A 57671-nucleotide genomic window follows, 5' to 3' on the forward strand; every position below is an offset into this window, starting at 1 on the left:
TGATGCGCATTCTATACAAATCTCGTAACCGGTCAACCCTTTGATTCAAAAAAGTTTTATTTCTTTTCAACGGTGGTGCGCAGATGAGGCCAGGCAGCGCGCAGGTACTGGAGCATGGACCACAGCGTCAGGCCAGCCGCGATCAGCAGCAAGGCGTAGCCCGTCAGGACCCAGAACGAGAAGTCCGACGGGTTGGCCAGCAGGATCACCAGGGCGAGCATCTGCGCAGCGGTTTTCCATTTGCCCATGTTGGACACGGCGACGTGGGCGCGGGCGCCGATTTCGGCCATCCATTCGCGCAGGGCCGAGACAACGATCTCGCGGCCGATGATCACGGCGGCTGGCAGGGTCAGCCATAGGTTGCCGTGCTCCTGCACCAGCAGGACCAGGGCCACGGCCACCATGAGTTTGTCGGCCACGGGGTCAAGGAACGCGCCAAAGGGCGTGCTTTGTTCCAGGCGGCGGGCCAGGTAGCCGTCGAGCCAGTCGGTTGCGGCCGCAAAGGCGAACACCGAGCTGGAGGCGGCATAACTCCATTCGTACGGCAAATAGAACAACAGAATGAAAATCGGAATGAGCAGGACGCGTAGAACGGTGATCAGATTAGGGATATTCATCGGCACAACTGGCTACGAGGTGGAAAGGCATTCTATTCGCTGTGCAGGTTTGCATAAATCAGCTCAGCGAGCTTTTTACTGATACCGGGTGCTTTGGCTATTTCGTCAATGCTGGCACGGGATAGCTCCTGCAAGCCACCAAAATGTTTAAGCAAGTCGCGACGTCGCGTCGGGCCAACCCCCGCTACCCCTTCCAGGGTTGAGGTTCGCCGGGTTTTGCCGCGACGGGCGCGGTGCCCGGTAATTGCAAAACGGTGGGCTTCGTCACGAATCTGTTGAATCAGGTGCAGTGCGGGTGAGTCGCCCTTCAAAGTGAACTCATGGGCGGCATCATTCAAGTACAACGTCTCGAAGCCGGCCTTGCGCGTGGCGCCCTTGGCGACGCCAAGGAGGATCAGGTCGGGCACTGCCAGCTCGTTGAGCACGTCACGGGCCATGGACAGCTGGCCCTTGCCGCCGTCCACCAGCAGGATATCCGGCAATTTGCCCTCGCCGTCCTTCAACTTGCTGAAACGCCGTGTCAGGGCCTGGTGCATGGCGGCGTAGTCATCGCCGGCGGTGACACCTTCGATGTTGTAGCGCCGGTAGTCGGACTTGATGGGCCCTTCCGGCCCGAACACCACGCAGGAGGCCACGGTGGCCTCGCCGCTGGAGTGGCTGATGTCGTAGCACTCCAGACGTTGCGGTGGCTCGTCCAGGTTGAGGACTTCGGCCAGGGCGTCGAAGCGTGCGGCGACGTGCTGTCGATTGGCCAGGCGTGCGCTCAGGGCCTGCTCGGCGTTGGTCACCGCCAACGTTTGCCAGCGGGCACGGGTGCCGCGTACGCGGTGACTGATGTCCAGCTCGCGGCCGCGCAGTTCGTGGATCGCCGCGATCAGCGTGGGGAAGTCTTCGTGCACCACGTTGACGATCAGCTCGGACGGCAAGTCGCGCTCAGGACTGCTGACGTAGTACTGGCCAAGGAACGCAGCCATGACTTCAGCCACGTCCTCATCGATACCGGTCTGCGGGAAGAAGTTCTTGCTGCCCAGCACCCGACCGCCACGCACGCTGATCAGGTGCACACAGGCACCACCGGGGTTGACGAAGGCTGCGATCACATCAACGTCGCCGGTGCCACCTTCCATGCTCTGCTGGTCCTGCACGCGGCGTAGCAGGGAGATCTGGTCGCGCAACTCGGCGGCGCGCTCGAAATCCAGGGTGCTGGCGGCCTGCTCCATGGCGGCGGATAGTTCATCGGTCAACGCATTGCTACGCCCTTCGAGGAACATCACCGAATGGCGCACATCTTCGGCGTACTCGGCGGGGTCAACCAGGCCCACGCACGGCGCCTTGCAGCGCTTGATCTGGTATTGCAGGCACGGCCGAGTGCGGTTCTTGTAGAAGCTGTCTTCGCACTGGCGCACAAAAAAGGTCTTTTGCAGCAGGCTCAGGCTCTCGCGGATCGCGCCGGCGCTGGGATACGGGCCGAAGTACTTGCCCTTCTGCTTCTTCGCCCCACGGTGAATGCTCAGGCGTGGGAAGTTGCCGTCGGATAAAAACACGTAGGGGTAGGATTTATCGTCGCGCAGCAGGATGTTGTAGGGCGGCCGCCATTCCTTGATCAGCGTCTGCTCAAGCAACAGCGCTTCGGTCTCGTTGGCGGTGATGGTGGTTTCGACCTGGGCGATACGTGCGACCAATGCCGCCGTCTTGGGCGCCAGGCCGCTCTTGCGAAAATAGCTCGCCAGGCGGTTCTTCAGGTTCTTGGCTTTACCGACGTAAAGCAGGCGGGCCTCGCTGTCGAACATGCGGTACACGCCAGGGCGGCCACTGCAGGTTGAGAGAAAGGCACTCGGATCAAACGGCGTGGTCATGTCAGGCGCTGGCGTCCACCATGCCGTGGCGCACCGCGAGCAGGGTCAGTTCAACATCACTGCTGATGGTGAGTTTCTCGAAGATGCGATAGCGGTAGGTGTTGACGGTCTTGGGCGACAGGCACAGCTTGTCCGAGATCGTCTGCACCTTCTGGCAGCCAACGATCATCAAGGCAATCTGGATTTCCCGCTCCGACAGCGCATCAAAGGGCGAGTCACTGACGGGCTGGAAGGATTTGATCGCCAACTGCTGGGCAATCTGCGGGCTGATGTAGCGCTGACCGGCAAATACCAGGCGAATGGCTTGCACCATCTCGGCCAAGCCTGCGCCCTTGGTCAGGTAACCCGCCGCCCCGGCCTGCAACAGGCGTGTAGGGAACGGATCTTCCTCGCACACTGTCACCACCACGACCTTGATGTCCGGGTGGCTGCGCAACAACTTGGTCGTTGCGCCAAGACCGCCGATCCCCGGCATCTTGACGTCCATCAACACCACATCGGGTTTCAACTCCCGCGCCTTGATCAGGGACTCTTCCCCGGACTCAGCCTGGCCGACTACTTGCAGGCCATCGATGTCAGCCAGCATTCGTGTAATGCCTGTACGAACGAGATCATGGTCATCGACTACTAGCACCCTAATCAAGCAGACACCTCGCGATATGGTCTTATAGGTTGCTGAACACCTTAGCAAAAAACCAAGGCGCAGACCTAGCTGCACGCGTCATATATATAGTGTTTGAATGCACCGCACTCGCCCGCAGAATGGCAGGCGGCCCGGTTTGCGGAGTAAAAGCTCAGGAATCCTGGGGTTGCACCTTGGCTTTGCCATTGAAAGAAGATGAATGCTCGGCCAGGGTTGAAGTCAAACGGCGAATAGCATCCTGGTCCTCCTTGAACATTGCGCGATAATCGCCCAATACCTTTTCTTCAACTTGGCTCAAATTTTCCAATTGAATCGGCGTGGCATTCCCGGTCAACACGTACAGGATATCCACACCTCTTTCGGCGACACGAGACAAGTAGTCCGCTTTAGGCGCACGCCCTCCACTTTCGTATTTACCTTGTGCGTTGGCTTCGACGCCTCCTATCTCACCAAAAACTTTTTGCGACAGGCCAAGTCGCTCTCTTTCTTGCCTCAAACGCGAACCGATTCCACTCATTTGGATGTATGATCCTATTTGGCACACCCCAAGAGGTGACACACTCATCTCTTTGTTAAACGAACTTGAACGGTTTTGAACTATGCCCGGAATCCGTACTGCTGCACAAGCCAAGGCCTGGCTGGAACATCAAGGAAAGTCAGTTCAAGCGTTCGCCCGTGAACATGGCGTTGATCCGGCAACCACCTATCAAGTGCTCGCTGGGCGCAAAAAGGGACGGCGTGGTGAGGCCCACAAGGTAGCGGTCCTTCTGGGCATGAAAGAAGGGATCATCCTTTCTGAGGCTGATGGCCAAAACAACGATCAGGAAGTCGTCTCCTGAAGGCAGTATGCGCTTATTAGGATTTGGTGCAGGTTTAGCTTGAGAGGCAAACGCGCTCCATACGCCAAAAGCAATCTTCCTCACCGACGATGCTCAGGCCCTTGCGCTGATAGAGCCGTTTCGCCGGGTTGGTCTTGAATACGGTCAAGCGCAACAAGCCCTGTGGGCACGCCTTGAGCGCCATCTGCTCCAGCACCCAACTGCCTGCGCCCTGCTTGCGACAGCTTTCGAGCAGATGCAGTTCGCGGATATACAACGCGTGCCTGTCACGACTCAGGCTGATAAAACCCAGGACACAGTCGTCGCGGCAAATCAGCCAGTTTTCCCGACCGGCCCACGCCGTATCAAAACCATCGTTGGACCACAGCAGGCCATATTGCGCGTAGTAGCCGCTCATGGCCTCGTGGGTCAGTGTGCGTGCGAATGTCAGGTCGCGATCCGTCGCTGCGCGCAGGTGGAATGCCATTTACAGAGCCACCACTTGGCCAGACCACTGCCCGCTTTCGCGGCGGGCTATCACCAATGCGTCCCCCGCCCCCGGCACCGCAGCCAGCAAGCTGCCATCACCGGCCCAGATCGCACTGCGACCCGCGCACACGTAGCCGCCGGATGGACCACCATGATTGGCCATCAACACCAACAGGCCATGCTCGGCGGCGTAGCCCTGCAGCAGGGCACTGTCCGTCGCGTAGCCGCCTTCGCTGATCAAGACACCAGCGGCGTACACACTTGCCCGCGCTTCGACAGCAGCAAGCGGATGACTCGCGTGGGAAAAGTCTGCACACACCGCCAGCGCAATCCGCTCGCCACCCAAATCGAGTACAGCCCCGCCTTGCCCTGGGACAAATGCAACTTCTTCACCAGGATGCAGGTGCTGCTTGGTGTACACCGCCAAGGAACCGTCTGCGCCCAACACCAATGCGCCGATCGATACACCGGCCCCAGGCGCCAAACGAATCGGCATCCCCACTACCGCCGTCAAGCGGAGCGCCTGCGCCATCTCACGCAGTGGCGCCAGTACCACGTCATCCAGGGCGATTGCCAACCCGGCGGCCAATGACGGCTCATAGCCTGTCAACGACAACTCTGGAAACACCAACACCTGCACACCGTGCTCCGCTGCCACACGCATGAAGGCCAAGTGCCGCTGGAGATTGGCCGGTATGTCGCCCGCAATGGCGATCGTTTGAGCAGCAGCAAGGGCAAAGGCAGTCATGGTCGCGTCCCGGCAATCATTATCTAAGTGTTACAAGCATATCTTGGTCCATAGCGGTAAGTACCCCCACGCCATAGAAATTACTGATTGAATCCTCCTGCGTGCCTCTAGTAAGCTCCCCTCCATTACTTGGAGACACAACATGTTGCAACTCACCCACACTCAGGTTTGCCCTGCTGCCAGCGCCCTGCGCTCGGTGTCGGCTACCCGTGTGAGCGGTTCGAGCGCGGCTGTAAGCTTTTATTTTGGGTATTGGTTTAGCCACTGGCGCGCCTGATACCTGAAATCGGCGCCCACTACTCAAGGGGTCGCCTGCCAGAGAAATCTAACCCCCGGTCGGCTCCCCGACCGGGGGTTTTGTTTTTTCAGACTCTCAAAAAATTTCGTAAGAACACTTAAGGAATCACGACATGAACTACGCCACCTATTACCGCTACGACACATCCACTGCATGGCGATTTAGCAAGCTCCGTTCGGGACAGCCTGCCGCCTCCGATCGGTCACCTATTGGTGGCAAGCCAACACACGTAGCCGATACGGCCAATTGTCGAACACCCCAGTAGGGCCAAGCGCGCGGGAATAACCCGCCGCTTGCCCAGGAAGCCTTGAATATGAACTCTGCCACCGCCGCTCTGCCTCTTTCTGCCCTGAACAGCGCCAATGAAGCCCTGACCCAGCGCCTGCCCAGCTCCCTTGAGCTCAAGCACCAACTGCCCCTCAGCCCGTTCCTCAACGAGCAGATCCACGCCCATCGCCAAGCCGTGCGCGCCATCCTCAATGGCGAAGATAAGCGTTTGCTGGTGATTGTCGGCCCGTGTTCGATCCACGATCCGGAATCGGCCATGGAATACGCACGCAACCTGAAGAAACTGGCCCTGGAAGTCAGTGACCAGATGCTGTTGGTAATCCGCGCCTACGTCGAAAAACCCCGTACCACCATCGGCTGGAAAGGCCTGGCCTACGACCCGCACCTGGATGGCAGCGACGACATGGCCGCCGGCCTCACCCTGTCACGTCAATTGATGCGCGAAATGCTGCGCCTGGGCCTGCCGGTCGCCACCGAACTGCTGCAACCCATGGCCGCCGGCTACTTCGATGACCTGCTCAGTTGGGTGGCGATTGGCGCGCGCACCACCGAGTCGCAGATCCACCGCGAGATGGCCAGCGGCCTGGGCATGCCCGTGGGCTTCAAGAACGGCACCGACGGCGGCGTCGCGATTGCCTGTGATGCGATGCGCTCGGCCTCCCACCCACACCGCCACTTCGGCGTCGACAGCCAGGGCCATCCGGCGATCATCCAGACCCCGGGCAACCCCGACACCCACCTGGTATTGCGCGGCGGTCACCGTGGGCCGAACTACGATGTGCAGAGCGTGGCGCAGGTGAAGCACGACCTGGGCAAATCCAAGGTGGCGGCGCGGATCATGGTCGATTGCAGCCATGCCAACAGTGGCAAAGACCCCTTGCGTCAGCCGGCGGTGTTCAACGAGGTGCTGGAGCAGCGCCTGCTAGGCGACACCTCGCTGATCGGCATGATGCTGGAAAGCCATTTGTTCGAAGGTTGCCAGCCGCTGGGCGCGTCGATGAAATACGGCGTGTCGGTCACCGATGGTTGCCTGGGCTGGGACGCCACCGAGCAACTGTTGCGCAGCGCGGCAGAGCGGTTGCGGGCAAAATGACGCGTTGAGTTCAACCGGTGGGAGCGGCAGTGCGACGCGCGCCCTCCCACGGATCGACCAAGGCGATTCGTGATCTGCGGTAAAGAGTCCTTTTCGGACTTGGCGGTTTTTCCGAAGGAACGGCAGGCGGATACTCAGCGCCATTGTCCACACCCTTCTGGAGTTACCGATGTCTACCCCCACGCAAACCGTTCCGGCCTTCGGCCTCGGCACCTTCCGCTTGCAAGGCAAGGTGGTGATCGATTCCGTGAGTACTGGCCTGGAACTGGGCTACCGCGTCATCGATACCGCGCAGATCTATGAGAACGAAGCCGATGTTGGCCAGGCGATCGCCGACAGCGGCATCCCGCGCGACGAGCTGTTCATCACCAGCAAGATCTGGATCGCGCACTTCGCCGAAGGCCAGTTGATCCCCAGCCTGCGCGAAAGCCTGCGCAAATTGCAGACCGATTATCTCGACCTGACCCTGATCCACTGGCCATCGCCGGAAGACCAAGTGCCCGTCGCCGAATTCATGGGGCAGCTGCTCGAAGCCAAGCGCCTGGGCCTGACACGCCAGATCGGCGTTTCCAACTTCACCGTAGACCTGATGAAACAGGCGATTGCCGCAGTGGGCGCAGAAAACATCGCCACCCACCAGATCGAACTGCACCCGTACCTGCAAAACCGCAAGGTCGTGGACTTCGCCAGCGCCAACGGCATCCACATCACCTCCTACATGACCCTGGCCTACGGCGAAGTGCTGAAAGATCCGCTAATCCAGCAGATCGCCGAGCGCCACCAGGCCACTGCAGCACAAGTCACGCTGGCCTGGGCGATGCAACTGGGCTACGCAGTGATCCCGTCATCCACCCAGCGCGCCAACCTGGAAAGCAACCTCAAGGCGCAGCAACTGACCTTGAGTGCCGCTGATATGGCGCAAATTGCCACTCTGGAGCGTGGCCATCGTCTGACCAGCCCCAAGGGCATCGCGCCCCAGTGGGACTAAACCCCAGCGACAGGCGTTCGGGACAGCTCACGTAGCCAGGGCAATACCCGCAGGCCGCTGGCGGCCGCGGGCGGGTCGATGATGTCCATGAAGTGTTCGAGGTTGACGTTGTCCGGCACGCCCGGCAGCCGTACCAGCACCGCCGGCGTGACACCGGCGGGATTGCCCAGGTCCAGGTGATCGTAGACCAGCACATGGCGCACCTTGGGCGGTGGCCCCTCGACATGGGCCGCCAGCCCCGCATTGATGATCAGTACATCGAACGGCTCAGCCGGGATAGCAGTGAGCACCTGCACCTCGTCGAAGGTTTGCACTGGCACGATCCGGTGATATCCCAGTTGATTGAGCATTTTCTCGATGTACAGCCGCTGCAGATGCAGCTCATCGGCAATCAGGATAGTCAGTGCTTTATTTGGCATGGCAAACCCCTGGGTAGGCAGTGCTCGACAGTGAGCGCAGGCCATTTTCCAGACATAGGCCGACGGCAAAATCAGGCATGTTCCCTCTTTGCGTAGGGGGTTTCCCAAACCAGCCGAACGGTGATCAAGGTTGATTGCAATAAACGCTCAATGCCTGATGCAAATCACCGATTGCCGCACTGACATCGCCAACGGCTGAACCCAGCGCCTCCCGGTCTTGCTTCTCACACACCGCCTCCAGCCCTTCACAACAGGTGATCACGCCTTGTGCCTTGACCATGCGTGCGCCCCCTTTGGCGCGGTGTGCAAGGTCGTGCAGCTTGGCAAAATCAAACGCCCGTTGCAGTGCCGGCAACAAGGCGAGGTCGGCCTCCAGGCTTTCAATCAGCGGGATCAACAGCTCTTTGAGGGCGTCGTGATCATCCCCCGTCAATGCGGTCAACGTACTCAGGTCAAACGTCACCGGTATGCCCGCCGGGGCACCGCGCGCGGCGCGCGACGCGAGTACCGAGCGCAAGTCATCCAGGCCAGTGGGCTTGAACAGGCACCCGTCCATACCCGCGAGCCGACAGCGCTCGGCCTCCTCCGGCTGGGCATTGGCGGTGAACCCGAGCAATAGGCATGGCACCAGGCCTCGCTCGCGTTCCTGGGCGCGAATGTCGTGCGCCAACTGGTAACCGTTCTTCAACGGCATGTTGCAATCGCTGATGACCACGTCAAAGTGCCCTGCCTTCCAGAGTTGCACCCCCTGGACACCATCGTCGGCGGTGGTGATGTGGTGCCCCAGAAAGCTCAGTTGCCGCGCCAGCAACAGTCGATTGGCGCGGTAGTCGTCCACCACCAGGATGTTCAACGCCAGGGTCGGCGGAGCATCCTCTACCACCGTTGACGCCTGGGCCGGCAACTGCGCCGACAGCGCCAACACCAAGCGCACATCGACCCGCGTGCCCTGCCCCATCACACTGCTCAAGTGCAACTGGCCACCGAACATCTCGCACAAGCTGCGACTGATCACCAGCCCCAGGCCAGAACCACTGCGTGCCGACTGCTCGGCATTGCTGCCTTGGATAAACGGGTTGAATAACCGTTGCTGATCTTCGGCACTGATACCAATACCCGTGTCTTGCACCCATAACCGCAGCGTCAGCTGGTCTCCGGCCACCGTGCCCTGGGCACCGAGCTGCACCTGTCCGTTGGCCGTAAACTTGATGGCATTGCTCAACAGGTTCGACACCACTTGCTTGAAGCGCAGTGGATCGATCAATACCGTGCGATCGATCACCGGATCAAACTCAACCTGTAGCGCCAGCCCCTTGGCCCGCGCCAGCCCCTCAAAGACGCGCACGACCGATGCCAACAATGCCCGCAGATTCGCCGGCTCCAGGGCCAAGGACAAATGGCCGGATTCGATGCGGGCAATATCAAGAATATCGCCAATCAGTTCCAACATACTGCGCGAGGCCACCGACGCCACTTCCAGCGCGTCGCGGTCGGTCCTGCCCTGTTCGGCGCTTTTAAGGGCCAACTCAATCATGCCGATCACTGCATTCATCGGCGTACGGATCTCATGGCTCATCGTCGCCAGAAAGGTAGTCTTCGCACGGTTGGCGGCGTCGGCCTCGTCCTTGGCGTCCTGCAACTGCCCCAACAGGCGCTGACGCTCACTCACATCCACCCAGCCAGCAATCATGCCCACCACACTGTCATTGCCATCACGGTACGGCAGCATCCACTGGTAGATGGTCAGCACTTCACCGTTGGGCAACCTGAGTATGCGGTCATGAACCTGCGGCTCACCGCGCGTCATCAACTGCATGTAGTCGTCATGAAAAGACTGGGCCTGAGGAGAGTTGCCGGTGTCGGTTTCCATCAAGGTCTTGCCGATCACGTCCTCCAGCTTGAAACCGAACACATCGAGGTAGGCGTTATTGCAGGCCATCAACCGGCCCTGGCGGTCACGGACATAGATCGGGTGAGGCGTGCCGTCGATCAGCACACTCATAAAACGCATCTGGTCGCTCAATGCACGCTCGGCCTGGACTCGCGTACGAATCAGGCGGCGCAGATAAATGGCCCAGCCCAGGGTCACCAGCAGCAATACCGCGGCTACGCCAAACCCTTGAACGATCGCGTTGCGATGACGCAACCAGTAGCTGTCGCCGATCACCACTTCGCCACGCCAGTGGTTGGTCAGTTCGTCCATTTCTTCCGGGGTGATGCTCAACAGTGCCTTGTCAAGAATGGAATACAGCTCCAGTTGGCTGCGGTTGACGCCAAAGGTAATCCGCGCGGGCTCTGTACCCACGGTGCTAGTGATCCGCAGCCGATCACGGTAGTCACGCGCAACCATATAGCGTGCACTGATCAACGAAACAATGGTCGCATCAGCGTTGCCTTTGGCGACCAACTCCAGGGCCTGTTCGGGGTTTTCCACATCGACAAAGCCGATACCTGGGTAATCCCGGGCAATTTGCGCGGCGAGGCTGTTGCCGCCGATGAACGCCACGCGCTTGCCAGACAGATCCTCAAGGGTGACCAGGTGTTCATCTTCGGCGCGCACCACCAGCACGTAGGGGTTGGACAGATAAGGCCGGGTAAAGCGCAGTTTCTCGGAGCGCTCGACGCTAGGGGTAATCACCGCCAGCATGTCCACTTGGCCCGCACCGACCTGGTCAATTTGCCGAGGCAGCGAGCTGCCCTGTTCGACCTCGAATTTCAAGCCCGTGCGCAAGCTGATCCGCGACAGCACCTCGGCACTCAGGCCTTGGAATTGCCCACTCTCATTGAAAAACGACAGCGGGACAAACTTGTCGAGCACCGCCACCTTCACCCGTGGATGTTTCTCCAGCCAACGCTGCTCACTGTCACTCAAGCGCAACCGGTCAGCGTCCAGGAACCCACTGCCGCCGGCGCTCCAACGGCGCAGGATTTCCATCTGCTGGCTGGCCGGAATAGCGGCCAGCGCTGCATTGATGATGTTCCGCAGACGCTCGTTGTCCTTGGTGAAGGCGAACCCGAACGGGTTGACCTCCAAGGCTGAGAAATCCGCCATGCGCACGTTATTGAGGTGATTCTTGTTGATCAGGTAGCGGGTGCTGATGGCATCACCCAGGTAGACATCTGCCTGGCCGAATGCCACGGAGCCGATGGCTTGGTGGGTCGAACCATACAATAGCAATTGCGCCTGGGGGTAGAAGGCCTGGACAGCATCGGGTTGCATGTAGTGATAGAGCATCGCCACGCGCTTTCCCGCCAGGTCGGCGGACAACGACTGGCTGTCACCGGCACGGGTCACCAGGACAGGTTGGTCATTGGCGTAGGACCGGGACAGTACCAAACCTGGGTCGGCCGCCTCATAACCATTGGCCGACCCCAAGAAATCCAGCAGGCCCGACTTGAGCGCCTCGATCACCTCGTCACGCGTGTCGTAGCGTCGAACATCAATCGTGATATTCAGCGCTTGCGCAATTAATGCCGCATAATCGGCGGAGATGCCTTCAAGTTCGTTGTTGTCATTGCTGAGGTCGAACGGCGCGTAGTCAGGTGCCGACACCCCCATCACCAACGTGCGCCGCTCACGCAGCCAGCGCCAATCCGCCTCAGCAAGCTGCACGTCTGGTTTATCAAGGATGGAATGGCCGAGCAGTCGCAGCGTGTGTGGTTCATCCAAGGCCATCACCACTGAGGGCAACAGCCCTATCAGCAGGATGGCCGTGAGTTTCACCAGCCGAAGGGTGTTCATTCAGGATCAGATCAGATGGTTGCGCTGGGCGAATTTGGACAAATGCACCACAGACGACATATGCAACTTCTCCTTGAGCCGTGTCTTGTACGTACTGATCGTCTTGTGACTGAGCAACATGTCATCGGCGATTTCCTTGTTGCCCAGGCCCAAGGCCAGCTTCTGCAACACCATCAACTCACGGTCCGACAACGCTTCCACCAGCTCATGCTCAGTCGTTTGCAAATCATCTTTGCGTACCGAGCTGGTCGGCAGGCTGGGAAAGCAGCTGTAGTTGGACATCACGGCCTTTATCGCCTTTTGCAGCTCGTCCAACTCACCGGTCTTGGACACAAACCCCATGGCGCCGGCACGCATGCAGCGCGTGGAAAAAAAAACCGCCAAGTACGACGTAAGCACCAGGATCTTGCAGGGCAAGCCCAACGCCTTCATTCGACTGATCACCTCCAGGCCACCCAGCTTGGGCATCGCCAGGTCGAGAATCACCAAGTCAGGGCGCTCCTCCCGTGCAATCTGCATGGCATCAGCGCCGTTGCCCGCCTCAAAGATTTTATCGAAGCCTTCCTGCTTCAAGAGATAGCGAACCGTGGCGCGAATAAACGGGTGATCATCCACAATTAAAGCTTTGCTCATAAAAAACCACCTGAGAGGACGAAATAACCTGACACATCACACGGGACCCAGGCACCTGTGAGAAATGACAGTTCCGACGAACGGCGCTGCACTCCATCAAGGCGCATGCCAGGCGGGGCCTGGTCCCTCCAATTCCACACATCCCCAAGAACGCGAGGCCGTGCCATTGCTGCCAGGCAGCGGCAAGCTGGGCAACATTAACAACGGCTTGGTGTGTGAGCTGAAGGGATAGTCCTGATCACATGTAGGATTTTTCCTCACAAAAGCAAAGTCACCGCTATGCCCGACAACCGGCATGCTAGTCGGTGGTACTTGGGCTCCAGAACGCCTGCACCACCAGGGTCGAGGTGGAAATTCGTGCCACCAGCGCGTCCAGTTCATCACCGTCAACGGACGTCACGGCCAAGGTGGCTTCGATCTCCACCTCGTCGCTGCCAAACGGGCGCACGTCCACGTCACTGGCGGGGTAGTTGCAGCGCGCAAGCTCCGCCTCCAGCAGGGCCAGTACCGCTTTTTGCTGGGTACGCCGCGCGATGACATACAGGATGTTGGTCACCTCCGCCGACACCACATCCAGTGGCTGGCGGTTGATGTTATTGACGATCGGCCGCAGCAGCGTATTGGCCGCCAGCACAAACAAGGTGCCCAGCAACGCTTCAAGAATCAGGTCGGCACCGGCACAGGCCCCCACCGCGGCCGACGCCCATAGCGTGGCGGCGGTGTTGAGGCCACGCACATTGCCTTCCTCGCGCATGATCACCCCCGCCCCCAGGAAGCCGATGCCCGACACGACGTAGGCCACCACCCGTACCGCACCTTCCGCGCCGCCCAGGCGGTTGGCCATATCGACAAAAATCGCCGCACCCACCGCCACCAGCACATTGGTCCGCAAGCCCGCCGTGCGCTGCCGGTACTGGCGCTCGAAACCGATGAGGCCACCGAGGATAAACGCGGCGGACAGGCTGACCAGGGTATCGACCAGGGAATTGAGGTTGATGTTATTGATTGCTTGCATGAAAAAACTCCATGAATGCGGCGACACAATGGAAATGCCGCCGCACGGCTTTGCAGAAACGGGAGTTTCGGGCAGCAGGTCACACACCGGGGTTACCCAGTATTGGTCAGCGTCGATGAGAGGGATTCAGGCAGGCGCCAGGACTGGCTGCTGCCGGGATGCCGCTTCTCGCTTGCAGGGCGAGACAACGGCATCGGAAGAATGCGCGTTACCTTGCCAAGGCTGTGCCGGTTACCAGGACCGGCCGACGACTGTCGCTCGAACAAGTACCCACTGAGGGTCTCCGCTATTGATGAAAACGCGCGAAGCTTACGCCCTGACTGCGGGAGAGTAAACCGTAGGAAAGTGTCCGTATTGTGAACAGGAAATTTCTTCAGAATGGGTTCAGGAACCACGCTCTTGAACCCAGACGGATCAGGGGCGATCCCTAACCACCAGCGCCAGGTAATCCTCGATCAGCCCCCCTGCCAGCGCCTTGACCTGAATCGACACCCTGTTCACCTGCCGCCCCATTGTGATCCCCTCACGAGTACGCACTTGCACGTACCCAAGCCTGGGCCAGAAGCGCTCGGCCTTGGTATTGCCGACGACCACCGTCAACCGCAGCCATTGAGCCCCTTGCTCGGCGGCCCAGCGTTCAAGATCCGCATGCAGCCGTTGAGCCAGCCCAGTACCCTGCAAGCGCGCATCCACCAACAGCAAGCCGATATGCCACACACCGACCGCCAACACATCCGCCGCGATGTTCACCACGGCAACCAACCGGTCTTCGGCATCGCGATAACCCAGCCAGTACATTCGAGTGCAACTCCACCCCGCCGGCAACGCCCCCTGCAACTCTTCACGCGCCTCGGTCGACGTGGCGGGCGCGCCGTTGACCGCGATGAAATACGCCGGCGCCTGCTCAAAAAACCATTGCAACTCGGCTTCATCGCGATCACCCAACTCAACCACCCGAATGCCGTCAGCGGTGCAACCCGGCAACACCTGTCGATCAACGTCCATGTTCACTCCGCCTCACTCATCCCGCGTCAGTACTTCCAGCAGTTCAATCTCAAAGCACAGATTGCTGTCGGGCTTGATGTGTGCGCCCATCGAGCGCTCGCCGTACGCCAGGTGCGCCGGCACAAACAGCGTGCGTATGCCGCCCACCTGCATGCCCATCAGGCCCTGGTCCCAGCCTTTGATAACGCGTCCGGTACCGATCACACACTGGAAGGGTTTACCGCGCTCCCAGGATGAGTCGAACACCGTGCCGTCTTCCAGCGTGCCGGTGTATTGGGTGGTAATCAGCGCGCCCTTGACCACGGTTTTACCGTCGCCCAGGCGGATGTCGGTGATCTGGAGTTCGTCGTTGCTCATGGGGGCCTCGTTGGATGTGTGGAGGGTGGGGTTTTCCCAGAACTGAGTGGGTTTGGCAAGCGTGGTGAGTGATTATCCTAATTGCCGATCTACCAATCGGTTTACGAGCCTACTCCCTACAAAAGCACTCGAAATTCTTCCCTCAAAAAAGCACTCGCTGCTGATTTTCGCCCCCTAATGCTTGCATGCACTCTATGAGGAGAAAATTACCTCTGAATAGGAAACATCAGAATGACCATCGGATCCAGCTTCAACTTTCCAGCGGAAATTGCACAACGGCGTCAGAGAGAAAAACGCTCCATACATAATAAATGGAGGGCTAGGTTCCCGAACCCACCAGACCTGTGCTTCGACTATCGTACTTTAGTGGAGCAAGAAAACGGCGTTGCACACGCCACCGAAAAAGACCACAAAATCTGTATTATTGGCGCGGGGATTACAGGCTTAACAACTGCACGGGAGCTATACAGATGCGGCTTCAAAAATATAACGTTACTTGAAAAATCAAACCGCATCGGAGGTAGGCACCTCACAGCACTAGGGGGTAACAACACCAACACTATCGGTCGCCCCCCTTTTGAAATGGGCGCAATGAGAATGCCTTTCTTCAACCAATCAAACGAACGACCGAAAGACGGTCGATCACTCATGGCGTATTACGCAAGCGAGTTCGAACTCGTCCATTCAGATTTCCCAAACCCTGGCAGCCCGTTTGTCAACGCAACTGGGATATATCTTCGAGAGGGGAGTATGGATGGCAACAGCGAGCCTACGCTGCTTATCTGGAAAAACGCCAATGGGAATACAGCACCACCAGGCGAAGCCTTAGGCGCAGTATTCGCAAAGTGGAAGTTATTTGCAGAGCGGATGACTCAAAAAATTTTCGAACACTATGGCTCCGAGCACTGGGAGCAAATGTGGGCTGCCATCGTGAAGAAATACGAAGGCATTTCATTTCGTGACTTAGTTAAAATGCCGAGTATAGATACTTGGAGCCAGAGTGCCCCTGGTGATTTTGGTGGAATGGGTATGTCGTCAACGGAGTCTGCTATCTTCTACTCCATTGGAATTGGCGATGGTAGCTGGGGAGCATTCTATGATGTCTGTTCGCTTTACCCAATACGCACAGCGATGTTTGGATTCAGCAGTCATCTACAGTTGATCCACGGACGTGTGAATGAGGACGGCACGCCTATACCGTCCCCCTACTTTGACGCCTCAGAGACAAAAGACTCAAGAGGGCTTGTTTTCAACAAACCAAACTACATTGGCCTTGGAGCCTTAGCCGAATCCCTGTTATTCATAAAACCAACTGAAACCCAACAATCACTCTATGAACATTTTATCGACAGCGAATCTGAACTTCTAACTCATAGCTCAGCGACAAAATTAACAAAGTTAAACAATGGAAAAATTCGAGTTCACTATGACTGGAACCACACACAGCCAGACAACATGCAGCGCCTTTTTTCCGATTTTGATTCAGTCGTAATGACGCTTCCATCCTGGTTAATCGAGACTCAGATTCTTCTCGAAAATTTCAATCAAGACATGCTGTCATTCGAAACAATCTCAGCCTATAAAACAGCTCACTGGGAAACCAGTTGCAAAGTATATGCACCTCTTAAAAAGTCATTTTTATCACACAACACCAAAATCCCTCAAACCATCGTCACGGACAGCTTCATACATGACGTCTACGCCTACCGCTACAACGACAGCAGCACTTACGACTGCATTCTTCTCAGCTACACCTGGGAAGACGACGCGACAAAGCTATCATCCTTCAGCGATGAAGAGCTAGTTAAACGTTGCATAAAAGAGCTTGACAGAATCCTATTAAAATCCACAAACATAAAACAAAAAATCTCCCCTTACATCGGACACAAACAAGCCGTCGTCCAGCGCTGGATGAATGACAAACACTCGCTCGGCTGTGCCAAGCTTTATCGCGCAGGCACTTACTATGACGCGGTAAAACTAATGAAATACAACAGGGACTTCTCTTACATATCGGGACTTTATCTATGTGGAGAGTCTTTTTCTGTTGATGCTGGTTGGACCGAGCCCTGCTTCAGAGGAGCCATTGACACCGTAATAAACATATGCAACAACACTCACGCAACATTCAATGGCGGCTTCACCATGCGCGACTACCCCGAATATCAAATCGAAAAACAAGACACATCGGAAATGCACTACAATACGACAAGAACCGTCTGACTTCCTTTTAAACACCTTGTCGCCTCTTATAAACATTCAACCACTTTTGGTTGCATAACAATAAGAGGTCACCTTCCATGAGCGAACGTACAAGCCCTGCCCGCGTAGCTGTCATTCAGTTTGACCCTCAAGTCGGCATGGCCAATCGAGCAGATAATTTACGCCAGAGCCTCGTCTTGGCAACCGAAGCTGCCAATGGCGGCGCCAATCTGATCGTACTGCCAGAACTCTCCAACTGCGGCTACTTCTTCAGTAGCCGCAAGCACGCTTACGATCATGCCGAGCCGGTTCCGAATGGCGCAAGCGTGAGCGCTTGGATTGAGTTCACGCGTAAGCATCAGGTGTATCTGGTGGCTGGCCTGAACGAAGTCGATGGCGTGCAGTTGTTCAACACTGCCGTGCTATTAGGACCCGATGGGTTCATCGGCAAGTATCGCAAAGCGCATTTGTGGAACTTGGAAAAACTCTGGTTCACTCCCGGCGATACCGGGTTTCCAGTATTTGAAACGCCCATCGGCCGCATAGGCTTATTGATCTGCTGGGACATCTGGTTCCCGGAGGTGCCGCGAATTCTCAGTCAGCAAGGCGCCGATATCATCTGCAGCCTGAACAACTGGGTGTGGACACCGCCGCCACTGTTCGACGAGGCCGGCAAATGCATGGCGTCCTACCTCACGATGACCGCAGCCCATGTGAACAATGTGTTTATCGCAGCCGCCAGCCGTATTGGCGAAGAGAGGGACGCTCGTTATCTCGGATGTTCGTTGATTGCCGGGACAAATGGCTGGCCGATCGGCGCCGTGGCCTCCGCCAATCGACAGGAAATCCTGTTTGCGGATATCGACATCACCAGTGCTCGGAGCGCGCCTATATGGAACAGCTTGAATGACCTGCAACGTGATCGACGCATTGATCTCTACGATCAAATGCTCGGGTATTCCCAGCATCGCGCCCTGCCGCGCTAAGTTGAGGAGTGATCATGGAAACGCTCCTTCCACCCAGCAAAAACAGCCGTTCAATGACGGACCTCATAGTTCTGGCCACGGGATTTATCAGCGCGTTACTCGTGATCTTGGTTGCATTCAATCACCGGGATTCCTGGCCAGGTTACGGTGAGATGGTCGAAAGCCTGCCTCATCCAGTTGCCTGGTTAAGATGGATACTCGGGGATATCAGTGAAGTTGCCTTCTACAAACATGAACTCGCGTCACTCGGCCTACTCAGCGGCGCATACCTGGCTTGGTGGGCAAATAAGCGCGGGAAAGCCTGGCAAGGTTTTGCCATTTCCTACGGGACCGGGTTATGGCCCTGGCTCATCACCAGTTCACTCATGGGCCTGCTGCTAAGCAATTTGCTTTGGGGCTGGAGCGTCACCGCCGAGACGTGGCAACCGACATTCGCAGCATTTGTTTCCTTGCCTGCGGCAATGGTGCTGATGTTTGGTGGCGGCTGGAAAGTCACGCTCAATGGTGCCGTGTTGGGGGCTTTGCTCGTAACGCCGATGTGTTTGTTGATCGTGAACTTCGTGTGTACGCCATTGGGTTTGCCAGCAGTGATTGGCAATGTGTTGGGTATGGCTGTGGGCAGCGTCATAGCGTTTGCGCTGTGTCGTCGTGTTCCCTCAATAGTGCGCTCGGACTACATCACACTAGTCAAATCCTCGCCTGCGAAACCGTCCAACTACGGTGTCGTCTGGAGCCTGCGCCGGGTTCTCGCAGACTTTTCTGAAGCGCCATTTTTCGGAAACGAGTTAGCCAGTATCGGGCTGCTGGCAGGCGTGCTGCTCGCCTATGCTTTAAACCCCACGAGCCCGGCTTATGGATCGGGGCTGGTATTGCATCTGATCAGTGCGCAAGCCCTGACTTCAGCGCTGGGCGTCGTCATTTGGCGGCATCAGTGGATCAAGCGGGGCTGGTATCCGACTTATGTGCCATTGGTGTCGGTAGTGCCTGCAACGGTGTTGACCCATGGCGGCAGTTGGATGGTGATCGGATCAAGTGCGCTGCTGGGTGCACTCATCGCACCGCCGTTGGCCTGCGCCATTTCAGCGAAATTGCCGGCACACTTTCACCCCTATATCGGAAATGTGCTGTCCATGGCGCTAAGCACGTTACTGGTAGTGCCGACGGTAGGCTGGCTGATCTTAGCCTGAGACCATCACGATGCCTGATCCGAATGCACCCATTGCGTTGGTGCATTCGCCCCCCATGCGCAGCAATTGCGCTGCACTATCCTGAACCCCAAGTGTCGTACTCCCATGCGCCCAACCGCCGGAGCCCCCATGACCCAAGATGTCCTCGCCAAAGAAACCAACCGCCGCCAATTGCAGCAGATCATCTCCGGCCTGTCCGACGGGATCATCCTCGCCGAAGTCGACCAGAGCATCCTCTGGGCCAATGAAGCCGCACTGAGCATGCACGGTGTTGATAACGTCGAGGCGCTGGGCACCAACACTCAGGAATACGCCGAACGCTTCGCCCTGCGTTATCGCAACAACCACCCCGTGCTGTTGGAAAACTATCCCCTGGCCCGTGCAGCCGCGGGCGATGAGTTCAGTGATGTGGTGGTAGAAGTCACGCCCACCGACGATGCGGACAAGACCTGGGTTCACCGCTTGCGCAGCCTGGTGATCAGCGACTCTCGCGGCGATCCGGAGTTGCTGGTGCTGATCCTCAGCGACGCCACCGAATGGGCCAGCGCCGAGCAGCGCTTCGAGAAAACCTTTAATGCCAACCCGGCACCCGCCGTGATCTGTCGCCTCAGCGACCTGCGCTACATCAAGGTCAACCAGGGTTTTCTGGAGATGACCGGCTACAACCGCGACCAGGTCATCGGCAAATCCGTCTATGAGCTGGACGTGCTGGAACAGGCCGAGCGCAAGGACCTGGCCATCCAGCGCCTGGGCGAAGGTGCCACCATCCCGCAGATGCAGGCCGAGCTGAGGCTGCCCGAGGGCGGCAGCAAGCTGGTGATCGTCGCCGGCCAGCCGCTGGATATGAACGAGGAGGACTGCATGCTGTTTTCGTTCACCGACCTGGAGCCGCGCCGCAAAGCGGAAATCGCCCTGCGCCAGAGTGAAGAACGCTTCGCCAAGTCGTTCCGCCTCACGCCCGTCCCTACCCTGGTGTGCAGCGCCGACAATCGCCAGGTGGTGGACGTCAACGAAGCCTTTATGAGCATCACCGGCTATATCAGTGAAGAGCTGATCGGCAAAGCCATCGAAGACATCGACTTTATCGACAGCCCCCAAGCGGGGGCGCAGTTGTTTGCCACCCTGGAAAAGTCCGGCAACCTCGACGGCCAGGACCTCAAGGTGCGCAAGAAAGGTAACGAGGTGATCGACTGCGTGGTGTCTGCCGACACTGTGATCATCGAGGACGTGCCCTGCTACCTGCTGGTGCTGATGAACATCACCGAACGCAAACGCTCGGAGCTGGAACTGGTGGCGGCCATTGAGGAAGTGATGCAGGACGCCTCCTGGTTCAGCCAGACACTGATCGAAAAACTGGCCAACGCCAAAAGCGTCAACAGCCCCAACCTGCCGAACGTCGCCTTCACCGACCTGACCGCCCGCGAGCGCGATGTACTGGGCTTGATCTGCGAAGGCCTGGCCGACAAGGAGATCGCCTCGCGCCTGAAACTGGCGCCCAACACCGTGCGCAACCACGTGGCCACGGTGTACTCCAAGCTCGGCGTGCACAGCCGCAGCGCGGCCATCGTCTGGGCCCGTGAACGCGGGTTGTTTGCCGGTGAACTGCGGCTTAAAAAGTAAGCCCTGAAAGTGCAAATGCACTAGTACGCCTAGTGCGAATTCGCCTTATGGCGCACACGGGCAATCAATAACCTTCAGGTGTCGAAGTTCATGCCCTGAAGGAACCCGCATGTTTACCCTCTCTCAACTGCGCAATTGCATCGAAGAAGGCCTGTCGCCACTGACGTGTGAATTCACCTTGTGCCGGGACGCGTCGCTGACCCTCAAGGTCTACGACCTGGATACCGGCCGGGTAGACCTGGTGGTGACCGGGATCAGCACCAACCGGCTGCAGACCCCGCAAGAAGTGGAAAAAATGGTGGAGGAGCTGCGCTACGAACTGCACAGCAACACCGTCGGCAAGCTCACGCTGGAGGACTGGCCTTCAGCGACGCCCCAATGAAATAGAACACCCCGCCGCCCACGATAAACGCCCCCAGCATGTAAAACATGTAGTGGGCAGGCTGGCTGGCCAGTACCAGGCCACACAACACCGGCCCCAGGGCGGCACCGAGGTTGGACAGGTTCTGCGCGCCGTAGTACATGCCGCGCAGGTGGTCCGGGGCGATACGGTCGATAAACATATACTCGGCCGGAAACACGATAATCTCCCCTACGGTAAACACCGCCATCGCCAGCACCCACCACAGCACGCTGGTGGACAGCGCAAAGCCGATCAACCCCAACATGAACATGCTCAAGCCGAAAATCAGCCACTGGCTCAGGTGGCGGTGGGAAATGCGTCGGCCAATCACATACTGCAACGCGATCACCAGCACGGCGTTGGTAGTAAGGACGGCGCTGATGACGGTGTAGGTGTATTCCGCAGTGGTGGTAGTCACCAAATATTGCGACAGGTAGGCCGTGAACTGGCCGAACACCACTGCACTGAGCAGCCCGCCCAGGGTGAAGCACACCAGTCGGTGATCCTTCAACAGCACGCGGCCAACGGCCACAAACGACACCGGCTTCTGCGTCGCATCAACCGTGGTCAGCGTGCGGTCGCCCCAGCGCCAGTACAGCAGGAAAAAAACCACCCCCAGCAGCGCCGACAGGATAAACGGCAGGCTGATATCCAACTTGGCCACCACTGCCCCGAACGCCGGCCCCACTGCATAGCCAATGTTGGTCAGGGTGTACTTGATGGAAAACACTTCACTGCGCGCCTCTTCCGGCAACAGGCTGGCGAAGCCGGCCTTCACGGCAATATCGATGACCGCGTAAGCCAGGTTGATCAGGATCAGGCAGCTATAGAACGCCCAGATGTTCTGCGCGAGCAGCGTACCGATAAACCCCAGCACAAACAGCGCACTCAGGCCAAGCAGCAGCCGGTAGCTATTGATGCGGTCGACAAGAAAGCCGCCGTATACGCTGAGCAATGAACCGACGATCAATGAACTGCCGATCACCAGGCCGACCTGGGTGATGTCCAGGGCGAAGTGGCTGGTCAGGTAAATCACAAGATAGGGAAAGGTGATTGCCTTGGCCAATGTCAGCATCAACGTGGCGGACAGCAACAGGTTCACGGTGCGGGGGTAGTTTCTTATTGTGGCAAGCATCCTGCTCTCGTTCTTTCAAGGTGAAGCGTTCAGTAAGGTCGATCACCTTAACGCAGTAGCGCGCGAGCACGTAAGTGCTACCTCAACCCGATGTCGCTCAATGAACTACCTGTGTATGGCATTTTAGGGCCAGCGATACGACAGGATGACGACCCAATCCTCTCTACTGGTCCTGCCCATGCAATCCCGATCAGCCCCATCGTCCCCACTGCTGGAATCCTTGAACGCCAGGGATGCGCTTTTGAAATCCCGACTTACCGAAAAAATCCTCGCACTGAATGACGAGGTACTCGACAAATTAACGCAACAGCCGACCTTTTCCCTGTTTGTGCAACGTGCCTTCAACCGAACCTTTGCAACACTGCCAACCCCTCTGGATGTAAATAGCACGTTCATCAACGTCGGCGCCGATACATCGCTCCCGAGCCAACTCTCCAACAGGGGAACACTGGCACCGATGCTGCCTACGCTGATGGAGGCTGTGGCGCAAAGGATCGTGAATAACACCCCCACCGCCTATACCCATCGTGCGGTGAGCTTTCACCTCTCCCTTGATACCGAGGACAAAGCTGAACCCGTCACAGGCATCACCGCTGACGCATTCGCGGACTTTCTCAACACCCTGGCGAGTGGGCTGGACACACAGTTCAACGCGTACTTGGACGAATTCTGGAACGGCCCGGTCAACCCGACCGACGTCCGTACCTGCAAGGAATGGGTGGCCGAAAAACACCTCGAAATAATGAAAGCCGAGGTAGCGCTGCTCAAGGCCGACGGTGTGCTGGAGCCCTCGGATGAATTGTTGTTCGCCCAGCTCACACAACATCCGGAGGCGCTATCGCGCGCGGCTCTACCCGGCTACCGGCCTTGCGCTTACGGGCTGGCCATCAACGATAAACTGTCCACTGACATTCCTCTGTACGGCGCGTTCGTCATCACGTCGCGAGACCAGGATGACGCCACGGTTCAGCCCGAAGCTGATCGCCCCGCTCCACAGGTGCGCGACATCGTTGCGGGAACCAACGTTGGCAGCGTCATGCTGTTTCTTCCTGGCAGCGGCTTCGAGAGATTCGACTCCCTGGCCAGCCTTGACCAGGAACTGCATCGGCGGTTGAACAGCCCACTGGAATTCCCGGGCATCGTGGAACTGATGGAAGAAAAGGATCGCGCGACGGGCCTCGCGTTTCATCAACAACCGAGCACCAGTGATCGATTTCGCTACATCGAAAAGCTGGAGTCGATTTTCACCTACAGCCTCGATTCGCTTTACGTGCAGTTGCAGGCGCAATTCACCTGGATGGTGGCCCACTATCAAAGACAAAAAGATGACATCGACAGTGCTCACCTGCCTGCAAGCCTCGACCGGGTGGCCGACTTTGCTCGCGCCTTCGACGCCAGTGGTGTTCTAACCGCCAGAGTGCGAAAACAGATCCAGCGGGATCTGCGCCAGTTTCTCAAAGACGCCACCCTCACGGAGAAGCAGGAGTGGGAGACCGCGGTGCGCGACTACAGCGACTATTTGCGAACGCTCGACACAGCGGGCGGGCTTCCCTCACTGTCGCAGTACAGTGATCGGCAAACCTTGCTGGCCTACAGCAATGACCAACTGCACCAGGAACTGGAGGCTGAATACGGCCTTACCGTAAACCCGGACGACATAATCGTCCACACCAAAAGCTACGTGACTCGGCAAACGGGTGCCTACGTGGTCGGCGCAAAACCGCTCCCGCCAGAGCCGGGTTCCAAGGTATTCAAATCGCGTAAGCGGACATTGACTCAACTGGCCCTGGAAAACGTGGAATGGATCGACCTCAACTTCATCAACTTCTCAAAGCTGACCAATAGAGACCAAACACCCTTTACTGCGTTGTCCATCACCCAGGTCAAAGACCTGGTTCGCAAAGTCAACATCGGCGACAGCTACGAGCGGTTTTTGAAAGAACGCCTGATGACCTCCGAAGCGGCAAAGATTGAGCAGCAACGCTTCATGCAGGTGATGGCTTTGCAAATGCGGGTGGATGCGCTGGAGGCAAAAATTGCCCGCGACTTCCTCCCGGAAAGGCTCGACCGAGGCTTCAACTGGGTAATGAGTGTGCTCGCAGGGCCCACCGATGACGACAAGCGGCGCAAGGTCGATGAACATCGAATTACAGTCAGCAGCTTGAGATTGCGCGGCGAGAGAGTCCGCGGCGTACTGGTCTTTTCAACCGCCTCGCAGAGTGTCGCCTCAAAGGTGGTGTACACCCCGCAAGCCAGCGGCGGTCGGTTGTTCCACGAATACGCCGACGCTTCTAGCATGCACCGCGACTTCATTAACCACAGTGCCTGGCGTGAGTACCTGATTGAACGCACAGCGCTGAGCGCCCGAACCAGGATTCGCAGCGTATTGAACGGCGGTGCCGGAGAGTCCGTCATTGCACTCACGCGAATCGCCGATAATTTCCTGGAAGAAGCCTATGCAATAGAAGCTTCGACCATCATCAACGATGCCGGCGCCCAATCCACCAGCACACAGGAGGCCAATGTCGCGTCCGCCACAACCCTGGTCACTGCGGCATTGGACGTCGCAACCGTGTTTTTCCCGGTCAAGATCATGCTGCCAATCGGGTTGGCCAGAAGCATGCTGTCGGTGATCAACGCCGTAGAAGCAGCGCAACTGGGTGATCGTGAGACGGCAGCTCACTACGTCGTGCGCGCATTGGGCGAGCTGCTGGGCGCCGTGATCGACGGCGCCGTGGGTGCTGGCACTTTACGCTCGACCCCAGCCCTGCGCCCATCCCCCTCCGGGCTAGACCCCAAACTGTCACTGGCAAAGACGCCAGAAGGCATAACCCCCCTCACGGGATGGGAGTCACATCAAATCTACGTGCGCGATGTGGTCGAGCCAAACACCTTTCAAGCCCCACAGCATTTCCTGCTGGAGAAAAGCCGCTGGTACTCCATACGTCGCGACAGCGACGCCGAAATATGGCGGCTCAGGGACCCACGTCGCGCCCAAGGTACCTACAAAGGCGAGCCGCTGTATCGCAACAGCGGGGGCACGTGGGAAATCCGTTCGCCCGGGGTAAGTGGCGAAGGCTTGGGACTACTGGGGGGCGCGCCAACACCGACGGCTGCGCAAAGGGCATTGATGGACCTGTTCCCGTACCTGGACCAAGAGCAGGCTCGGCACGTGTTTTCTTCGTTTGTGTTCCCTGCCGCCCGTGTACAGGAACTTGAAATGTCATTGGTCCATCATTTGAGGACATCGCTGTCCGTGCCGAGCGGCTATCAACACTATCTTTTTCTCGTTACACCCGAGCAGTTTATTGCACGGGTCAGAGGGCGGCGGCCGTCGAGCACGGTAACGCCAAGCCCAGTGGAGCCGACGCCTGGGCCAAGCCGCTTGGCTACCGAACAGCCGAGACATCCACGGCCTGACGAACAGCGCTTCGTGGATTGGGGGCAAACCCTGGATACCGCGGCGCTGGCTGCGGTACCGCAACGCTCGCAGATTTGGCGCGGCACGGCGCCCCAAGCAGGCGCGACCGCGCCAGAGTACATTCTGATAGATGGCCGCCACTACGCAATCCTGCCGGGAGGCAGTACGCAAACCGGCGCAGTGTTGGTGCCCAACAACCTCCGATACTCCAGTTTCATTGATTTTGAGGACATCCTTCACTACAACCTTTTCGATCAGCCCCGGCCTGTGGAGTACAGCGCTTCGCTGTCCACCTGGACGATCGGATTCGTACCCTTTCGCCGTCCGCTGACCGCATACATCCGAGAGGCTTTCCCTCTCTTTTCCGATCGAAGCGCGCGGCAAATCGCCGAGGCTCTATTCACCAACACCAACCCGGCAGGGCTGTCCTCCGACGGCTATTCACGCCTGTTGAATACCATAAGGGACTGGAGAACCTGGTCGACCAGGCCGTCGTTGACACTGAGCGATCCGCTCTTGTTGCTCTACAGACATCAAGTTGCACACAACCAAAACTTTTGGACGTTAACTCCCAGCCCAAATCGGTTCACCCTGTTGGAGTTGAACACTTCTCGCGTCCCGGGAAACCTGGCGGCCCAAGCGTTCCTACAACAAAACGATGCGACAACCCGGGCACTCATGAGCACCATTTTGAGGAACAGCGGGTATGAAGTATTTGAGCTCACAGCACCGGACCACGTCCTCTTCAGACGCCTCGGGCACACCACCGTCTATTGGCTTTCGCTGCGTAGAACACCGGCGAACACACTCGCTTACCGGAACTACATCGAACCAAGTCCGCAACGCAACAGCTTTCAGAATTTGCCGACAGGGCTTCGGGCGATGGCGTCACTGGCGCATGCCAACGGTGACTTTGTGCCCTTGATCGGGGTCTTGAGGGTCAATCGAAGAGCTCACGTGGTGACACCCTTTATTTTTATGCCTTAAGGTCAACTGAGCAGAACCGATCAGGGCTCACCGGCTCCGCTCCCTGATCGGTGACCCGACATCATGTCACTGTAATACCTCACTTTTTGACTGGGGTGATCTCAAGGATCGTACCGTTGGTGGTCTTGAGCAGCACGAATTTATCGCCCACCCGCGACCACTGGCTGTCGGCTTCAGGCTGCTTGAGACCACGTTTTTTCCAGTCACTGACGGCCGACTCCTTGCGCATCAGGATATCCGGGGCGCGATCGCCTTCTTTCAAGTCACGGGTGTTGATGTTGGAAGGCTGCACGGTTTCCTGCGGGGTATCACCGGCCTGCGCGACAAAACTGGCGGTGGATAGGCTGGTGGCGAGCAGCAGGCAGGCAACGAGGGATTTGGCTTTCATGGGGGCTCCTTCAATGAATGGTGCGTACCCAGGTTCCGACCGCTGCCGCGCGGGATCATTCAATCAAGCCTCTGTGGCGAGGGAGCTTGCTCCCGCTGGGCTGCGCAGCAGCCCCAAAAGCCCCCACCGAGAACTGCCTGAAAAACCTCGGCGTATGAGTTGGGGCCGCTTCGCGGCCCAGCGGGAGCAAGCTCCCTCGCCACAGGGGATTGAACAAACGCACATATTTCATTGCCCGCATGAAATAATTCATGTAATTTTTCATGAAATTTCCCGACATAAATTTCATGACACCCCAAGAAGAACTCGCCACCCTCGCCGCGCTGATCCACGATCTGCGCAAGCACAAGAAGCTCACCCTCGCCCAGCTCGCGCAAAAGATCGAGCGCTCGGTGGGTTTCCTGTCCCAGGTCGAACGCGGCCTGTCACGCCCGACCGTGGCAGACCTCACTGCCATCAGCCACGCCCTCGACGTGCCCACTACGTATTTCTACAGCCAGCCCAAACCCAAGGCCGTGGACTGGATCACCCGCCCCAATGAGCGGCGTACGGTGTATTACGCCAACGGCATCACCGACATCCTCGTGTCGCCGAGCATGAACGGCGCCTTCTCGATGCTCGACAGCCTGCTCGCCCCAGGCGCCAACAGCGGTGAACAGACCATGAGCGACCGCGCCGAGCAGGCCGGTTTTGTGCTGGAAGGCGAATTGACGCTGTGGGTGGAGGGTGAAACCGATTCCGTCACCCTGGGCCCCGGCGACAGCTTTCACCTGGCCAGTTTCGCCCACTGTCGCTACGCCAACCTGACCGACCTGCCCGCCCGCGTGCTGTGGGTTTACAACTAGGAGCTGCACCCGTGAAAAGCCATTCCTCCACCCTGCTGGCCGAAGTACGGACCTTTCGCCAGAACCACCCCGACGTGCGTTACGTCGACCTGATCGCGCTGGATATTCCCGGGCATTTCTACGGCAAGCGCTACCCCATCGAGATGCTGGAAAAAGTCGCCGCCGGCAGCCCGCTGAAGCTACCGCAAAACGCAGTGCTGCTAGGGGTCCAGGGCGGTTTGTTCAAGATTGGCGATTATTGCTTCAACGACGGCGACCCGGACGCCAACCGCCGCCTGGTACCGGGCACACTCAAGCCGGTGAGCTGGGAATCGCAACCGCTGGGGCAGATGCTGATCACCTCGGACGGCACCGAAGCGCCCATCGAGTTCGAACCCCGCGAAGTGCTGGCCAAGGTACTGGAACGCCTGCACCACAAAGGCATTCACCCGGTGGTGGCGTTTGAACTGGAGTTCTACCTGTTCGACAAGAAACTCGCCGACGGCCTGCCGCAATTCGCCCGCGACCCGCTGAGCGACGACGCCGATGACCAGCCCAACCTGCATATCGAACGCCTGTCGCGCTTCAGCGACGTGCTCGATGACATGGCGCAGACCGCCAAGGACCAAGGCATCGACATCACGGTGATCACCGCCGAAATCGGCCCCGGCCAGTTCGAGATCAACTTCGGCCACCTCGACGACGGCCTGCGCGCCGCCGACTGGGCCGCCCTGTTCTGCCGCAGCACCCGTGGCGTGGCGCTGAAACACGGCTACCGCGCCAGCTTCATGGCCAAGCCCTACCTGCAATACCCCGGCAGCGGCATGCATGTGCATGTCAGCCTGTATGACGCTGCGGGCAACAACCTGCTGGCGGCGCACCAGCAGCAACCCCTGCGCCATGCCGTGGCCGGTTGCCTGGAACTGCTGCCGCACTGCATGCCGATCTTCTCGCCGAACCACAACGCCTTCCGCCGCCTGGGTGGCACGGTCAACGCTGCGACGCGCGCCAGCTGGGGCTTTGAAGACCGTGATGCGTGCGTGCGCATCCCCGACTCCGACCCACGCAACCTGCGTATCGAACATCGCCTGGCCAGTGCCGACGCCAACCCGTACCTGGTGCTGGCGGCGATCCTCGTCGGCCTGGAGCACGGCCTTGAAGCCAAGCGCGAACCCATCGCCCCGTTGAACGACGACCGCAGCAGCGGCACCGATTTCCCCGTGGAAATGCTCGATGCGGTGCGCGCCATGCAGCATCAAGCGGTATTGCGCGATAAGCTGGGCGCCGAATTTGTCGACGTGTACTGCGAAAACAAACGCCAGGACCACTTGGCGTTCCAGCAAGAGATTCACGCCAGGGAATACCGCTGGTTTCTCTAAATCACCCCATGGACTCACCGATGACCGACCAAAGCGCCCCGGCCCTTAAAGAAATCTTCAACGTCGAACGCCTGCACCACATCGCCAGCGAAATGAGCGCGGTGTACCCGGCGTTCGACGCCAAGGGCTTTCTCAAGCACTCCAAGGCCGGGCTCGCAGAGTTATCGGTGATGCAGCGCATGGCGCGGGTCAGCGAGAGCCTGCACGCGGTGATCCCCCTGGATTACCCACAAAGCCTGGAACTGCTGTATGCCCTGGCACCGCGCTTGAACAGCAGCTTTGTCAGCCTGTTCCTGCCGCACTACGTGGCGAGCTACGGGCTGGATGACTTCGAACGCTCCATGGCCGCGCTCAAATATTTCACCACCTTTGGTTCCGCCGAATTCGCTATCCGCCCCTTCCTGCTGCACGACTTCCCGCGCACCCTGGCGGTGATGCAAACGTGGTCGCTGGACGCCAACGACCATGTGCGCCGCCTGGCCAGCGAAGGCTCGCGACCGCGCCTGCCGTGGTCCTTTCGCCTGGCCAACGTGCAAGCCAATCCCCAGCTATGCGCATCGATCCTCGACAACCTCAAGGCCGACCCCAGCCTGTACGTGCGCAAGTCGGTGGCCAACCACCTCAACGACATCACCAAGGACCACCCGGACTGGGTGCTCACGCTGATCGAAGGCTGGTCACTGGACAACCCCCACACCGCCTGGATCGCCCGCCACGCCCTGCGCAGCCTGATCAAGCAAGGCAACACCCGCGCGTTGACGATCATGGGCGCCGGGGCGAAGGCCGAGGTGAAGCTGCATCAACTGAGCGTTACGCCAGCAGTGATCAACCTTGGGGAGCGGATCAACCTGTCATTCAGCCTGGAGTCGACGGCTGACACCGCGCAAAAACTGGTGGTGGACTACGCCATCGACTACGTGAAAAGTGCGGGGCACAGCGCAAAAAAGGTGTTCAAGCTCAAGGCGTTTACCCTCGGGGCTGGAGAGCATCATAGCCTGCGCCGGGAGCAACATATTCGCGAGTTGACCACACGCAAACACTATCCCGGCAAACATGCAGTGCACGTATTGGTCAATGGCGAGAAGCTCGCCAGCGCCGAGTTCGAACTGCTAAAACCCTGACACAAATCAAACAAAAGGCTCTATCTCGGGCCTTTCAGCCAGATAGATTGTCGAACAATCCTGGCCTTCTCCGTTGCGATCCATTATCATCCGGCGCCTTCTCGCTACCTGCCAGGTAGCTGTTTCAATGTGTCACCCGAGGCGCCCATGTACCGTTTTGCGTTTTACCGTCCTTTGCTTGCCATCAGTCTGGGGCTCGCTGCTCCTAGCGTTTTCGCCGCACTGCAACCCTTGGCCGAAGCCCCACTGGCCAGCGACACCGAGTTGCATTGCCACTTCAATCGCGACGCCAGCACTGACTGCACCACCACCTATCACTACACGATCCTCCAGCCCAACGGTCGTGAGATGCTCTCGCGCATCGACTTCGATTACGCCGAAGGCGACACCTTTGAAGTGATCAGTGCCCAATCCACCCAGCCTGGCGCCAAGCCGGTTGCCCTGGCCGATACGCAAATCGATACGCGCACTGCGCCCAACCCGGACCAGGGTTTCAGCCGCGACAAGCAGACCTCCCTGGCCTTCCCCAACCTGCGCGTCGGCACGCAGATTCGCTACACAGTGCGCGAGCATCGCCCGGCCAAACCGCTAATGACGCAGTTTCACTACGCCCTCAGGTTCGGCCCCAGCGCGGCCCGGCGCGACCGCTTCAAGGCGCGGTTCACCGCCGAGCGGCCGATCCAGTGGCGCACTGAGCTGTTTGATGGCTTCAAGGTGACGCCATCGGCCAACGGAAAGACCCTGGACGTGGTGCAAAAAGCCCCGACTTTTCTGAACTACATCAACGAATCTTCCAACGCTGCGCTGCTGCGCATCCCACGTATCGAAGTGGGCAGCGCCGTGGAGCAACAGGCGTACTTCGGCGATTTCGCCCAGCGCTACAACCAGATCCTCGGCGCCAGCCTGCCGCCACAAAGCGCGGCTGCCGTCGCCGCCGCGCGCGATTTGGCGCCCGCCGAACGGGTCGGGGCGTTGATGCAGCACCTCAACGATCACTACCGCTATCTCGGCGATTGGCGTGCCACGGAGCGTGGTTATGTGCCGTTCAACCTGGCGGAAATCGAGCAGCACGGCTATGGCGACTGCAAGGACCTGGCGATTCTGCTGACCGCCATGCTCAAGGCCAGCAGCATCCCCGCCGAAACCGCCTGGGTCAGCCGTGGCGATGTGGTGGAGTCGTTGTTGATCCCCGGCACCAACGCGCCCAATCACGCCATCGTGCGCGCCGAAGTGGGCGGCGAGGTCTGGTGGCTGGACCCAACCAACCCGGTGTTTGCCCCGGGCCAAACCATGCCCGACATCCAGGACCGCTGGGTACTGGTCAACGACGCCCAGGGCCAGGTGCGCAAAGAACATATCCCGCTGGAACGTCCCGAAACCACTCTGCGCCTGGACAAACAGGTGCACTACGACAAGCAAGGCAACGCTGCAATCCAGGCCACCCTCGCCTTCAGCCGCCTGCCGCTGATGCAACTGAGCGTCGCCGATCGCCAGCAAGGCAGCACCGCCACCGACCAGAACATCTGCGCCAACTTCGGCCATGAAATCAGCGACTGCCACGTCACCCGCGCAGCCACCGGTTTTGTCGTACACGACGGGTATAGCGTCAACGCAACCATGAACGACCAGCGCGCGCTGGAGAAACTGGCGGATGGCTACGTCTACACCGATGAGTCGCTCAAAGGCCGCTGGGATGCCTTCGTCTACTACCGCCGCCAAGGGCAACAGGCCGACCTGGACCAGGGCAACCCGGAAACCAATGACTACACCATCACCCTGAGCGGTGGGCAGATGGAAAAAGCCATCCCCGGCTGCCAGGTGCGCTCACCGTGGTACGACCTGGACCTTGAAGGCCAGCGCGAAGACGGCGCATTGCGCTATCACTATCGCCTGACCCAGAAGATGCGCTGGCTGACCCATGATGAAATGGTCAGCGCGGCGTTTGGGAAGATGGTCGACGAGGCACGGGCCTGTGCGGAGCAGGTGCATCAGGTGGTGAAGCTCTAATACCTTCCTGACACACCAAGATCAACCTGTGGGAGAGGGTTTGTGTGGGAGCGGGCTTGCTCGCGAATGCGGTGAATCAGTCACACATGTACTGACTGACACTCCGCTTTCGCGAGCAAGCCCGCTCCCACACAAGCCAGCTCCCACAGGTTTAATCCGGTTTCGGTCAGTTGGTTTCGCCGAGCAGCAACCCCTGCTCCCGCGCGCACAGCTCCACCACGTAATCCCACAACACCCGCAACCGCACCGATTTGTGCAACTCCCGCCGCGAGCTGATCCAGTAGCTGCGCATGATCCCCTCCCCCGGCAGCAACGCCACCAATTCCGGGTCTGCCGAGGCCATGAAGCACGGCAATACGGCAATCCCCAAGCCCGAACGCGCCGCCTGGTGCTGGGCGATCACGCTGGTGCTGTGGAACACCACCTTGGGGTTGCGGCAGAAGCTGCTGAGGAATTTCAGTTCCTGGCTGAACAATAAGTCATCGACATAATCGATCCACGCGTGCGCCGCGAGATCCTCGCGTTTTTCAATCGGCGGATTGCGCTCCAGGTAAGCGCGGCTGGCGTACAGCGCAAGGCGATAGTCGGTGAGTTTGCGTGTGACCAGTTGATCGACGCTGGGGCGCTCCAGGTGGATGCTGATCTCGGCTTCGCGGTTGAGGATGCTGACGAAGCGCGGCACCGCCACCAGTTCCACCTCCAGTCCCGGGTAGCGATCAAACAGCCCACCCATGCGGCTCGCGAGAAACATCACCCCCAGGCCTTCGGCGACGCCCAGGCGAATCTTGCCTAACGGCGCGGCGCTGTGGGTGAGTTCGTCTTCGGCCAACAGCGCGACGTTTTCCATGGCTTCGGCGTGCTTGAGCAGCGCTTCACCAGCGGGCGTCAGCTCGTAGCCCTGGGCGTGCTGCACAAACAGCGCGGTGCCGAGGCTTTTCTCGATGGCCTCGATATGCCGGGCGACGGTGGCGTGGGTGGTTTTCAGGCGTTGTGCGGCGGTGAGCAGACGGCCGCTGCGCTGTAATTCCAGAAAGTAGCGCAGGTCATTCCAGTCGAACATGTCGCCTCCATCTCCATAGGCCCGGGCCGCACTGTTTAAAAACGCACAGCAGCTGGGTAAAAACTAACATTTTTAAGACGAAAACTAACAACTAGGATGAGGGCAATAAGAAAAACAAGCGAGACCCCAGATGCCCACTGCAACTGCTGAATACGATTACATCGTCGTAGGCGCCGGCCCCGCAGGCTGCCTGCTGGCCAATCGACTGTCCGCCAACCCCGCCCACCGCGTGCTGCTGCTCGAAGCCGGTGGCCGCGACAATTACCCCTGGATCCACATCCCCGTCGGCTACCTGTACTGCATCGGCAACCCGCGCACCGACTGGTGCTTCAAGACCGAAGCGCAGGAAGGCCTGCAAGGCCGTGCGCTGAGCTATCCACGGGGCAAGGTGCTGGGTGGCTGCTCGTCCATCAACGGCATGATCTACATGCGCGGCCAGGCCCAGGACTACGACGGCTGGGCGGCGGCAGGCAACCCAGGCTGGGCGTGGAGCGATGTGCTGCCGCTGTTCAAGCAGAGCGAAAACCATTTTGCCGGTGGCTCGCAATTCCACAGCGATGGCGGCGAGTGGCGTGTCGAGCAACAGCGCCTGCACTGGCCGATCCTCGACGCGTTCCGCGATGCAGCCGCGCAAAGCGGTATCGCCAACATCAACGATTTCAACACCGGTGATAACGAAGGCTGCGGCTACTTCCAGGTCAACCAGAAGGCCGGCGTGCGCTGGAACGCAGCCAAGGCGTTTCTCAAGCCGATCCGCCAGCGGCCCAATCTCACCGTGCTGACTGAAGTGGAAGTCGATCGCGTAGTCCTGGAAAACGGCCGCGCCTCTCAAGTCGTCGGCCGTCAGTTGGGCCAGTCGCTGAGCTGGAAGGCGCGCAAGGAAATCGTACTGTGCGCCGGTTCAGTCGGCTCGCCAGGCATTTTGCAACGCTCGGGGATTGGCCCGTCCAGCGTGCTCAAACCGTTGGGCATCGAGGTCGTGCGTGAACTGCCCGGCGTTGGCGGCAACCTGCAGGACCACCTGCAATTGCGCCTGATCTACAAACTGGAAAACGCCCGCACTCTCAACCAGATCGCCGGTTCCCTTTGGGGCAAGCTGGGCATGGGCCTGCAATACCTGTACGACCGCAGTGGCCCGTTGTCGATGGCCCCCAGCCAACTCGGCGCGTTTGCCCGCTCGGGCCCGGAACAGACCTCGGCCAACCTCGAATACCATGTGCAACCGCTGTCCCTGGAACGCTTTGGCGAGCCACTGCACGCGTTTCCGGCATTTACCGCGTCGGTCTGCGACCTGCGCCCGCAAAGCCGTGGCCGCGTGGACATCCGCTCGGCCAACCCGGCGGATGCACCATTGATCCGGCCCAATTACCTCAGCCACCCCGAAGATTTGCGCGTGGCCGCCGATGCGATCCGCCTGACGCGCCGCATCGTTGCCGCACCCGCCCTACGCGCATTCAAACCAGTGGAATACCTGCCCGGCGATGCCCTGCAAACCGAAGATGAACTGCACGAAGCCGCAGCGCGTATCGGTACGACCATCTTCCATCCAGTGGGCACCTGCCGCATGGGCAGCGACGCCGATGCGGTGGTCGACGCCCAACTGCGCGTGCATGGCGTGCCCGGCCTGCGCATCGCCGACGCCTCGGTCATGCCGCGCATCACCTCCGGCAACACCTGCTCACCGACGCTGATGATCGCGGAAAAAGCCGCGCAGCTCATTCTTTCGCCGAACACAAGGAGCCTCACCCCGCAGAGAGAAACGGTTCATGCAATCTGAATAGCGGCGCCACACCTGGCGCCGACAGTGGAACAACAATAAATAATCACTGTGAGGGCTACCCGATGTCAGAACATGCTCAACCCCTGGGCTCGGTCATAGACGCGAGCACCAACAACGATTCAAGGAAAGTCATCTTCGCCTCGTCCCTGGGGACGGTGTTCGAGTGGTATGACTTTTTCCTCTACGGCGCGCTGGCGGCGGTAATCAGCAAGCAGTTCTTTGCCGGGGTCAACGACACTACGGCGTTTATCTTTGCCTTGATGGCCTTTGCGGCCGGCTTTGTGGTGCGGCCCTTCGGTGCGCTAGTGTTCGGCCGCCTGGGCGACATGATCGGGCGCAAGTACACCTTTCTGGTGACTATCATCCTCATGGGCGTGGCGACGTTTTGCGTGGGGCTGTTGCCGACCTACGCCAGTATCGGCATTGCCGCGCCGATCATCCTTATCGTGCTGCGCATGCTCCAGGGCCTGGCGCTGGGCGGCGAATACGGCGGCGCGGCGACCTATGTGGCCGAGCATGCGCCTGCGGGCAAACGCGGCTTTCATACCAGCTGGATTCAATCCACCGCGACCATCGGCCTGCTGCTGTCATTGCTGGTGGTGCTGGCCTGCCGCTACTTCACCGGCGACCAGTTCGAAGTATGGGGCTGGCGCATTCCGTTTCTGTTTTCCATCGTGCTGCTGGGCATTTCCACCTGGATCCGCATGAGCCTGCACGAGTCGCCGGCCTTCTTGAAAATGAAAGAGGAAGGCAAGGCAAGCAAGGCGCCGATCAGTGAGTCGTTCGGCAACTGGGACAACCTCAAGGTGGTATTGATCGCGCTGTTCAGCATCAACGGCGGGCAAGCGGTGACCTTTTACGCGGCGCAGTTCTATGTGCTGTTCTTCCTCACCCAGTTCCTCAAGATGGACCCGGCCCTGGCGAACATGCTGCTGATCATCAGCGTGGTGATTGGTGCGCCGTTCTTTATCTTCTTTGGCTGGCTGTCGGACAAGGTCGGGCGCAAGCCGGTGCTGATGCTCGGCCTGCTGCTGGCCACCGTGCTGTACTTCCCGATCTTCAAAAGCCTGGCGCACTACACCAACCCGGCGATGGACCAGGCCAGCCAACAGGCGCCGATCACCGTGCTGGCCGACCCGGCCACCTGCACCTTCCAGTTCGACCCGGTGGGCAAGGCGAAATTTGACAGCCCGTGCGACAAGGTCAAGACCTTCCTGGTCAAGCAGGGCCTGCCCTACAGCAGCGCCGCCGCCCCAGCGGGCAGCCCGGTGCAAGTGAGCGTGGGTGAAGTGCGTATCGACGGTTTTGACGAAGCGGCCCTGCGCGGCGCAGTGACTCTGGCCGGCTACCCGAGTTCGGCGGATGTGGCCCAGGTCAACAAAACCATGGTGGTGGTGCTGATCGTCGCGCTGATCCTGATCGCGGCCATGTGCTACGGCCCGCTGGCGGCGTTGATGGTGGAACTGTTCCCGACGCGCATCCGCTACACCTCGATGTCCCTGCCCTACCACATCGGCAACGGCTGGTTTGGCGGGTTCCTGCCGACAGTGTCGTTTGCGTTGGTGGTGTACACCGGGGATATTTTCTATGGTCTGTGGTACCCGGTGGTGGTGACGGGGGTGAGCCTGGTGGTGGGGATGATCTGCCTGAAGGAAACCCGGCACGTGGATATCGATAACAACTGATCTTCCAACCACTGAAGCCCCCCCTGTGGGAGCGGGCTTGTGTGGGAGCGGGCTTGCTCGCGAAAGCGGTGGACCAGTCAAACATGTATTGGCTGACACACCGCCTTCGCGAGCAAGCCCGCTCCCACATTTAGCTTTAGGCCGCCCACACAAATTGCTGTACATCCATACAGATAATAGTTGATCAATGCCGGTTTACTGAGCATCCTGCACAGCATCAACCCGATCTGATGTGATAACCATGCGGCTGTACCTCTGTGAAAAACCCTCCCAGGCCAAGGACATCGCGGCCGTGCTCGGCGCCAGCCGCCGCGGCGACGGCTGCTGGCTGGGCAATGGGGTCACAGTCACCTGGTGCATCGGCCACCTGCTGGAAACCGCCCCGCCCGACGCCTACGACGCCAAGTACAAACGCTGGGTGCTGGCCGACCTGCCGATCGTCCCGGAAAAATGGAAGATGCGGGTCAAGCCCAAGACCGCCAGCCAGTTCAAGGCGGTCAAGCGACTGCTAGGGGAAGCCCAGGAACTGGTGATTGCCACCGACGCCGACCGTGAAGGCGAGATGATCGCCCGTGAGTTGGTGGAGCACTGTCGTTATCGCGGGCCGATCCAGCGCCTGTGGCTGTCGGCGCTGGACGATGCGTCCATTCGCAAGGCCCTGGCCGCACTCAAGCCCGGCGCCGAAACCTTCAGCCTGTACCACTCGGCCCTTGGCCGTTCCCGCGCCGACTGGCTGATCGGCATGAACATGAGCCGATTGTTTACCTTGCTCGGCCGCCAATCCGGGTATCAAGGCGTGCTGCCCGTGGGCCGCGTGCAAACCCCGACCTTGCGCCTGGTGGTGGACCGCGACCGCAGCATCGCCGATTTCGTACCGGTGGCGTACTGGGCCATCGACGTAGACCTGCAACATCAGCACATGACCTTCACCGCCCAATGGCGCGCGGCCGAGGATGCCTGTGATGACCAGGGCCGTTGCCTCAACCCGCAACTGGCACAAGTCGCCGCCGATGCGATGCGCCATGCGGCCAGCGCGCGCCTGGTCAAGCTACGTACCGAACGCATGCGCGAGGTGGCGCCCCTGCCCTTCGACCTCGGTACCCTGCAGGAAATCTGCTCCAAGAAGCTCGGCCTCGGCGCCCAGGAAACCCTCGACATCGCCCAGTCCCTTTACGAAACCCACAAGGCCATCACCTACCCGCGCAGCGATTGTGGCTACTTGCCGCTGAGCCAGCACAGCGACGCGCCGAAGATTCTCGCCGCCCTGGGCCGGGCCGATGAGGCCGTTAATGAACTGATGCCCCATCTCGACCCGCAACGCCGTTCGCGGGCGTGGAACGACGCCAAGGTCAGCGCCCACCACGGCATCATTCCCACCGGCGCCGGCAAGGACGCGGGGCAACTCACCGGCAAGCATCGCGCCGTGTACACGCTGATTCGCGCGCGCTACCTGGCGCAGTTCCTGCCCAACCATGAATACGATCGCACCCAGGCGGATTTCGACTGCGCCGGCCAAGCATTGCGGGCGGTGGGCAAAGTGGTGATCGAGCCCGGCTGGAAACGCGCCCTGCCCGAAGCCCTGGCGCCGGCCAAGGGCCGCGAAGCCCCTGCACCGCAAGCCTTGCCCTCGCTGGTACAAGGCCAGGAATATGCGGTGACCAAGGTCAACCTCAAGGACCTGTGGACCCAACCGCCAAAGCCCTTTACCGAGGGCGACTTGATCAAGGCGATGAAAAACGTCGCCAAGCTGGTGGAAGACCCGCTGCTCAAGCAAAAGCTCAAGGACACCACCGGCATCGGCACCGAAGCCACCCGCGCCGGGATTATCCAGGGCTTGCTGGACCGTGGTTACCTGGTAAAAAACGGCAAGGCCTTGTCGGCGACTCAGGCGGCGTTCAGCCTGATCGACGCCGTGCCCCGCGCCATTGCAGACCCGGGCACCACCGCGATCTGGGAGCAAGCCCTGGATATGGTGCAAAGCGGCGAGATGAGCCTGGAAGAGTTCGTCGCCAAGCAGGCGGCCTGGATGAGCAAGCAGGTGGCGCGCTGCAATGGCCTGCGCATGACCATCACCGGCCCGCCAGGCCAAGGCGCTGCGCCGTGGAAAAAGAAGCGCAAGAGCGCCCCACGCAAGGCGGCCGCCAGCCCCCGGCGCGCAAAAAAACCGGCGAATGCCGGGTAAAAGCGGAAAAAAGTCCGGCGAATGACGTTTTTCGACGGGTTTGACGCCGCTTTGGACCTTGCCCTCCCGTGGGCCGTCTAGGATTCTGTAGGGGAACCGCTGACTTCCTAACAACAACACCGGAGTGGCCGCCATGAAAACCGTTGCACAAGTGCTCAAAGCCAAGGACCAGAAGAATCAGGAAGTCCATGTCATCAAACACGACCACACCGTGTTTGAAGCGCTGGTCCGCATGTCGGAGAAAAACGTCGGGGCCTTGCCGGTCGTCCAGGATGGCGTAGTGGTAGGCATCATCAGCGAACGTGACTACGCACGCAAGATCATGCTCAAGGGGCTGTCATCGGTCACCACGAAGGTCCACGAGGTGATGAGTTCTCCGGTGATCACCGTCGACACCCACAAAAAAGTCGATGAATGCATGAACATCATGACCGACAGCCACCTGCGCCACCTGCCCGTGGTCGAAGACGGCAAACTGCTAGGGCTGCTGTCCATTGGCGACCTGGTGAAAGAGGCCATCGCCGACCAGGCCGACCTGATCAAGCAACTGGAGCAATACATTCGCGGCGAATAGGGGAACCCATGCTCGACAGCCTGGAACATCAGGATGACCACCTCGACACCCTGCACCGGGCCATGGCCGAACGGCGCTTTCTGGTGCTGACCGGTGCGGGAATCAGCACGTCCTCGGGAATACCCGACTATCGCGACAGCGAAGGTGTGCGCCGGGGCAAGGCGCCCATGATGTACCAGGAATTCCTCGCCACCGCGCAAGCACGCCGCCGTTATTGGGCGCGGGCAATGCTGGGTTGGCCGAGAGTGCGCATCGCCCAGCCGAACCCCGCCCATCGAGCCCTGGCGGCCTTGCAACAACACCAACGCATCAGCGGGTTGATCACCCAAAACGTCGACACCCTGCATGACCAGGCCGGCAGCCATGACGTGATCGAACTGCACGGCAGCCTGCACCGGGTGCTGTGCCTGGACTGCCAGCAGCGCAGCCCGCGCGATGTGATCCAACAGCGGATGGAACACGAGAATCCCTACCTGGCCGGCGTCGATGCCGTGCAAGCGCCCGATGGCGATACGCTGCTGGATCCGGCCTTTGAAGAACGCTTCCAGATCCCCCACTGCCCCCATTGCAACGGTCAACGCTTGAAACCGGATGTGGTGTTCTTCGGCGAGAACGTCGCCCAGGCTACTGCCTTCAAGGCCATGGTGGCGGTGGAACAGGCCGAGGGGTTGCTGGTGGTCGGCTCATCCTTGATGGCTTATTCAGCGTTTCGCCTGTGCAAGGCGATGGTGGAACAAGGCAAGCCGGTGATCGCGATCAACCTGGGCAAGACGCGGGGGGATGAGTTGTTGCAAGTGAAGATCGAGGCATCGTGCGAACGGTTGTTGCCGTTGCTTGTTGATCGCCTGAGCTAGCAACACCTCCCATCTAAAATATGGGCCGGGCTTATGTGGGAGCGGGCTTGCTCGCGAAGGCGGCGTGACAGTCGATGCATGTGTTAACTGACCTACCGCATTCGCGAGCAAGCCCGCTCCCACAAGGTTTTGCAGTGAATCAGTCAGCTACGAGCCACGACCCGCAACGCCAAAAAATGACGCCCAAGTCACAACTCCACGCATCCCCCCGCCCCCACGGCGATTTATGTAGTGACCAAAAATAATCACTACATAACCGTTGACGTAACGTTTTTGTCCTTGCATTATCGAGACGTCTCCCGGATCGGGAGCGTTGGTAACAAGCGTTTTGAAAGAGCTCGTCTGACCGCCGAGCTGTTTTTTCCGGATGTGCACTGCCCACAAGGCAGATTGATGAAGCTGACCGGCCCGCAAGGATCGGTGCAAGGAGCTCAAACGCTGCTTGTCTTCGTTATGAAACCATTGCGTAGCAGTTCATCAGCAAGACTACATGCATCAGGTTCAAGACCCTGCCCGTATTCGGCAGACCGTCACTGACGCCCGGTTTTCGCAACCGGAGACAACTAAGCAGTTTTAACGAATCAATTGATAGATCGCCAACTGGTCAAGGGGCTTACACATGAATCTGAACAACCAACCAACTATCGACGAATTGGCTGAGATGTTCGCAGCGCAGAAAGACACACTCGACGACCATATCCTGTGGATTGGTAAATCGGGCGAAGTGCAACTTGACTGCCTGGCGCCCAATACCCAAGAAGCCGAATTTGACCGCAATAACCGTGAACTGGCAGCACGCCTGAAGGTGTACCGCCGTGGCCAGGGTTATGTCGGCAAGAAGGCTGCGGCTGATCGCAACTTTATCGAACAAGTATTCGACACACTTAACAATGCCTGGGCAGCCGTCAAGGACAGCTCGCAAGTTAAAGTGATTGATCGCTACTACTAGAAAGTCACTTGTGCACTACTTGTGGGAGCTGGCTTGCCAGTTCCCACACTTGTTTGTGGTGTATTCAAAAAGTCGGAAAACGCCCCTTCGCCGCCTCATCCCGAAAAATATCAAACAGCACTTGTGCCGCCGCCGAGAGTTCATGCCCAGGTTTGGTCAGCACGCCTATCGGCCGTTCGATCACCGGGTCGCGTAACGTAATGCAATGGGCGCCCGCCTCTTCCATCTGCCGCGCGCATAACGCGGGCACGGCGCTGACACCCAAACCACTCGCCACCATCTTGCCCACCGTCGCCAGTTGATGGCTTTCCAGCGCCACCGGCAGCTTCATCTGCAGCGCGCCCAAATGCTCTTCCAGCATCACGCGCACGGTCGAAGGCCGTTGCAAGGTGATGAAGGGATGTTCCAGCAGGGTTTTCCAATCGACTTCGCTGCATTGCGCCAGTGGCGAATCGCCCGGCACCACGGCAATGAAACGGTCCAGATACAGCGGTGTAAACGCCAGCGAAGAACCTTCAGAGGGCTCGAACGCCACACCCAGCTCCACCTGGCGGTCGCGCACCATCTCCAGCACCTGCTCGTTGATCAAGTCATGCACGGTCACATTCACCTGAGGGTAACGCGCACGGAATATCTTCAGGATCGGCGGCAGCAGGTTACCGGCAAACGAGGGCATCGCAGCCACCGTCACGCGCCCGCGCTGCAAGGTGAAGCGCTGGCGCAGCTCGTCTTCGGCGTTGTCCCAATCGGCAATCAACCGGCGGGCCAGAGGCAGCAGGGATTCACCTTCAGGCGTGAGCGCGACGTTGCGGGTATTACGGCTGAACAAGCGCCCGCCCAAGCCTTCTTCCAGGCCCTTGATAGTCAAGCTGAGGGCCGATTGGGAGAGGTGCAGACGCTCGCAGGCGGCGGCAAAACTCAGGCTCTGGGCCACGGCGAGAAAGGCGCGCATCTGTTTAACTGTCATGAGGCTACTCCGGGCGACTGCTCAACTATGCTGTTTTTTAAATCAATCAACCTTAAAAAACAACTTAACAAATCAATCCAGCAGCGCAACACTCGGTTCATTGGCTGGCCCACAAACAATAAAAGAGGTGCATATGGCAGGTTTCGATAAACGCGTGGCGTCCTATGAAGAAGCGCTGGCGGGCCTGGAGGACGGCATGACTGTGCTCTCCGGTGGTTTTGGCCTGTGTGGCATTCCAGAAAACCTCATCGCCGAGATCAAGCGCAAAGGCACCCGCGACCTGACCGTGGTTTCCAACAACTGCGGCGTCGATGGTTTTGGCCTGGGTGTGCTGCTGGAACAAAAACAGATCAGCAAGGTGATCGCGTCCTACGTCGGTGAAAACGCGCTGTTCGAGAAGCAGTTGCTCAGCGGCGAGATCGAAGTGGTGCTGACCCCCCAAGGCACCCTGGCAGAGAAAATGCGCGCAGGCGGCGCCGGCATCCCGGCCTTCTTCACCGCCACCGGCGTCGGCACTCCCGTTGCCGAAGGCAAGGAAACCCGCGAATTCAAAGGCCGCCCGTACCTGATGGAAGAATCCATCACCGGCGACTTCGCCATCGTCAAAGGCTGGAAAGCCGACCACTTCGGCAACGTCATCTATCGCCACACCGCACAGAACTTCAACCCGCTGGCCGCCACTGCCGGCAACATCACCGTGGTTGAAGTCGAGGAAATCGTCGAACCGGGCGAGCTGGACCCGGCGCAGATCCACACCCCTGGTATCTACGTCGACCGGATCATCTGCGGCACGTTCGAGAAGCGCATCGAACAGCGCACCGTACGCAAATAATCCGCCTCCAGCCCGAACAATAAGGACTCAGAACATGGCTCTTACCCGCGAACAAATGGCTCAACGCGTCGCCCGCGAAATGCAGGACGGTTTCTACGTCAACCTCGGTATCGGCATCCCGACCCTGGTGGCCAACTACATCCCCGACGGCATGGAAGTGATGCTGCAATCGGAAAACGGCCTGCTGGGCATGGGACCGTTTCCGACCGAAGACACCATCGATGCCGACATGATCAACGCCGGCAAACAGACCGTCACCGCGCGCATTGGCGCGTCGATCTTCTCCTCCGCCGAGTCCTTCGCGATGATTCGCGGCGGCCACGTCGATCTCACCGTGCTCGGCGCCTTTGAGGTGGACGTACAGGGCAACATCGCTTCGTGGATGATCCCCGGCAAGCTGGTCAAGGGCATGGGCGGCGCCATGGACCTGGTGGCCGGAGCGGAAAACATCATCGTGATCATGACCCATGCCTCCAAGGACGGTGAGTCGAAGCTGCTCAGCCAGTGCAGCCTGCCGCTGACCGGTGCGAACTGCATCAAGCGTGTGCTGACGGACCTGGCGTACCTGGAAATCGAAAATGGCGCTTTTGTCCTCAAGGAACGCGCACCTGGCGTCAGCGTTGAAGAGATTGTGAGCAAGACCGCCGGTAAACTGATCGTCCCGGACCACGTTCCAGAAATGCACTTCCAGTGAGGACAGATTCCATGCAAGACGTCGTGATTGTTGCTGCCACCCGCACCGCCGTGGGCAGCTTCCAGGGTTCGCTGGCGAATATTCCGGCACCGGAACTGGGCGCCGCCGTGATCCGTCGCCTGCTGGAGCAGACCGGCCTCGACCCGGCCCTGGTCGATGAAGTGATCCTCGGCCAGGTCCTCACCGCCGGCTCCGGCCAGAACCCGGCGCGCCAGGCCTCGATCCTCGCCGGCCTGCCCCACGCGGTGCCGAGCCTGACCCTCAACAAAGTCTGCGGCTCCGGCCTCAAGGCCCTGCACCTGGGCGCCCAGGCCATTCGCTGCGGCGATGCCGAGGTGATTATCGCCGGTGGCATGGAGAACATGAGCCTGGCCCCGTACGTATTGCCCGCCGCGCGCACCGGCCTGCGCATGGGCCATGCCAAGATGATCGACAGCATGATCACCGACGGCCTGTGGGATGCGTTCAACGACTACCACATGGGCATCACCGCCGAGAACCTGGTGGACAAGTACGGCATCAGCCGTGAGGCCCAGGATGCGTTCGCCGCTGCTTCTCAGCAAAAAGCCGCGGCAGCGATCGAAGCCGGACGCTTTGCCGACGAAATCACACCGATCCTGATCCCCCAGCGCAAAGGCGACCCGGTGGCCTTCGCCGTGGACGAACAGCCCCGCGCCGGTACTACCGCCGAGTCCCTGGGCAAGCTCAAGCCGGCGTTCAAGAAAGACGGCAGCGTCACCGCCGGCAACGCCTCCAGCCTCAATGACGGCGCCGCCGCAGTGCTCCTGATGAGCGCCGACAAGGCCAAGGCCCTCGGCCTGCCGGTGCTGGCGCGCATCGCCAGCTACGCCAACGCTGGCGTCGACCCGGCGATCATGGGCATCGGCCCGGTTTCGGCCACCCGTCGCTGCCTGGACAAAGCCGGTTGGAGCCTGGGCGACCTGGACCTGATCGAAGCCAACGAAGCCTTCGCCGCGCAAGCACTGGCGGTGGGCAAAGAGCTGGAATGGGATGCGGACAAGGTCAACGTCAACGGCGGCGCCATTGCCATTGGCCACCCGATTGGCGCCTCAGGCTGCCGCGTGCTGGTGACCCTGCTGCATGAAATGATCAAGCGTGATGCCAAGAAAGGCCTGGCGACGCTGTGCATCGGTGGCGGTCAGGGTGTGGCCCTGGCTCTCGAACGTAGCTGATTGGCAAGAGCACTATTGAAAAGGCCTGGTTCCACGAAAACCGGGCCTTTTCTTTACCCGCTCTATCTGAATGAACACAGTCCAACTGTGGGAGCTGGCTTGTGTGGGAGCGGGCTTGCTCGCGAAGACGGAGTGTCAGTTAAAAATCAAGTGACTGACACTCCGCTTTCGCGAGCAAGCCCGCTCCCACACAAGCCCGCTCCCACATTTGATCTCTATCGTTCATCAGAGCGAGGCACCGCAAACACCGCATTCGCCCGCACCACCACCTTCTCTCCCACTTGCACGCTCACCGTGGCAAACGCCATCTGCCGCCCGCGCTTGTGATGCTCCAACTTCACCACCATCCACTCCCCCACCTGCACCGCGCCCAGGTAGTCCAAGGTCATGCTCGCGGTAATCAACGGCAGCGGCGGCTGGCTGGAAAAGGCCATCGCATACCCCATGCCCACATCCGCCAAGGTCGCCAACACCCCGCCATGCACGGTACCGCGCCCGTTCGCATGACGATTGTCGGCACGCAGGCCGATCTCCAGTTGCAAGCCTTCACCCCGGCAGTACGCCGGGCCCAACAAGTCGAGCAGCGGGCTGCTGCGGGGCAGTGAAACAAAACCTTCGGGGACAGCGATCATGGCGGGTTCTTCCTTGGAGTCAGGCCTGAGGTGTACTCCAGCCCGTTTGCGCCAGCCATCACCATCAGCCACGCAAATCCTGCACGATGCTTTGCGTTAATCCGCCAGACCCGCTTTAATCGCCGTCCAAAATTTCCCCGCACTTCCCAAGGAACCGCAATGCGCCATCTGGACGGCAAAGCCACACCGCTTATTTTGATCTTGCTCGCAGGCCTGACCCTCGCCGGTTGCTCGCCAAAGGATCACTCCCGCGCACGGGCGATCAACGGCGAACAAAGCCAGGCTGGCGCGCAATTGGCCTATGAGCACGAACTGACCCTGGCCCTGCCCGGCGCCCTGCTCGCACCCCGTATGCAGGCCACGCGCGAGGCCTGTGAAACGGCACGCTTTGGCGCCTGCAACATCCTCGGCATCACCGAAGACGGCAACGGTGGCGAGATCATCCTGCGCATCGCGCCCACCGGTGTGGAGCCGATGGTCGCCATGGCCACGGAAGGCGGCACACTGGGCCAACGCATCACCACCGCCGAAGACCTGGCCGACGCCGTCGCCGATGTGCGTCGCCGCCAGGATCGTCTGCAAGCCCAGCAACAGCGTCTCGATGAGTTGGCCAAGCGCAAGGACATCACCGTCAGCGACTTGATCGCCTTGAGCAAAGAGCAAGCCACCATCGAAAACGAATTGCAGGAACTGGCGCAGGTCTCTGCCAACCAGCAACGCCGTCTCGACACCAACCGCGTGACCCTGAACTTCCGCTCTTCCGACGGCGCGAACCAACCATCGCGTTTCAGCCGCATGTTCAGCAACCTCGGCGACAACCTGGTGAACGGCACCGCCGACGCCCTGGAACGCGCAAGCTACGTGCTGCCGTTTGTGATCCTGGCGTTCCCGGTGGTGTGGTTGTGGGTGTGGCTGTGGCGCCGGTTTATTGTGGCGAGGGAGCTTGCTCCCGCTGGGCTGCGAAGCGGCCCCAAAAAAGTAGAACGCGGTGATTCAGACGTTAGCCAGTGACGAACCTTGGGGCTGCTGCGCAGCCCAGCGGGAGCAAGCTCCCTCGCCACAGTCAGCGCCTCATGCAGCGCTGATAACGCTCATCCACGCGCTTGGCAAACCACGCCGTGGTCAGGTTGCGGGTGATCTTCGGGCTCTTGAGCACGATGCCCGGCAGGATCGCCCGTGGCATCGGCTTGCCGGCCGCGGTGTCCGCCAGCGCAAACACGCGTTTGTAGAGGGTGGTGTCTTCAAAGTCCAACTGCTCGCCCTGCTCCAACTGGCTGCGGATGCTCGGGTTGCGCATGTCCAGCTTCGCGCCCAGTGAGCGCACCGCCAGCTCGGTGGTACCGGGTAGCAACGAGCCGTAGCGAATCAAATCCCCATCCAGCGCCAGCTCGGTGCCAGAGACACGGCTGACCGCCGCCTGGAATGCCGCGTTACGGCTGGCGTACCAGCCTGCGTTGAAGTCGGCGAAGCGATACAGCGGTTGATCGTAGCTCACCGGGTAACCGAGCAAGTGGGCGATGCCAAAGTACATGCCGCCACGGCGGGTGAAGACTTCGCGTCGGATCGTGCCGTCCACCGTGTAGGGATAACCCCGTGCCTGTTTCTGCGCGAAGTCGATGCTGACTTGCATGGGACCGGCGGTGTGTACGGGGTTGAAACCGCCGAACAGGGTATTGCCCAGGGGCACCATGCTGATGAAATCATCGAAAATGCCGCTCAGGTCCTTCTCCGTGCGCGCGGCATTCAGGCGCTCGGCGTAAGACTTGCCGGTGGGTGAACGCAGTTGCAAGGTGGTGCGCACCACCACGGCTGGCACATACACCTTGGCGGCGCGGCGCAGCATTTCGTCCCTGGCGATCTTGCCCATATTCGGCACGGACGGATCTACCTGGTAGGTGGACTCCTGCTCAGTCACCGCCAGTACCGCGCAGATATTCTCGGTGCTTGGGTAGATCTTCTGGGTGTCAAAGGCCGTGTAGATGTCCTGGGCCCAGCCCTTGCGATCCGCCACGGTCGCCGGCAGCAGACGCACGATCTGCGCCTTCACCTCGGCTTCGTCGCGCTCCGGCTGCTGCGGGCCGCGCGCGGTGGAGCAACCGGCCAATACCAGTAACGGAGTGATGCACAGGATCAAGCGGCGTAGGGGCATGACACTTCCTTGAATAACGACGGACCGGGCATATCGACCGGCAAGTGTAACCAGGGTTCGCTGACCGGGTGCGCTCGCCAACCCGCGTCTATCGTGACAGGATCTGACATCGACCATTCCTACACGGAGTTTGAATGCCATGCTCAGCCTGAACTTTCTTGTCACTTGCCTGATTGTCGTACTGATTCCCGGCACCGGGGTGATTTTTACCGTGTCCACCGGCCTCACCGCCGGCAAGCGCGCCAGCCTGTTCGCCGCGCTGGGATGCACGGCCGGGATCATCCCGCACCTGCTGGCCTCGATTCTCGGCCTGTCCGCCCTGCTGCACACCAGTGCGTTGGCGTTCGACCTGCTCAAGTACGCTGGTGTCGCCTATCTGCTGTATGTGGCCTACGCCACCTGGCGTGATCGCTCGGCCTTTGCCGTCAGTGACACGCCCGTGGTCGCCAGTGCCCGCAGCCTGATGCTGCGCGGTCTGCTGATGAACATTCTCAACCCCAAGCTGACGATTTTCTTCCTGGCCTTCCTGCCTCAGTTCGTCGCGCCAGGCAGCACGGCGCCTACCGTGCAGATGCTGGTATTGAGCGGCGTGTTCATGGCGATGACGTTTGCGGTGTTCGTGATGTATGGCCTGCTGGCCAATGTGTTTCGGCGTGCGGTGATCGAGTCACCACGGGTGCAGAACTGGCTGCGGCGCAGTTTTGCGGCGGCCTTTGCGGGGCTGGGGTTGAATCTGGCGTTTGCGCAGCGCTGATCTTGGTGGGAGCCAGCTCCCACACAAAACCAGCTGCTACATCTTTAGATCCCCGCCAGGGCCAGGTCCATCGCAAAGTAGGTGAAGATCAAATCCGCACCGGCGCGCTTGATCGAGCCGAGGGTTTCGCGCACGACGCGGTCCTCATCAATCGCTCCCGCCTGGGCGCCGAACTTGATCATCGCGTACTCACCGCTCACCTGGTACGCCGCCACCGGCAAGCGCGAGGCTTCGCGGATGTCGCGGATGATGTCGAGGTAGGCCCCGGCCGGCTTGACCATCAGCGCATCCGCGCCTTCCTGTTCATCCAGCAGCGATTCGCGCACGGCTTCGCGGCGGTTCATCGGGTTCATCTGGTAGCTTTTGCGGTCGCCCTTGAGCGCGCTGCCGCCAGCCTCACGGAACGGACCGTACAGCGCCGAGGCGAATTTGGTGGAGTAGGCCATGATCGGGATGTGGGTGAAACCGGCATCATCCAGGGCGCGGCGGATCGCCTGGACCTGGCCGTCCATCGCCGCCGACGGTGCGATCACATCGGCGCCAGCGCGGGCAGCGGCCACGGCTTGCTTGCCGAGGTTGACCAGGGTCGCGTCGTTATCGACGTGGGCGCCGTGCATCACGCCGCAGTGGCCGTGGTCGGTGTATTCGCAGAAGCACGTGTCGGACATCACGATCATGTCCGGCACGGCGTCCTTGATGATCGAGGACATGCGCGAAACCAGGCCACGTTCCTTCCAGGTGTCGCTGCCGCTGGCGTCCAGGTGGTGGGACACGCCAAAGGTCATCACCGACTTGATGCCGGCGCGGGCGTAACGTTCGATCTCGGCGGCCAGTTTCTTCTCCGGGATACGCTGCACGCCCGGCATGCTGGTAATCGGCACGAAGTCGTCGATTTCTTCTTCGACAAAAATCGGCAGTACCAGATCGTTGAGGGTGAACTCGGTTTCCTGGAACAAGCCACGCAACTCCGGGGAGCGGCGCAGGCGGCGTGGGCGGGCTTGGGGGAACTGGCTGGTCATGGCGGTCCTGAAATGGGGTGAAGGCTTTGGGGCGAAAGCTTATGCCCACCGGCATAGGCAACACAAACGCCGAGGGCCCAACAGTGTATTGCGAGGCCCGCAACAATTCATTGATCTAGAGCTGTAGACGCCCGTCAATGCACACCGCGACCGCACCGCCCACCCAGATGTCATCGCCCTGGCGCTCAATACGAATGCGCCCCGCACGCCCCATCGCCGTGCCCTGGCTGACCACATAGCGCTCAGGCGCCAAGCCTTCGCCCAGCAGCCATTGGGCGATACCGGCATTCAAGCTGCCGGTGGCCGGGTCTTCCGGGGCGCCATCTCCGGCGATAAAGCCGCGTACTTCAAACTGCGTATCCACCGCGTCGCGCGCGGGGTCGCAGGGGGCGATCACGCCAACAGCCAGGCCGAGCAACTGCGCATAGTCCGGCTGTAAATTCAGAACCTGATCACGATCGGCCAACATCAGCGCCAGCCACCCAGCGCCATTGTCGACCCATTGGCTGCGCACAACGTCTTCGGCGCGCAAGCCCAACCCTTGGCACACACGCTCCAGCACCGGCGCCTCCACTGAACCGGCGCGCAGTAAAGGCGGCGCAATAAACGCCAGTTCATCGCCCTGGCGGCGCACGCGTACCAGGCCGATTTCGCACTCCTGGATGATGTCCTCGCCCTTAGGCACACCGCCTGCTTGCAGCCATGCATGGCATGAGCCCAACGTCGGGTGCCCGGCGAACGGCAGTTCCTGCACGGTGGTGAAAATTCGCACCCGGTAGTCAGCACGGGGATCACGGGGCGTCAGCAAAAACGTGGTTTCACTGAGATTGGTCCAGTTGGCGAAATCGGCCATCTGCTGGTCCGTCAGGCTGTCAGCGCCCAACACCACCGCCAGGGGGTTGCCCTTGAGCGCGACGCTGCTGAAGACATCCAGTTGTTTGAAATCAAAGGTCGGCATGGGTCAGCTCGGAATATTCAGGCCACGGATCACCGCCGGCCGGGCGACAAAGCCATCCAGCGCGCGCAGCACATTAGGGAAGTCGGCGATGCCCACCAGGTCGCCCGACTCGTAGAAGCCGATCAGGTTGCGAATCCATGGAAAGGTGGCGATGTCGGCAATGCTGTAGTCGTCGCCCATGATCCAGGTGCGGCCCAGCAGGCGTTTCTCCAGCACGCCCAGCAAGCGCCGGGATTCAGCGGCGTAGCGGTCGCGCGGGCGCTTGTCCTCGTAGTCCTTGCCAGCGAACTTGTTGAAGAAGCCCAACTGGCCAAACATCGGGCCGATACCGCCCATCTGGAACATCAGCCATTGAAGGGTTTCGTAACGCGTGGCCGGGTCTTCGGACAGCAACTGGCTGGTTTTCTCGGCGAGGTAGATCAGGATCGCGCCGGACTCGAATAGCGCCAGCGGCACACCGCCTGGGCCATCGGGATCGATGATCGCAGGGATCTTGTTGTTGGGGTTCAGGGACAGGAACTCGGGGGACAACTGGTCCTGCGTGTCGAAACTGACCTTGTGCGCCTCGTAGGGCAGGCCCAGCTCTTCGAGCATGATCGAGACTTTTACCCCGTTGGGCGTGGGCAGCGAGTACAGTTGCAAGCGCTCGGGATGCTGCGCGGGCCATTTGCTATTAATCGGGAAGGCGGCGAGTGGGTTCATCGGGAAATCCCCTGAGCAGAAAGGCCACATGATAGTCATCTGCCCGGTGTCCTGCATGGGTCATCAATGCGCAATATCCGCGGCTTATTATCCCGCGTGGGCGAACCAATATGCCCTTGGGCACTCTTAAGTGCGCTTTAACGGTGAATGGAGGCACCTTGCTATAACGACAGGAAAACCGCAGGACGCCCTGAGCGTCACTGGGGCCGGGCGTGTCGGCCCTCACCCGATGCACTGAAGACTCTAGACCAATGACAACCAAGCCTCTGTGCCTTGCGCAACGCCTGAAACGCTATTCATACATCATGTTACCGCTGTTGCTGGTGGGCGGCGCCATCGGCCTGACCCTGGAGTCGCGCACCAGCCGTGCCGAACAGGCCGACGGCGTGCAAACCCTGGTATTCCTGCGCCACGGCGAAAAACCCGCCGGAGGCCTGGGCCAACTCAATTGCCAGGGCCTGAACCGGGCGATGAACCTTGCCACGGTACTGCCGGAAAAATTCGGAAAGGCCAACTTTGTGTTCGCCGCCAACCCGACGCGTAATGTCGAGGAAGGTGAGTTCGATAATTCCTACAGCTACATTCGCCCATTGATGACCATCAGCCCCAGCGCCATCAAGCTCGGCCTGCCGGTGAACATCAAGTTTTCGGCGAACGACACCAGCGCCCTCGCCGACGAGTTGGTGGAGGACAAGTACCACAACTCCATCATCTACACCGCGTGGTCCCACGGTTATCTGCCGGAGTTGATCAACAAGGTGGCGAGTGAAGCGGTCGGCGAAAAGCACACCATCACCGACGACTGGTCCGGCAGCGACTACGACACCCTGTATGTGTTGACGCTGACCTGGCACAACGGCAAGGCATCGCTGCTGAGCCGCAACTACAAGCAAGGTTTGAACAACGGCGAGGAGTCCTGCCCGGAGCCGACCCAGGTCAGCGCCGAATCCTGAGAGGGTTGATCGTTCCCACGCTCTGCGTGGGAACGCATCCTGTGACGCTCTGCGTCACCCCTAAATCTACAGTAGGACGCGCAGCGTCCGGTGCGGCATTCCCACGCGGTAACGGATGGGTTTTGGTGGTGAGTGGAGATCAATGTTTATTGGGTGGAGTGGGCGTGGGTGAGCGTTGGTAGTGCGCTGAAATGCACCTGTTGGTTCCAGAATTGGTCCCATTGGGTGGGGTTTTGGCCTATGCCGAAACTGCATAATCCCTTCTGCGGCGTTCTGCCGAATGAACACCAAATCGAACAAGCGAGTGCACGGCTGATCATCTGAGGATTCGCCTGGCGAAACTGTCTACTCTGTCTTCAGAGCGAGGGTTTAGCCATGTGCGGAAGACTTTCACAATATCGCGGGATTCACGACTTTGTAGCAGCGTTGAGTATGCCCAATGCCTTGGTGAACTCGGTGGGTGAACAGCCATCGAGCGGTTCAACGTGGCACCTACGACACAAGTGGCACTGCTGCATGTGCAGGACAACATACTGCACGCCGACTCAGTGCGCTGGGGCTGGCGACCGCGCTGGGCGAAGAAGGTGGCTCACGGACCCTTCTTCCGGGCGATATGTCCGCACCGGGCAATCACGTCAATCGATAACTGGTTTGAGTGGGTAGATGAAGGTGGCCCGAAGAAACAGCCTTACTTAATTCGTCGGCGAGATGGCGCACCTTTTTTTTGCGCGGCTATTGGTCAGCTACCAGACTCGGATGAAGGGACCATCGAACACGATGGTTTCGTGATAATCACCGCCGATAGCGCGGGAGGCATGGTGCACATTCATGACCGAAGACCTGTGGTCTTTACGCCTGAGCTGGCCCAATAGTGGCTGGATATGGCCACGCCGAAAGGCCGTGCGGAGCAAATGGTGCTGCATCAGGGCGAACCGTCGGATGTCTTTGAGTGGTTCAGAGTCGGCACGGCCTTGGAAATTAAGTAATACGGGAGGCTGCCTGTTAGCGCCTTGGGATTGATGGTGCGCCTCATGTCACGTGCACTCAGAATCAATGTCGTAGACAGGAATGAACAAAGAGCACAGGCACATGAGCTCAAGGCACCGTCAAAATGGATCTTGAATAGCCCAAATGGCGGAAGATACTGAGCCTAGGGCAGCGCTACCTATCAAAACACCAACCCCCTAACAAAAACCCAAAAAAACCTAACACGAAGCCCGACTTTCTTGACAAACCACCATGCAAAGTGGAGAGTCACGCACTGAAAACACCTCGTCGGGCCTCCGCTGTGCAATCATTAGTTGAAATCCAAGGACAAGACCTAGTGTCGCTGATAAACGCGGCACTTGAAGCCAATTACACCGACGTTCGCAAGCTTGGCAGCAAGCTTGCGTCGCAGATAGGAAAATCTGACCTCGGGACGGCTCAGCAAATCAAATCTTCACTCAAAAAGCGCGGAGTACCCTTACGCACTTCAGGCTACGTTGAGACCCTACCCACGGACCCTAAATCCAGAGTACCACTGGTAGAAGAGCAGCCTTGGCCTGTCACGCCTGTTTTTCTTGAGGATAACCTGAAATCCGTATTCGAAGCATTTATTAGCGACATAAAAAACCATGATAAATTAGCTGCGCACGGACTTACTGGAAAGTCGAATCTACTAATGTCGGGCCCTCCTGGAACGGGAAAGACACTAGTTGCTGGGCATATCGCCGCCCAACTCGGCCTTCCTTTGTATATTGTCAGATTGGACTCTCTTGTATCCTCGTTACTCGGCGATACAGCAAAAAACATTAGAAATGTTTTTGACTATGTTCCACACATGGGTGGGGTCCTGTTTTTAGATGAGTTTGATGCTGTAGCCAAAGTCCGCGACGACAAGCATGAACTTGGAGAATTAAAGCGCGTTGTCAATACGCTAATCCAGGCAATTGACGCTCTAGACGACAAAGCAATAGTAATCGCAGCCACCAATCACTCAGAACTTCTTGACAGAGCAATATGGCGTCGATTCCCATATAAAATGCATTTCTCCCTACCCTCTTCTGACTTGAAAAAACATCTATGGGATCACTTCCTTTTTCAAGATAGCGGTGTAGAACAGGATCTTAGCACTCTTGCCAAACTTTCAAGAACTCTCTCAGGCGCTGACATTGAGTCAATCGCTCTCGCGACTCGAAGAGAATCAATTATTAACGACACCCCTTTAAATACGCATAACGCATATTTATCAATTCTCGAACTAGAGATGAGAAGCATATCATCTCAAAGCACGAACCATGACTTTTCCGACAAAAAAAATACTGCTAAATTCTTACACTCTAACTACGGTTTATCGCAGGCAGAAGTGGGGAAACTCCTCAATTTAAGCAGACAAACCATTGCTGGCTACCTCAAGGAAAGATGAAAAATGAGCTCAGGGAAGCCTCTAATCAACCCAGTGTTGAAATTTATGCGACTCGCCTCTCCCGCCCCTGTACCTGGAGGAGGAAAAAATGCTAAAAGCATTGTTCTTGCTCGCTTACAGTCTCAACAAGAGAAGCTTTCCGCAAGCATCTATGACTTGGCCAAAAGACCAAAAATTGAGCACGAGGGCCTTACGCATCTTATCGCAAGAATGTTTGACGACTCCCACGCCCCTTCTTGGACTCCCAGCGATGTATTCAACTCAAATTCCGGGTGCCGAGTCATTGCACCGGCATACGATGGCTATTTAATAGAAGTCAAATCATCCGAACTAGAGGCTTTAGCCAAAAATATAAAATACGCTAAAACCATTCATGAAAAAGTTGATATTTCAAGAGTTAGCGAAGTAGATCTATTCGACTCAAAAGAAGTATCAAGAAATTTCTCAACAACTCGCCTATGGAAAGAGTCCAGAGAAAATAATGGCGATGGGTACTTCAATGTATGGCTGCTACCATTTACGAACAAAAAATCTCGTGAGTCAGTAGCCAAAACCCTTCGTTCCTTACATGAAAAACACAAATTGGGCTTTGGCGACATTGAATTCTCCACCAGCCCTGCAATAGCGGAAGAAGACCAGCTAACGCAAGAGGACTCCGATAATTATTTCCTTGAGAACCTGATAGAAAACTATCTTGCTGATGGAAATGCCATTGCGTCTATGCAGATACGCTCGGAGGAAGCATTACAGGACCTTATCGGATCAGGCTCTGTATATCGTGTTGACCCCGTGGCTCGCGTAGGGGCTGTATCCACACCCGGCGAGGGTGTTGAGCCAACGCCCCCGTCACACAAAGATAACCTGCCGACTGTCCTGATTATCGACGGGGGAACTAATGCGCCTAGCTACAAACACCTACAAACATCAAAAGTTAACTTTTTAGTTAATGACTATATCGCTGACCTCAAGCACGGCAATCAAGTCACCTCACTGATTTGCCATGCTCACGCCTGGAACAATAACCGCTCGCTACCGCAACTAAACTGTAAATACATTTCAGCGCAAGCAATAGCAAAAAGATCAGCAACAAAATCACCCTCTCTAAATCAACTCATTTCTTACCTTAAGGTAATCGCAACAGAAACAACAGGCCTTTCAAGGGTCTGGAACATGTCATTCAATCAAGAAAAACCATCTCTTTCAAGAAGTGAAGTTAGCTACCTTGGCCATGAGCTGAGTAAAATCGCTAGGGAGCATAATATCCTACCAATAATATCTATAGGAAACGCTCTAGACCTTAATGATAGAACCTTGTGCCCTCCAGCAGACTGTGAGGCGGCGCTTACCGTCAGCGGCCGTATTTCCAACAAAGACGGGACTCCCGGCTCAGCATGCGCAGTGAGCCTCAAAGGCCCTGCTCCCGCCGGAATGATAAAACCTGATCTTTCGTGGTTCTCAACTTTGCGCATGATTGGAGGAGTTGTAGAGACAGGAACAAGCTTCAGTACGCCACTGGTTTCGTCTCTTGCAGCTCACACCTTCAATAATTTGAAAGACCCTACTCCCGACTTAGTAAGAGCGCTGCTAATTAACACCTCTGAACTTCACACTCATGACCAGTCTCTCGGCTGGGGCACGCCGTGGACCGAGAATAGCCTTCCGTGGATGTGCGAAACAGGAGCGGTTACACTCGCGTGGACGGCAAAGATCAAACCAGGATTCTCTTATTACTGGAATGACATACCAATTCCCTCTGATATGATCGACGGGCAAAAGCTATCAGGCACTATCGCCCTGACAGCCATTTTAAAACCTGTTGTCTCGAATTTGACCGGACCAAATTATTTCTCCACCAGACTTCAGGTAGCATTACAGGGCACAACCAGGACTGGTAAAACAGAGAACCTCCTCGGCTCAATGAAAGAGCATAAGGAAAAAGAACTGACTGCACGCGAAGATCTCGCCAAGTGGAGCCCTATCAGAAGGCACATAAAGCATTTCCCTTCTAAGATCCTCGGCAAAACCACTGCAAGACTTCACGCTCGCATATTCGCTCGTGACTTATATCAATTCCAAATGGCACATCACTCCGAGCTCGGAGAGCAAGAGGTCGCCTTCGTTCTCACCTTCAAAACGGACAAGGACAACGAAGACATTTACAACAACATGATTTCTAAACTTGGAACAGATGTAGAAAGCGCAACAATAGAACAGAATATCAACATTGAAGTTTAGCAAATATAGTCATATTTAGCCTTGATCAAAATAATACCCGCAGAATAGCGGGTATTATTTATTCAAATAAGCCACGCGCTATTCGGGCTTTCCTTCAAGAAATGATACTACCCCCGTCTCTCTTACCTGCGCTCGCAGTCGTGTGCCGATACTGCTGGTTTCCAGTTGAACAAAGTTTGCCACCATCGCACAGTCATGCATGAGTAGCTCAGTAATGTCGAACAGAATGGCGTTCTCTGGGTTGTTCGCGCCATCAGCAGCAGGGTTGATCTGCTCCTGCTCATCGCCTGTTACCTTCCTGACTGGCGGATGGCGGCACTGATCTGCAGCAGTAGTCGGCACGCCCAGTCTGAACAATGGAAAGAATTACCCGCAGAGCGTGGGAACGATCAGGCCGGCTGCGCTCCTGGGAGCGCAGCCGGC

General features: G+C 58.8%; 48 protein-coding genes and 1 pseudogene. 28 read left to right on the top strand and 21 right to left on the bottom strand.

Annotated features, from left to right (window positions below; all coding sequences use genetic code 11):
- Positions 1–56: 56 nt before the first annotated feature.
- The 4 genes from pgsA to DBR46_RS04375 all read right to left on the bottom strand — a co-directional run bounded on the left by pgsA (position 57) and on the right by DBR46_RS04375 (position 3633).
- Positions 57–617, bottom strand: a complete 561-nt coding sequence (gene pgsA, locus DBR46_RS04360; protein WP_003232771.1) for a CDP-diacylglycerol--glycerol-3-phosphate 3-phosphatidyltransferase — start codon at positions 615–617, stop codon at positions 57–59.
- Between the two features lie 32 nt (positions 618–649).
- Positions 650–2473, bottom strand: coding sequence for an excinuclease ABC subunit UvrC (uvrC, locus tag DBR46_RS04365; protein ID WP_124525150.1), 1824 nt, complete (start codon positions 2471–2473; stop codon positions 650–652).
- Position 2474: 1 nt separating this feature from the next.
- A complete protein-coding gene (gene uvrY / locus DBR46_RS04370) occupies positions 2475–3116 on the bottom strand; it encodes a UvrY/SirA/GacA family response regulator transcription factor (RefSeq protein ID WP_026136871.1) in 642 nt (213 codons plus the stop codon).
- Positions 3117–3267: 151 nt separating this feature from the next.
- Positions 3268–3633: a helix-turn-helix domain-containing protein gene (locus DBR46_RS04375; protein ID WP_124525151.1), complete on the bottom strand. Its 366-nt coding sequence runs from the start codon at positions 3631–3633 to the stop codon at positions 3268–3270.
- 82 nt (positions 3634–3715) lie between these two features.
- On the opposite strand from DBR46_RS04375, the gene DBR46_RS04380 reads away from it, so the two are divergent.
- On the top strand, positions 3716–3955 hold the full coding sequence (locus tag DBR46_RS04380) for a DNA-binding protein (protein ID WP_017737468.1): 240 nt from the start codon (positions 3716–3718) through the stop codon (positions 3953–3955).
- 34 nt (positions 3956–3989) lie between these two features.
- Here DBR46_RS04380 and DBR46_RS04385 read toward each other — a convergent pair whose 3' ends face one another.
- Positions 3990–4421 (bottom strand): GNAT family N-acetyltransferase, encoded by a 432-nt coding sequence (locus DBR46_RS04385; RefSeq protein WP_124525152.1) that lies wholly within the window; start codon positions 4419–4421, stop codon positions 3990–3992.
- A complete protein-coding gene (locus DBR46_RS04390; protein ID WP_124525153.1) occupies positions 4422–5171 on the bottom strand; it encodes a carbon-nitrogen hydrolase family protein in 750 nt (249 codons plus the stop codon).
- Between the two features lie 611 nt (positions 5172–5782).
- Between DBR46_RS04390 and DBR46_RS04395 the strand changes: the two genes are divergently transcribed.
- Together DBR46_RS04395 and dkgB are read left to right on the top strand one after the other, a co-directional pair.
- Positions 5783–6850: a 3-deoxy-7-phosphoheptulonate synthase gene (locus DBR46_RS04395; protein WP_124525154.1), complete on the top strand. Its 1068-nt coding sequence runs from the start codon at positions 5783–5785 to the stop codon at positions 6848–6850.
- Positions 6851–7019: 169 nt separating this feature from the next.
- Positions 7020–7838 carry a 2,5-didehydrogluconate reductase DkgB gene (gene dkgB / locus DBR46_RS04400; RefSeq protein WP_124525155.1) on the top strand — a complete coding sequence of 273 codons (819 nt, stop codon included), beginning with the start codon at positions 7020–7022 and terminating at the stop codon, positions 7836–7838.
- Here the strand turns inward: dkgB and DBR46_RS04405 are convergent.
- The 6 genes from DBR46_RS04405 to DBR46_RS04430 form a co-directional block, all read right to left on the bottom strand.
- Entirely contained in the window at positions 7835–8257 is a 423-nt protein-coding gene (locus DBR46_RS04405) for a chemotaxis protein CheY (RefSeq protein ID WP_124525156.1), read from the bottom strand. The genes dkgB and DBR46_RS04405 overlap by 4 nt on opposite strands.
- A gap of 124 nt (positions 8258–8381) precedes the next feature.
- Complete coding sequence (locus tag DBR46_RS04410; RefSeq protein WP_124525157.1) at positions 8382–11999, bottom strand: transporter substrate-binding domain-containing protein; 3618 nt, start codon at positions 11997–11999, stop codon at positions 8382–8384.
- A gap of 6 nt (positions 12000–12005) precedes the next feature.
- Positions 12006–12632 (bottom strand): response regulator transcription factor, encoded by a 627-nt coding sequence (locus tag DBR46_RS04415; RefSeq protein ID WP_124525158.1) that lies wholly within the window; start codon positions 12630–12632, stop codon positions 12006–12008.
- A 298-nt stretch (positions 12633–12930) separates the two neighbouring features.
- Entirely contained in the window at positions 12931–13647 is a 717-nt protein-coding gene (locus DBR46_RS04420) for an MgtC/SapB family protein (RefSeq protein ID WP_124525159.1), read from the bottom strand.
- A 414-nt stretch (positions 13648–14061) separates the two neighbouring features.
- On the bottom strand, positions 14062–14652 hold the full coding sequence (locus DBR46_RS04425) for a GNAT family N-acetyltransferase (RefSeq protein WP_124525160.1): 591 nt from the start codon (positions 14650–14652) through the stop codon (positions 14062–14064).
- Between the two features lie 12 nt (positions 14653–14664).
- Positions 14665–15009 (bottom strand): FKBP-type peptidyl-prolyl cis-trans isomerase, encoded by a 345-nt coding sequence (locus tag DBR46_RS04430; RefSeq protein WP_124525161.1) that lies wholly within the window; start codon positions 15007–15009, stop codon positions 14665–14667.
- Positions 15010–15240: 231 nt separating this feature from the next.
- Between DBR46_RS04430 and DBR46_RS04435 the strand changes: the two genes are divergently transcribed.
- The 5 genes from DBR46_RS04435 to DBR46_RS04455 all read left to right on the top strand — a co-directional run bounded on the left by DBR46_RS04435 (position 15241) and on the right by DBR46_RS04455 (position 21386).
- Positions 15241–17232 carry an NAD(P)/FAD-dependent oxidoreductase gene (locus DBR46_RS04435; RefSeq protein ID WP_124525162.1) on the top strand — a complete coding sequence of 664 codons (1992 nt, stop codon included), beginning with the start codon at positions 15241–15243 and terminating at the stop codon, positions 17230–17232.
- 77 nt (positions 17233–17309) lie between these two features.
- Complete coding sequence (locus DBR46_RS04440; RefSeq protein ID WP_124525163.1) at positions 17310–18197, top strand: nitrilase family protein; 888 nt, start codon at positions 17310–17312, stop codon at positions 18195–18197.
- A gap of 14 nt (positions 18198–18211) precedes the next feature.
- Positions 18212–19384 carry a hypothetical protein gene (locus DBR46_RS04445; protein WP_177413996.1) on the top strand — a complete coding sequence of 391 codons (1173 nt, stop codon included), beginning with the start codon at positions 18212–18214 and terminating at the stop codon, positions 19382–19384.
- A 129-nt stretch (positions 19385–19513) separates the two neighbouring features.
- Entirely contained in the window at positions 19514–21004 is a 1491-nt protein-coding gene (locus DBR46_RS04450) for a PAS domain S-box protein (RefSeq protein ID WP_124525164.1), read from the top strand.
- A 109-nt stretch (positions 21005–21113) separates the two neighbouring features.
- Positions 21114–21386, top strand: coding sequence for a DUF1652 domain-containing protein (locus DBR46_RS04455; RefSeq protein WP_124525165.1), 273 nt, complete (start codon positions 21114–21116; stop codon positions 21384–21386).
- Here the strand turns inward: DBR46_RS04455 and DBR46_RS04460 are convergent.
- The gene (locus DBR46_RS04460) at positions 21349–22542 is read right to left on the bottom strand and encodes an MFS transporter (RefSeq protein ID WP_124525166.1); all 1194 of its coding nucleotides are present in this window, start codon (positions 22540–22542) and stop codon (positions 21349–21351) included. The two genes, DBR46_RS04455 and DBR46_RS04460, sit on opposite strands and share 38 nt — an antisense overlap.
- Before the next feature lie 145 nt (positions 22543–22687).
- On the opposite strand from DBR46_RS04460, the gene DBR46_RS04465 reads away from it, so the two are divergent.
- Positions 22688–26950, top strand: coding sequence for a DUF6543 domain-containing protein (locus DBR46_RS04465; RefSeq protein WP_158619146.1), 4263 nt, complete (start codon positions 22688–22690; stop codon positions 26948–26950).
- Positions 26951–27029: 79 nt separating this feature from the next.
- Here the strand turns inward: DBR46_RS04465 and DBR46_RS04470 are convergent, their stop codons facing one another.
- Positions 27030–27338: an RcnB family protein gene (locus DBR46_RS04470; protein WP_124525168.1), complete on the bottom strand. Its 309-nt coding sequence runs from the start codon at positions 27336–27338 to the stop codon at positions 27030–27032.
- A gap of 287 nt (positions 27339–27625) precedes the next feature.
- Between DBR46_RS04470 and DBR46_RS04480 the strand changes: the two genes are divergently transcribed.
- The 4 genes from DBR46_RS04480 to DBR46_RS04495 all read left to right on the top strand — a co-directional run bounded on the left by DBR46_RS04480 (position 27626) and on the right by DBR46_RS04495 (position 32669).
- Complete coding sequence (locus DBR46_RS04480) at positions 27626–28183, top strand: helix-turn-helix domain-containing protein (protein ID WP_124525170.1); 558 nt, start codon at positions 27626–27628, stop codon at positions 28181–28183.
- Between the two features lie 11 nt (positions 28184–28194).
- Complete coding sequence (locus tag DBR46_RS04485; protein WP_124525171.1) at positions 28195–29541, top strand: glutamine synthetase family protein; 1347 nt, start codon at positions 28195–28197, stop codon at positions 29539–29541.
- Positions 29542–29561: 20 nt separating this feature from the next.
- Positions 29562–30662: a DNA alkylation repair protein gene (locus tag DBR46_RS04490; protein ID WP_124525172.1), complete on the top strand. Its 1101-nt coding sequence runs from the start codon at positions 29562–29564 to the stop codon at positions 30660–30662.
- Positions 30663–30809: 147 nt separating this feature from the next.
- Positions 30810–32669, top strand: a complete 1860-nt coding sequence (locus DBR46_RS04495) for a DUF3857 domain-containing transglutaminase family protein (protein ID WP_124525173.1) — start codon at positions 30810–30812, stop codon at positions 32667–32669.
- A gap of 166 nt (positions 32670–32835) precedes the next feature.
- On the opposite strand, the gene DBR46_RS04500 is transcribed toward DBR46_RS04495, so the two are convergent.
- Positions 32836–33729: a LysR family transcriptional regulator gene (locus DBR46_RS04500; protein WP_124525174.1), complete on the bottom strand. Its 894-nt coding sequence runs from the start codon at positions 33727–33729 to the stop codon at positions 32836–32838.
- A gap of 130 nt (positions 33730–33859) precedes the next feature.
- Between DBR46_RS04500 and DBR46_RS04505 the strand changes: the two genes are divergently transcribed.
- The 6 genes from DBR46_RS04505 (at position 33860) to DBR46_RS04530 (ending at position 41753) form a co-directional block, all read left to right on the top strand.
- Complete coding sequence (locus DBR46_RS04505; RefSeq protein WP_124525175.1) at positions 33860–35506, top strand: GMC family oxidoreductase; 1647 nt, start codon at positions 33860–33862, stop codon at positions 35504–35506.
- 65 nt (positions 35507–35571) lie between these two features.
- Positions 35572–37194, top strand: coding sequence for an MFS transporter (locus DBR46_RS04510; protein ID WP_124525176.1), 1623 nt, complete (start codon positions 35572–35574; stop codon positions 37192–37194).
- Positions 37195–37435: 241 nt separating this feature from the next.
- Complete coding sequence (locus tag DBR46_RS04515) at positions 37436–39376, top strand: DNA topoisomerase III (RefSeq protein ID WP_124525177.1); 1941 nt, start codon at positions 37436–37438, stop codon at positions 39374–39376.
- Between the two features lie 133 nt (positions 39377–39509).
- Positions 39510–39950, top strand: coding sequence for a CBS domain-containing protein (locus DBR46_RS04520; protein ID WP_016977364.1), 441 nt, complete (start codon positions 39510–39512; stop codon positions 39948–39950).
- Between the two features lie 8 nt (positions 39951–39958).
- The gene (locus DBR46_RS04525; protein WP_124525178.1) at positions 39959–40804 is read left to right on the top strand and encodes an NAD-dependent protein deacetylase; all 846 of its coding nucleotides are present in this window, start codon (positions 39959–39961) and stop codon (positions 40802–40804) included.
- A gap of 619 nt (positions 40805–41423) precedes the next feature.
- Positions 41424–41753 (top strand): hypothetical protein, encoded by a 330-nt coding sequence (locus DBR46_RS04530; RefSeq protein ID WP_017736562.1) that lies wholly within the window; start codon positions 41424–41426, stop codon positions 41751–41753.
- A gap of 64 nt (positions 41754–41817) precedes the next feature.
- Here DBR46_RS04530 and DBR46_RS04535 read toward each other — a convergent pair whose 3' ends face one another.
- A complete protein-coding gene (locus DBR46_RS04535) occupies positions 41818–42720 on the bottom strand; it encodes a LysR family transcriptional regulator (protein ID WP_124525179.1) in 903 nt (300 codons plus the stop codon).
- Positions 42721–42853: 133 nt separating this feature from the next.
- Between DBR46_RS04535 and DBR46_RS04540 the strand changes: the two genes are divergently transcribed.
- Genes DBR46_RS04540 through DBR46_RS04550 form a run of 3 tightly spaced genes read left to right on the top strand, consistent with a single transcriptional unit; the run spans position 42854 to position 45439 of the window.
- Positions 42854–43552: a CoA transferase subunit A gene (locus DBR46_RS04540; protein WP_124525180.1), complete on the top strand. Its 699-nt coding sequence runs from the start codon at positions 42854–42856 to the stop codon at positions 43550–43552.
- 34 nt (positions 43553–43586) lie between these two features.
- Positions 43587–44246, top strand: coding sequence for a CoA transferase subunit B (locus tag DBR46_RS04545; protein WP_017736560.1), 660 nt, complete (start codon positions 43587–43589; stop codon positions 44244–44246).
- Between the two features lie 11 nt (positions 44247–44257).
- The gene (locus DBR46_RS04550; RefSeq protein WP_124525181.1) at positions 44258–45439 is read left to right on the top strand and encodes an acetyl-CoA C-acetyltransferase; all 1182 of its coding nucleotides are present in this window, start codon (positions 44258–44260) and stop codon (positions 45437–45439) included.
- 215 nt (positions 45440–45654) lie between these two features.
- On the opposite strand, the gene DBR46_RS04555 is transcribed toward DBR46_RS04550, so the two are convergent.
- Positions 45655–46071, bottom strand: a complete 417-nt coding sequence (locus tag DBR46_RS04555) for a PaaI family thioesterase (RefSeq protein WP_124525182.1) — start codon at positions 46069–46071, stop codon at positions 45655–45657.
- A gap of 159 nt (positions 46072–46230) precedes the next feature.
- Here DBR46_RS04555 and DBR46_RS04560 point away from each other — a divergent pair, with 159 nt between their 5' ends.
- Positions 46231–47082 (top strand): DUF4349 domain-containing protein, encoded by an 852-nt coding sequence (locus tag DBR46_RS04560; protein WP_256659218.1) that lies wholly within the window; start codon positions 46231–46233, stop codon positions 47080–47082.
- A gap of 52 nt (positions 47083–47134) precedes the next feature.
- Here DBR46_RS04560 and DBR46_RS04565 read toward each other — a convergent pair whose 3' ends face one another.
- Positions 47135–48220, bottom strand: coding sequence for a DUF1615 domain-containing protein (locus DBR46_RS04565; protein WP_124525183.1), 1086 nt, complete (start codon positions 48218–48220; stop codon positions 47135–47137).
- A 139-nt stretch (positions 48221–48359) separates the two neighbouring features.
- On the opposite strand from DBR46_RS04565, the gene DBR46_RS04570 reads away from it, so the two are divergent.
- On the top strand, positions 48360–48974 hold the full coding sequence (locus DBR46_RS04570) for a LysE family translocator (protein WP_124525184.1): 615 nt from the start codon (positions 48360–48362) through the stop codon (positions 48972–48974).
- A 44-nt stretch (positions 48975–49018) separates the two neighbouring features.
- On the opposite strand, the gene hemB is transcribed toward DBR46_RS04570, so the two are convergent.
- From hemB to DBR46_RS04585, 3 genes are all read right to left on the bottom strand, one after another.
- Positions 49019–49993: a porphobilinogen synthase gene (gene hemB / locus DBR46_RS04575; RefSeq protein ID WP_124525185.1), complete on the bottom strand. Its 975-nt coding sequence runs from the start codon at positions 49991–49993 to the stop codon at positions 49019–49021.
- Positions 49994–50108: 115 nt separating this feature from the next.
- Positions 50109–50951, bottom strand: coding sequence for a PhzF family phenazine biosynthesis protein (locus tag DBR46_RS04580; protein ID WP_124525186.1), 843 nt, complete (start codon positions 50949–50951; stop codon positions 50109–50111).
- Positions 50952–50954: 3 nt separating this feature from the next.
- Positions 50955–51653, bottom strand: coding sequence for a glutathione S-transferase N-terminal domain-containing protein (locus DBR46_RS04585; protein WP_124525187.1), 699 nt, complete (start codon positions 51651–51653; stop codon positions 50955–50957).
- Between the two features lie 251 nt (positions 51654–51904).
- On the opposite strand from DBR46_RS04585, the gene DBR46_RS04590 reads away from it, so the two are divergent.
- The 4 genes and pseudogenes from DBR46_RS04590 to DBR46_RS04605 all read left to right on the top strand — a co-directional run bounded on the left by DBR46_RS04590 (position 51905) and on the right by DBR46_RS04605 (position 57248).
- A complete protein-coding gene (locus DBR46_RS04590; protein ID WP_124525188.1) occupies positions 51905–52606 on the top strand; it encodes a histidine phosphatase family protein in 702 nt (233 codons plus the stop codon).
- Between the two features lie 375 nt (positions 52607–52981).
- Positions 52982–53592, top strand: a pseudogene (locus DBR46_RS04595) (SOS response-associated peptidase family protein).
- A 338-nt stretch (positions 53593–53930) separates the two neighbouring features.
- On the top strand, positions 53931–55013 hold the full coding sequence (locus DBR46_RS04600) for an ATP-binding protein (RefSeq protein ID WP_256659219.1): 1083 nt from the start codon (positions 53931–53933) through the stop codon (positions 55011–55013).
- Positions 55014–55016: 3 nt separating this feature from the next.
- Positions 55017–57248, top strand: coding sequence for a S8 family serine peptidase (locus DBR46_RS04605; protein WP_124525190.1), 2232 nt, complete (start codon positions 55017–55019; stop codon positions 57246–57248).
- Positions 57249–57671 lie beyond the last annotated feature (423 nt).

The sequence above is a fragment of the Pseudomonas sp. KBW05 genome (assembly GCF_003852405.1).
Classification (GTDB): domain Bacteria; phylum Pseudomonadota; class Gammaproteobacteria; order Pseudomonadales; family Pseudomonadaceae; genus Aquipseudomonas.

What these genes read in the sequence shown, in the direction of transcription:
- pgsA (WP_003232771.1), bottom strand. Translation starts at nt 617, where the DNA reads ATGAATATCCCTAATCTGATCACCGTTCTACGCGTCCTGCTCATTCCG.
- uvrC (WP_124525150.1), bottom strand. Translation starts at nt 2,473, where the DNA reads ATGACCACGCCGTTTGATCCGAGTGCCTTTCTCTCAACCTGCAGTGGC.
- DBR46_RS04375 (WP_124525151.1), bottom strand. Translation starts at nt 3,633, where the DNA reads ATGAGTGGAATCGGTTCGCGTTTGAGGCAAGAAAGAGAGCGACTTGGC.
- DBR46_RS04380 (WP_017737468.1), top strand. Translation starts at nt 3,716, where the DNA reads ATGCCCGGAATCCGTACTGCTGCACAAGCCAAGGCCTGGCTGGAACAT.
- DBR46_RS04385 (WP_124525152.1), bottom strand. Translation starts at nt 4,421, where the DNA reads ATGGCATTCCACCTGCGCGCAGCGACGGATCGCGACCTGACATTCGCA.
- DBR46_RS04390 (WP_124525153.1), bottom strand. Translation starts at nt 5,171, where the DNA reads ATGACTGCCTTTGCCCTTGCTGCTGCTCAAACGATCGCCATTGCGGGC.
- DBR46_RS04395 (WP_124525154.1), top strand. Translation starts at nt 5,783, where the DNA reads ATGAACTCTGCCACCGCCGCTCTGCCTCTTTCTGCCCTGAACAGCGCC.
- dkgB (WP_124525155.1), top strand. Translation starts at nt 7,020, where the DNA reads ATGTCTACCCCCACGCAAACCGTTCCGGCCTTCGGCCTCGGCACCTTC.
- DBR46_RS04405 (WP_124525156.1), bottom strand. Translation starts at nt 8,257, where the DNA reads ATGCCAAATAAAGCACTGACTATCCTGATTGCCGATGAGCTGCATCTG.
- DBR46_RS04410 (WP_124525157.1), bottom strand. Translation starts at nt 11,999, where the DNA reads ATGAACACCCTTCGGCTGGTGAAACTCACGGCCATCCTGCTGATAGGG.
- DBR46_RS04415 (WP_124525158.1), bottom strand. Translation starts at nt 12,632, where the DNA reads ATGAGCAAAGCTTTAATTGTGGATGATCACCCGTTTATTCGCGCCACG.
- DBR46_RS04420 (WP_124525159.1), bottom strand. Translation starts at nt 13,647, where the DNA reads ATGCAAGCAATCAATAACATCAACCTCAATTCCCTGGTCGATACCCTG.
- DBR46_RS04425 (WP_124525160.1), bottom strand. Translation starts at nt 14,652, where the DNA reads ATGGACGTTGATCGACAGGTGTTGCCGGGTTGCACCGCTGACGGCATT.
- DBR46_RS04430 (WP_124525161.1), bottom strand. Translation starts at nt 15,009, where the DNA reads ATGAGCAACGACGAACTCCAGATCACCGACATCCGCCTGGGCGACGGT.
- DBR46_RS04435 (WP_124525162.1), top strand. Translation starts at nt 15,241, where the DNA reads ATGACCATCGGATCCAGCTTCAACTTTCCAGCGGAAATTGCACAACGG.
- DBR46_RS04440 (WP_124525163.1), top strand. Translation starts at nt 17,310, where the DNA reads ATGAGCGAACGTACAAGCCCTGCCCGCGTAGCTGTCATTCAGTTTGAC.
- DBR46_RS04445 (WP_177413996.1), top strand. Translation starts at nt 18,212, where the DNA reads ATGGAAACGCTCCTTCCACCCAGCAAAAACAGCCGTTCAATGACGGAC.
- DBR46_RS04450 (WP_124525164.1), top strand. Translation starts at nt 19,514, where the DNA reads ATGACCCAAGATGTCCTCGCCAAAGAAACCAACCGCCGCCAATTGCAG.
- DBR46_RS04455 (WP_124525165.1), top strand. Translation starts at nt 21,114, where the DNA reads ATGTTTACCCTCTCTCAACTGCGCAATTGCATCGAAGAAGGCCTGTCG.
- DBR46_RS04460 (WP_124525166.1), bottom strand. Translation starts at nt 22,542, where the DNA reads ATGCTTGCCACAATAAGAAACTACCCCCGCACCGTGAACCTGTTGCTG.
- DBR46_RS04465 (WP_158619146.1), top strand. Translation starts at nt 22,688, where the DNA reads ATGACGACCCAATCCTCTCTACTGGTCCTGCCCATGCAATCCCGATCA.
- DBR46_RS04470 (WP_124525168.1), bottom strand. Translation starts at nt 27,338, where the DNA reads ATGAAAGCCAAATCCCTCGTTGCCTGCCTGCTGCTCGCCACCAGCCTA.
- DBR46_RS04480 (WP_124525170.1), top strand. Translation starts at nt 27,626, where the DNA reads ATGACACCCCAAGAAGAACTCGCCACCCTCGCCGCGCTGATCCACGAT.
- DBR46_RS04490 (WP_124525172.1), top strand. Translation starts at nt 29,562, where the DNA reads ATGACCGACCAAAGCGCCCCGGCCCTTAAAGAAATCTTCAACGTCGAA.
- DBR46_RS04495 (WP_124525173.1), top strand. Translation starts at nt 30,810, where the DNA reads ATGTACCGTTTTGCGTTTTACCGTCCTTTGCTTGCCATCAGTCTGGGG.
- DBR46_RS04500 (WP_124525174.1), bottom strand. Translation starts at nt 33,729, where the DNA reads ATGTTCGACTGGAATGACCTGCGCTACTTTCTGGAATTACAGCGCAGC.
- DBR46_RS04505 (WP_124525175.1), top strand. Translation starts at nt 33,860, where the DNA reads ATGCCCACTGCAACTGCTGAATACGATTACATCGTCGTAGGCGCCGGC.
- DBR46_RS04510 (WP_124525176.1), top strand. Translation starts at nt 35,572, where the DNA reads ATGTCAGAACATGCTCAACCCCTGGGCTCGGTCATAGACGCGAGCACC.
- DBR46_RS04515 (WP_124525177.1), top strand. Translation starts at nt 37,436, where the DNA reads ATGCGGCTGTACCTCTGTGAAAAACCCTCCCAGGCCAAGGACATCGCG.
- DBR46_RS04520 (WP_016977364.1), top strand. Translation starts at nt 39,510, where the DNA reads ATGAAAACCGTTGCACAAGTGCTCAAAGCCAAGGACCAGAAGAATCAG.
- DBR46_RS04525 (WP_124525178.1), top strand. Translation starts at nt 39,959, where the DNA reads ATGCTCGACAGCCTGGAACATCAGGATGACCACCTCGACACCCTGCAC.
- DBR46_RS04530 (WP_017736562.1), top strand. Translation starts at nt 41,424, where the DNA reads ATGAATCTGAACAACCAACCAACTATCGACGAATTGGCTGAGATGTTC.
- DBR46_RS04535 (WP_124525179.1), bottom strand. Translation starts at nt 42,720, where the DNA reads ATGACAGTTAAACAGATGCGCGCCTTTCTCGCCGTGGCCCAGAGCCTG.
- DBR46_RS04540 (WP_124525180.1), top strand. Translation starts at nt 42,854, where the DNA reads ATGGCAGGTTTCGATAAACGCGTGGCGTCCTATGAAGAAGCGCTGGCG.
- DBR46_RS04545 (WP_017736560.1), top strand. Translation starts at nt 43,587, where the DNA reads ATGGCTCTTACCCGCGAACAAATGGCTCAACGCGTCGCCCGCGAAATG.
- DBR46_RS04550 (WP_124525181.1), top strand. Translation starts at nt 44,258, where the DNA reads ATGCAAGACGTCGTGATTGTTGCTGCCACCCGCACCGCCGTGGGCAGC.
- DBR46_RS04555 (WP_124525182.1), bottom strand. Translation starts at nt 46,071, where the DNA reads ATGATCGCTGTCCCCGAAGGTTTTGTTTCACTGCCCCGCAGCAGCCCG.
- DBR46_RS04560 (WP_256659218.1), top strand. Translation starts at nt 46,231, where the DNA reads ATGCGCCATCTGGACGGCAAAGCCACACCGCTTATTTTGATCTTGCTC.
- DBR46_RS04565 (WP_124525183.1), bottom strand. Translation starts at nt 48,220, where the DNA reads ATGCCCCTACGCCGCTTGATCCTGTGCATCACTCCGTTACTGGTATTG.
- DBR46_RS04570 (WP_124525184.1), top strand. Translation starts at nt 48,360, where the DNA reads ATGCTCAGCCTGAACTTTCTTGTCACTTGCCTGATTGTCGTACTGATT.
- hemB (WP_124525185.1), bottom strand. Translation starts at nt 49,993, where the DNA reads ATGACCAGCCAGTTCCCCCAAGCCCGCCCACGCCGCCTGCGCCGCTCC.
- DBR46_RS04580 (WP_124525186.1), bottom strand. Translation starts at nt 50,951, where the DNA reads ATGCCGACCTTTGATTTCAAACAACTGGATGTCTTCAGCAGCGTCGCG.
- DBR46_RS04585 (WP_124525187.1), bottom strand. Translation starts at nt 51,653, where the DNA reads ATGAACCCACTCGCCGCCTTCCCGATTAATAGCAAATGGCCCGCGCAG.
- DBR46_RS04590 (WP_124525188.1), top strand. Translation starts at nt 51,905, where the DNA reads ATGACAACCAAGCCTCTGTGCCTTGCGCAACGCCTGAAACGCTATTCA.
- DBR46_RS04605 (WP_124525190.1), top strand. Translation starts at nt 55,017, where the DNA reads ATGAGCTCAGGGAAGCCTCTAATCAACCCAGTGTTGAAATTTATGCGA.